This is a genomic window from Amycolatopsis xylanica (assembly GCF_900107045.1).
Lineage (GTDB): Bacteria > Actinomycetota > Actinomycetes > Mycobacteriales > Pseudonocardiaceae > Amycolatopsis > Amycolatopsis xylanica.
Map to the genome: position 1 here is coordinate 515,382 of NZ_FNON01000004.1, position 57,332 is coordinate 572,713.

Annotated in this window: 50 protein-coding genes (2 of these 50 cut by a window edge); 21 read left to right on the forward strand and 29 right to left on the reverse strand. The window is 68.8% G+C overall.

Annotation, left to right across the window (positions count from 1 at the left end; translation table 11 throughout):
* The 10 genes from BLV57_RS21265 to BLV57_RS21310 form a co-directional block, all read right to left on the reverse strand.
* A protein-coding gene (locus tag BLV57_RS21265) for a serine hydrolase (RefSeq protein WP_091291356.1) crosses the window boundary here: on the reverse strand, nt 1-67 show its beginning. 824 nt of this gene lie to the left of the window's left edge; only the first 67 of its 891 coding nucleotides appear in the window; the start codon lies at nt 65-67; the stop codon falls past the left edge of the window.
* Nucleotides 64-1,449: a serine hydrolase domain-containing protein gene (locus tag BLV57_RS21270; protein WP_091291358.1), complete on the reverse strand. Its 1,386-nt coding sequence runs from the start codon at nt 1,447-1,449 to the stop codon at nt 64-66. The genes BLV57_RS21265 and BLV57_RS21270 overlap by 4 nt, the downstream gene beginning before the upstream one ends.
* A gap of 13 nt (nt 1,450-1,462) precedes the next feature.
* Nucleotides 1,463-2,338, reverse strand: a complete 876-nt coding sequence (locus BLV57_RS21275; protein WP_091291360.1) for a serine hydrolase — start codon at nt 2,336-2,338, stop codon at nt 1,463-1,465.
* Between the two features lie 19 nt (nt 2,339-2,357).
* Nucleotides 2,358-3,644, reverse strand: coding sequence for an MFS transporter (locus tag BLV57_RS21280; protein WP_091291967.1), 1,287 nt, complete (start codon nt 3,642-3,644; stop codon nt 2,358-2,360).
* A 549-nt stretch (nt 3,645-4,193) separates the two neighbouring features.
* Complete coding sequence (locus tag BLV57_RS21285) at nt 4,194-5,846, reverse strand: PucR family transcriptional regulator (RefSeq protein ID WP_091291969.1); 1,653 nt, start codon at nt 5,844-5,846, stop codon at nt 4,194-4,196.
* Nucleotides 5,847-5,922: 76 nt separating this feature from the next.
* Complete coding sequence (menC, locus tag BLV57_RS21290; protein WP_091291362.1) at nt 5,923-7,029, reverse strand: o-succinylbenzoate synthase; 1,107 nt, start codon at nt 7,027-7,029, stop codon at nt 5,923-5,925.
* Entirely contained in the window at nt 7,026-7,856 is an 831-nt protein-coding gene (locus tag BLV57_RS21295; RefSeq protein ID WP_091291971.1) for a GNAT family N-acetyltransferase, read from the reverse strand. Before BLV57_RS21295 ends, menC begins: the two co-directional genes overlap by 4 nt.
* A 46-nt stretch (nt 7,857-7,902) precedes the next feature.
* Nucleotides 7,903-9,039, reverse strand: coding sequence for a M20 family metallopeptidase (locus tag BLV57_RS21300; protein ID WP_176968736.1), 1,137 nt, complete (start codon nt 9,037-9,039; stop codon nt 7,903-7,905).
* Nucleotides 9,036-10,511, reverse strand: a complete 1,476-nt coding sequence (locus BLV57_RS21305) for an amidohydrolase family protein (protein ID WP_091291364.1) — start codon at nt 10,509-10,511, stop codon at nt 9,036-9,038. The genes BLV57_RS21300 and BLV57_RS21305 overlap by 4 nt, the downstream gene beginning before the upstream one ends.
* 131 nt (nt 10,512-10,642) lie before the next feature.
* Complete coding sequence (locus BLV57_RS21310; RefSeq protein ID WP_091291974.1) at nt 10,643-11,944, reverse strand: erythromycin esterase family protein; 1,302 nt, start codon at nt 11,942-11,944, stop codon at nt 10,643-10,645.
* Nucleotides 11,945-12,252: 308 nt separating this feature from the next.
* On the opposite strand from BLV57_RS21310, the gene BLV57_RS21315 reads away from it, so the two are divergent.
* A complete protein-coding gene (locus tag BLV57_RS21315) occupies nt 12,253-14,523 on the forward strand; it encodes a M4 family metallopeptidase (RefSeq protein WP_091291365.1) in 2,271 nt (756 codons plus the stop codon).
* 102 nt (nt 14,524-14,625) lie between these two features.
* Here the strand turns inward: BLV57_RS21315 and BLV57_RS21320 are convergent, their stop codons facing one another.
* A complete protein-coding gene (locus BLV57_RS21320; protein ID WP_091291367.1) occupies nt 14,626-15,612 on the reverse strand; it encodes an ROK family transcriptional regulator in 987 nt (328 codons plus the stop codon).
* Nucleotides 15,613-15,852: 240 nt separating this feature from the next.
* Between BLV57_RS21320 and BLV57_RS21325 the strand changes: the two genes are divergently transcribed.
* The 3 genes from BLV57_RS21325 (at nt 15,853) to BLV57_RS21335 (ending at nt 24,909) form a co-directional block, all read left to right on the forward strand.
* Nucleotides 15,853-21,699, forward strand: a complete 5,847-nt coding sequence (locus BLV57_RS21325) for a DUF7507 domain-containing protein (protein WP_091291368.1) — start codon at nt 15,853-15,855, stop codon at nt 21,697-21,699.
* Nucleotides 21,700-21,851: 152 nt separating this feature from the next.
* Complete coding sequence (locus tag BLV57_RS21330; RefSeq protein ID WP_091291370.1) at nt 21,852-23,426, forward strand: purple acid phosphatase family protein; 1,575 nt, start codon at nt 21,852-21,854, stop codon at nt 23,424-23,426.
* 16 nt (nt 23,427-23,442) lie between these two features.
* Complete coding sequence (locus BLV57_RS21335) at nt 23,443-24,909, forward strand: purple acid phosphatase family protein (RefSeq protein WP_091291371.1); 1,467 nt, start codon at nt 23,443-23,445, stop codon at nt 24,907-24,909.
* Nucleotides 24,910-24,990: 81 nt separating this feature from the next.
* Here the strand turns inward: BLV57_RS21335 and BLV57_RS21340 are convergent, their stop codons facing one another.
* The 7 genes from BLV57_RS21340 to BLV57_RS21370 form a co-directional block, all read right to left on the reverse strand.
* Nucleotides 24,991-26,562 carry a Na+/H+ antiporter gene (locus tag BLV57_RS21340; RefSeq protein WP_091291373.1) on the reverse strand — a complete coding sequence of 524 codons (1,572 nt, stop codon included), beginning with the start codon at nt 26,560-26,562 and terminating at the stop codon, nt 24,991-24,993.
* Nucleotides 26,563-26,604: 42 nt separating this feature from the next.
* Nucleotides 26,605-28,011: a flavin monoamine oxidase family protein gene (locus BLV57_RS21345; protein WP_091291374.1), complete on the reverse strand. Its 1,407-nt coding sequence runs from the start codon at nt 28,009-28,011 to the stop codon at nt 26,605-26,607.
* 126 nt (nt 28,012-28,137) lie between these two features.
* Nucleotides 28,138-28,335, reverse strand: coding sequence for a ferredoxin (locus BLV57_RS21350; protein WP_091291376.1), 198 nt, complete (start codon nt 28,333-28,335; stop codon nt 28,138-28,140).
* Between the two features lie 11 nt (nt 28,336-28,346).
* Nucleotides 28,347-29,561: a cytochrome P450 gene (locus tag BLV57_RS21355; protein WP_091291377.1), complete on the reverse strand. Its 1,215-nt coding sequence runs from the start codon at nt 29,559-29,561 to the stop codon at nt 28,347-28,349.
* On the reverse strand, nt 29,558-30,073 hold the full coding sequence (locus tag BLV57_RS21360) for a PadR family transcriptional regulator (RefSeq protein ID WP_091291379.1): 516 nt from the start codon (nt 30,071-30,073) through the stop codon (nt 29,558-29,560). Before BLV57_RS21360 ends, BLV57_RS21355 begins: the two co-directional genes overlap by 4 nt.
* 256 nt (nt 30,074-30,329) lie before the next feature.
* Complete coding sequence (locus BLV57_RS21365) at nt 30,330-31,190, reverse strand: alpha/beta fold hydrolase (RefSeq protein ID WP_091291380.1); 861 nt, start codon at nt 31,188-31,190, stop codon at nt 30,330-30,332.
* Nucleotides 31,150-32,334, reverse strand: coding sequence for an MFS transporter (locus tag BLV57_RS21370; protein WP_245757441.1), 1,185 nt, complete (start codon nt 32,332-32,334; stop codon nt 31,150-31,152). The genes BLV57_RS21365 and BLV57_RS21370 overlap by 41 nt, the downstream gene beginning before the upstream one ends.
* 77 nt (nt 32,335-32,411) lie before the next feature.
* Between BLV57_RS21370 and BLV57_RS21375 the strand changes: the two genes are divergently transcribed.
* Complete coding sequence (locus BLV57_RS21375; protein WP_091291384.1) at nt 32,412-32,867, forward strand: winged helix-turn-helix transcriptional regulator; 456 nt, start codon at nt 32,412-32,414, stop codon at nt 32,865-32,867.
* Here the strand turns inward: BLV57_RS21375 and BLV57_RS21380 are convergent.
* From BLV57_RS21380 to BLV57_RS21390, 3 genes are all read right to left on the reverse strand, one after another.
* Nucleotides 32,864-33,739 (reverse strand): hypothetical protein, encoded by an 876-nt coding sequence (locus tag BLV57_RS21380; protein ID WP_091291385.1) that lies wholly within the window; start codon nt 33,737-33,739, stop codon nt 32,864-32,866. The two genes, BLV57_RS21375 and BLV57_RS21380, sit on opposite strands and share 4 nt — an antisense overlap.
* Nucleotides 33,730-34,677, reverse strand: a complete 948-nt coding sequence (locus tag BLV57_RS21385; protein ID WP_245757442.1) for an SdiA-regulated domain-containing protein — start codon at nt 34,675-34,677, stop codon at nt 33,730-33,732. The genes BLV57_RS21380 and BLV57_RS21385 overlap by 10 nt, the downstream gene beginning before the upstream one ends.
* A gap of 81 nt (nt 34,678-34,758) precedes the next feature.
* Complete coding sequence (locus tag BLV57_RS21390; RefSeq protein ID WP_091291389.1) at nt 34,759-35,985, reverse strand: alkaline phosphatase; 1,227 nt, start codon at nt 35,983-35,985, stop codon at nt 34,759-34,761.
* 945 nt (nt 35,986-36,930) lie between these two features.
* Here BLV57_RS21390 and BLV57_RS21395 point away from each other — a divergent pair.
* On the forward strand, nt 36,931-37,632 hold the full coding sequence (locus BLV57_RS21395; RefSeq protein ID WP_091291390.1) for a C39 family peptidase: 702 nt from the start codon (nt 36,931-36,933) through the stop codon (nt 37,630-37,632).
* Here the strand turns inward: BLV57_RS21395 and BLV57_RS21400 are convergent.
* Nucleotides 37,620-38,417, reverse strand: a complete 798-nt coding sequence (locus BLV57_RS21400) for an alpha/beta hydrolase (protein ID WP_091291391.1) — start codon at nt 38,415-38,417, stop codon at nt 37,620-37,622. The genes BLV57_RS21395 and BLV57_RS21400 overlap by 13 nt on opposite strands.
* A gap of 97 nt (nt 38,418-38,514) precedes the next feature.
* Between BLV57_RS21400 and BLV57_RS21405 the strand changes: the two genes are divergently transcribed.
* Both BLV57_RS21405 and BLV57_RS21410 read left to right on the forward strand, forming a co-directional pair.
* On the forward strand, nt 38,515-39,162 hold the full coding sequence (locus BLV57_RS21405; protein WP_091291392.1) for a VOC family protein: 648 nt from the start codon (nt 38,515-38,517) through the stop codon (nt 39,160-39,162).
* 158 nt (nt 39,163-39,320) lie between these two features.
* Entirely contained in the window at nt 39,321-40,037 is a 717-nt protein-coding gene (locus BLV57_RS21410; RefSeq protein WP_091291393.1) for a DUF2382 domain-containing protein, read from the forward strand.
* A gap of 106 nt (nt 40,038-40,143) precedes the next feature.
* Here the strand turns inward: BLV57_RS21410 and BLV57_RS21415 are convergent, their stop codons facing one another.
* Entirely contained in the window at nt 40,144-41,334 is a 1,191-nt protein-coding gene (locus tag BLV57_RS21415) for a zinc-dependent alcohol dehydrogenase (RefSeq protein WP_091291395.1), read from the reverse strand.
* Nucleotides 41,335-41,426: 92 nt separating this feature from the next.
* On the opposite strand from BLV57_RS21415, the gene BLV57_RS21420 reads away from it, so the two are divergent.
* The 4 genes from BLV57_RS21420 to BLV57_RS21430 are packed head-to-tail and all read left to right on the forward strand — an operon-like array spanning nt 41,427 to nt 43,538.
* On the forward strand, nt 41,427-42,440 hold the full coding sequence (locus tag BLV57_RS21420; RefSeq protein ID WP_091291976.1) for a DNA topoisomerase IB: 1,014 nt from the start codon (nt 41,427-41,429) through the stop codon (nt 42,438-42,440).
* A gap of 38 nt (nt 42,441-42,478) precedes the next feature.
* A complete protein-coding gene (locus BLV57_RS43360; RefSeq protein WP_176968737.1) occupies nt 42,479-42,637 on the forward strand; it encodes a hypothetical protein in 159 nt (52 codons plus the stop codon).
* A complete protein-coding gene (locus tag BLV57_RS21425) occupies nt 42,637-43,125 on the forward strand; it encodes an MSMEG_6728 family protein (protein WP_091291396.1) in 489 nt (162 codons plus the stop codon). Before BLV57_RS43360 ends, BLV57_RS21425 begins: the two co-directional genes overlap by 1 nt.
* On the forward strand, nt 43,122-43,538 hold the full coding sequence (locus tag BLV57_RS21430; protein ID WP_091291398.1) for an STAS domain-containing protein: 417 nt from the start codon (nt 43,122-43,124) through the stop codon (nt 43,536-43,538). Before BLV57_RS21425 ends, BLV57_RS21430 begins: the two co-directional genes overlap by 4 nt.
* A gap of 618 nt (nt 43,539-44,156) precedes the next feature.
* On the opposite strand, the gene BLV57_RS21435 is transcribed toward BLV57_RS21430, so the two are convergent.
* The 3 genes from BLV57_RS21435 to BLV57_RS21445 all read right to left on the reverse strand — a co-directional run bounded on the left by BLV57_RS21435 (nt 44,157) and on the right by BLV57_RS21445 (nt 48,952).
* Nucleotides 44,157-47,132: a 3-keto-alpha-glucoside-1,2-lyase-like domain-containing protein gene (locus tag BLV57_RS21435; RefSeq protein WP_091291400.1), complete on the reverse strand. Its 2,976-nt coding sequence runs from the start codon at nt 47,130-47,132 to the stop codon at nt 44,157-44,159.
* Nucleotides 47,133-47,235: 103 nt separating this feature from the next.
* Complete coding sequence (locus BLV57_RS21440; protein ID WP_091291402.1) at nt 47,236-47,919, reverse strand: NADPH-dependent F420 reductase; 684 nt, start codon at nt 47,917-47,919, stop codon at nt 47,236-47,238.
* Entirely contained in the window at nt 47,912-48,952 is a 1,041-nt protein-coding gene (locus BLV57_RS21445) for an LLM class flavin-dependent oxidoreductase (RefSeq protein ID WP_091291404.1), read from the reverse strand. The genes BLV57_RS21440 and BLV57_RS21445 overlap by 8 nt, the downstream gene beginning before the upstream one ends.
* A gap of 67 nt (nt 48,953-49,019) precedes the next feature.
* On the opposite strand from BLV57_RS21445, the gene BLV57_RS21450 reads away from it, so the two are divergent.
* From BLV57_RS21450 to BLV57_RS21475, 6 genes are all read left to right on the forward strand, one after another.
* Nucleotides 49,020-49,502: a MarR family winged helix-turn-helix transcriptional regulator gene (locus BLV57_RS21450; RefSeq protein ID WP_091291406.1), complete on the forward strand. Its 483-nt coding sequence runs from the start codon at nt 49,020-49,022 to the stop codon at nt 49,500-49,502.
* Nucleotides 49,503-49,652: 150 nt separating this feature from the next.
* Nucleotides 49,653-49,778, forward strand: coding sequence for a hypothetical protein (locus BLV57_RS44235; RefSeq protein WP_281244422.1), 126 nt, complete (start codon nt 49,653-49,655; stop codon nt 49,776-49,778).
* Between the two features lie 5 nt (nt 49,779-49,783).
* Nucleotides 49,784-50,449 carry a DUF6338 family protein gene (locus BLV57_RS21460; protein WP_091291410.1) on the forward strand — a complete coding sequence of 222 codons (666 nt, stop codon included), beginning with the start codon at nt 49,784-49,786 and terminating at the stop codon, nt 50,447-50,449.
* Nucleotides 50,449-52,791, forward strand: a complete 2,343-nt coding sequence (locus tag BLV57_RS21465) for a CHAT domain-containing protein (protein WP_091291412.1) — start codon at nt 50,449-50,451, stop codon at nt 52,789-52,791. Before BLV57_RS21460 ends, BLV57_RS21465 begins: the two co-directional genes overlap by 1 nt.
* Nucleotides 52,792-52,990: 199 nt before the next feature.
* Complete coding sequence (locus BLV57_RS21470; RefSeq protein WP_091291414.1) at nt 52,991-53,305, forward strand: hypothetical protein; 315 nt, start codon at nt 52,991-52,993, stop codon at nt 53,303-53,305.
* A gap of 35 nt (nt 53,306-53,340) precedes the next feature.
* Nucleotides 53,341-54,549 (forward strand): peptidoglycan-binding protein, encoded by a 1,209-nt coding sequence (locus BLV57_RS21475; protein WP_091291416.1) that lies wholly within the window; start codon nt 53,341-53,343, stop codon nt 54,547-54,549.
* A 39-nt stretch (nt 54,550-54,588) separates the two neighbouring features.
* Here the strand turns inward: BLV57_RS21475 and BLV57_RS21480 are convergent, their stop codons facing one another.
* Entirely contained in the window at nt 54,589-54,996 is a 408-nt protein-coding gene (locus BLV57_RS21480) for a hypothetical protein (protein WP_091291418.1), read from the reverse strand.
* A 245-nt stretch (nt 54,997-55,241) separates the two neighbouring features.
* On the opposite strand from BLV57_RS21480, the gene BLV57_RS21485 reads away from it, so the two are divergent.
* Nucleotides 55,242-55,643 (forward strand): EF-hand domain-containing protein, encoded by a 402-nt coding sequence (locus BLV57_RS21485; protein WP_091291419.1) that lies wholly within the window; start codon nt 55,242-55,244, stop codon nt 55,641-55,643.
* Between the two features lie 43 nt (nt 55,644-55,686).
* Here BLV57_RS21485 and BLV57_RS21490 read toward each other — a convergent pair whose 3' ends face one another.
* Nucleotides 55,687-56,121, reverse strand: a complete 435-nt coding sequence (locus tag BLV57_RS21490; protein WP_218134853.1) for an EF-hand domain-containing protein — start codon at nt 56,119-56,121, stop codon at nt 55,687-55,689.
* A gap of 188 nt (nt 56,122-56,309) precedes the next feature.
* On the opposite strand from BLV57_RS21490, the gene BLV57_RS21495 reads away from it, so the two are divergent.
* Together BLV57_RS21495 and BLV57_RS21500 are read left to right on the forward strand one after the other, a co-directional pair.
* Nucleotides 56,310-56,600 carry a ribosomal protein L7/L12 gene (locus BLV57_RS21495; RefSeq protein WP_091291421.1) on the forward strand — a complete coding sequence of 97 codons (291 nt, stop codon included), beginning with the start codon at nt 56,310-56,312 and terminating at the stop codon, nt 56,598-56,600.
* A 31-nt stretch (nt 56,601-56,631) separates the two neighbouring features.
* Nucleotides 56,632-56,970, forward strand: a complete 339-nt coding sequence (locus tag BLV57_RS21500; RefSeq protein WP_091291979.1) for a TfoX/Sxy family protein — start codon at nt 56,632-56,634, stop codon at nt 56,968-56,970.
* Between the two features lie 14 nt (nt 56,971-56,984).
* Here the strand turns inward: BLV57_RS21500 and BLV57_RS21505 are convergent, their stop codons facing one another.
* Nucleotides 56,985-57,332: the 3' end of a DmpA family aminopeptidase gene (locus tag BLV57_RS21505; RefSeq protein WP_091291422.1), read on the reverse strand. 750 nt of this gene lie beyond the right edge of the window; 348 of the gene's 1,098 nt are visible here — the last part of the coding sequence; the start codon falls outside the window, past its right edge; the stop codon is at nt 56,985-56,987.

Genomic DNA, 57,332 nt, shown 5'->3' on the forward strand with positions numbered 1-57,332 from the left:
CGTACAAGAAGCCTTGCGCGCCCGCGTCGGCGAAGACCTGGGCGATCTGCGTTTCGACGGTGCTCATGCGGTCACCCGCCGGACACCGCGGACGGCGTGCAGCAGCAGCGCGCGGCCTTCGCCGTCGTCGCCGATGAAGGACTGCGGGACGTAGATGCCCTGGATCGGCTTCAGCGGGATCAGCGTGTTCTCGCCGAACGCGACCAGCTCGACCTTGTCGGGCACGAGCACGTCCTCGAAGACGCCCTGGGGCACCTTCTCCATCCAGACCCTGCCGTCCTCATCCTGGCTGATCACCGTGCGATCGACGGCCGAGGCGTACTCGCCGACGAAGCGGGTGGCGTCGATGCGCGGTGCGGCGGCGTCGGGCACCGGCAATGCGGGCATCTCGACACCGGCCAGTTCGGACAGTGCCTTGCCGAGGATCTCCTGGGCGACCGCCATCACGTTGCCACCGTTGGTCAGCACGACGACCGCGACGTCCTTGCCTGGCACGATGCGCAGGAACGAACTCTGGCCGATCGTGCCGCCGTCGTGGCCCGGCACCGGGCCGCCCGGCCAGTCGTAGAGCGTCCAGCCGAGTCCCCAGGTGTCGCCGACCAGGCCGGTCTTCGGCACCTGGATCTGGGTTTCCCGCATGGCGCGGGCACTTTCGGCGCTCAGCACGCGGGTGCCGTTCTCGCCTTCGCCGTCACGCAGGTGCATCGCGGCGAAAGCGATCAGGTCGCGCGGGCGCATGGCGAGCATCGATCCGGCCGGCGCGTTCGACGGCGCCAGCACCGAGGCGGGCGCCAGCTCGGGTTCGGCGTCCGGGTCGGCCTGGACGTGACCGTGCGCGGCACGGTAGCGGACCGCCTCGTACGGGCTGGGCGCCACGTGGGTCAGGCCGAGCGGGGTGACCAGGTGCTCGGTCAGGCAGTCCGCGAACGGCTTGCCCCGCAAGACTTCGATCAGCCTGCCGAGCACGCAGTAGCCGGCGTTGTTGTAGGAGAACAGCTCGCCGGGCGCGAACAGCTGCGGCACCTCGCCGAAGCTGTCGACCAGCTTCTCGACGGCGTCGTCGCCTCGGCCGGTGTCGGTGAAGATGTCACCCTCGAAGCCTGCGGTGTGGCACATCAGCTGGCGTGTGGTGACGCGAGCGGCGGCTTCGTCGTCCTTGAGTGTGAAGCCCGGCAGGTAGGTGCGGATGGGGACGTCGAGGTCCAGCTTGCCCTCGTCGACGAGCTGCATGGCCAGCGTGGTCGTCCACACCTTGGTGATGGAGCCGATCTGGAACACCGAGTCGGTGGTCGTCTCGACCCCCGTGTTCCGGTTGAGCACACCGGCGGCGGCCTCGACCAGCTCGCCACCCGCGTACACGGCGACGGCGGCGCCGGGCACCTGGTTCTCGGCGAGCAGCCCGGGCAGCCGGTTTTCCAGCCAGGTCCCGATTTCGTGCAGTTTCGACACTGATTCTCCTTTGTCAGGCCGAGCGCAGCAGGCCGACGGCCCGCGCGGCGGCGAATCCGATGAACGCGTCCCGCTCCGGCACCCGGGCGCGGCCATCGACGGCGCGGGTGAAGACGCCGACCGCGTACCGGCCGCCGTCCGGGTATTCGACGACGCCGACTTCGTTGCGTACCAACGGAAGCGTGCCGGTCTTGCCACTGACCTTGACCGCGTCGTCCGGGAAGCCGGAGCGCAGCCGGTGCGGCCAGACCTGCAGTCCCAGCCAGCGCCGGACGTCCGCGCACGCTTGTGGCTGCGCGGCCTCGTCACGCCAGATCAGGCTCAGCAGCTTGGTGATCTCTTCGGCCGTGGTCCCGCGGTTCTGCTTGGGGTCCAAGGCACGCAGCTTGAGCAGCCGCTCGACGGGCAGCTTCGCGAGCAGCAGCTCGTCGTCGAGGTACGTCTCGCCGAGGTCCTCTCCGATGGTCGCGAGCAGGTCGGCGCAGTCGCTGGTGATGATCGTGTTGGGCAGGTCGAGCGTCTTGAGCAGCTCGGCGACCTTCGGGATGCCGATCTTGGCGAGGATCAGGTCGGTCGCGACGTTGTCACTGATGCCGATCATGAGCACCGCGAGGTCGGCCCACGACATGGTCACCTCGTGCTGAAAGGTCGCCAGGCCATAGGGGCTCGGCGTCGGGTGTCCAGGTTGGACGGTCACCGGCTCGGCGATGTCGAGTTCGCCCGCCGCGGCCTGACGCGCCAGTTCCAGCGCGATCGGCACCTTGAACACCGACGCGGTCACCACCGGCTCGCTCTCGCCGATGCCGATCCGGCCAGGCCCGTCCACCTCCTCGGCATGCAGCCACACCTGGACGCCCACTTCCTCGGCGCGGGCCAAGATCTCGTGCATCTGAAACTCCTTTGCGGACTTACCGGAAGCTGAACTGGCCCGCGTGCTGCGGCACCCAGAAGGCGACGACCGCGGTGAGCACGGTGGTGACGATGAGGAACCCGAACGCGGCGGTGAACGAGAAGTGATCGGCCAGCAACCCCATGACCACCGGTGCGATCGCACCGGCCACCTGCCCGCCGAAGTTCATGATCCCGGCGCCCAGCCCGGCCACCGCGGGCGGCAAAACCCGGAGCGGAAGCCCGAAAACGGCCATCGTCGCCAGGCTCGACACCCCCACGGCGAGCGTCTCGTACACGGTGAACTCGACGGTCCCGCCGGCGTTGACCATGAGCGCCAGCAGCACGGCGGTCACGATCGACACCACCGCCAGGTACCAGCGCGCCTTGTCGTGGAAGTACTTGTCGAACAACCAGCCGCCGAGAATCGTGGTGCCGATGCCCACCAGCATGGGGATCGCCGCGTAGACACCGGTCTGGTCCAGCGGCAGGTGCCGCACCTCGACCAGGTAGCTCGGCACCCAGGTGACCAGCCCGTAGGCGAGCATGTTGCTCACGCAGAACAGCAGCGCGAACTTCCAGATCATCGGTGACCGCAGCACCTGCTTACGCGAGATTCCCTGCGGCGCTTGGGTTTCCTTGCGATTCTCACTGAGCCTGGCAGGCAGCGGCTTCGGCAGGATCGCCCACACCACGACACCCAGGATCACCCCGCAGGCGGCGATCCACACGAACGTGTGCCGCCACCCGACGGCCAGCAGCAACGGCCCGACGATCAGCGGCGCGATCCCCGCCCCGACCCCACCGGCCGCCATCATCACCCCGGTCGTGGTCGCCCGGTTCTCCGGCGTGGTCCGCTCGGCGATCGCCTTGATCGAAGCCGCCGGGAAACATCCCTGGCACACCCCGAACAACCCGCGAATCACCAACAGCAGCCCGAAAGTGCCCGCCATTCCCGAAAGCGCGGTGAACACCGACCACATGATCAGCGTGACCAGCATCGGCCCCCGCGACCCGAACCGGTCCGCGAGATACCCGGCAGGAATCTGGCAAACCATGTAAACGAGCGCGAAGACGGTGATGAGCCAGCCCTGTTCGGTCTTGCCGACCTGGAACTCCTGCCCGATCAACGGCAGCGCCATACTGATCGAGAACCGGTCCACGTAGTCCACCGACCAGGCGAACAACATCACGACCATGGTCAGCAACGCGGTCCGGTTGACCCGCCGGGTGGTCCACAGCTCGGCCGTGTCCTGCTCGCTCCCGGCTGTGTTCTCCGCTGTGTTCCCCGCTTGGACCGGCGTCATCGGCGGCTCCTTCATCCGGATCCCTTGCGGCGCAAGGCGTGGCGTTCAGTCTGAACATCCGGTGAAGGTCAGGGTTCGTACGAGCACACGAACCGTCAGTGCATTTTCCGGCCGTCCGCACTAGTCCCGGTGACCGGGACCATGCCTTCGGCCTGGGCTTGCCCCGCTCCAGGCCGCCCGGACGCACAAAAACCACGTTCGCGACGCTGAGCGACACACAAGCCCCGTTCGTTCCGTCCGAGGTCGCCCGCGACCTCGTGCGAAAGCGACATCGGGGGGCGAAGGGTGACGCTGGCGTCCTTTGTGGACTGCCCGGGCAGACCCCGGTTGTATGAAGGCTCCCTTCATCCACCCCGCGCTGTATGAAGGCTCCCTTCATCACGCATAGCCGGATGAAGGCTCCCCTCATACAGACCCAGCTGTATGAGGGCTCCCCTCATACGACGCAGCGTGTATGAAGGCTCCCTTCATCCACCCCGCGCTGTATGAAGGCTCCCTTCATCACGCATAGCTGGATGAAGGCTCCCTTCATCCAGGCTCAGGTCCCCGCTAGGGCTCGTCGGGGCTCGTCGGGAGATCGGGCCCGGGCTGCGGCAGCAGGCGTAGTTGGAGCATCGCGGCGAAGCGCTGCCCCGGGTCGTCGAGGTCGATCTCCCCGACCTCGGCCAGCCGCCGCAACCGGTACCGGAAAGTGTTCGGGTGTACGAAGGCCATAGCCGAAGCCGTGACCACGTCCCCGAAAGCGTCGAGCCAGCACCGCAGCGTATGCACCAGCTGCGACTGATGCCGAGCGTCGTAGTCCAGCAGCCGCGCGACCGGCCCGGCCGCGACATCGCCCCGCGCCGCCGCCAGATCGGCCAGCTCGAGCATCAGAGCGTCGACGTGCACATCCTCGACCGTCGCCACCCGGCGCGAGCCGCCGTTCGTCAGCAGCACCCGCAAAGCCCGATCAGCGCCATCACGCGACCGCCGCAAGCCCGGTCCGTCCGGTGCCAGCGGGCCGATCCCGATCGCCGCACTGACCCGCCGCCCGGTCCGCTCCAGGAACGTGGACGCGAGCCGGACCGACCGGTCCCGGCAATCGGCCACAGGCATCGGCACGATCGCGTAGGCGACATCTCCCACGAGCGCGACCGCCGAGCGCGGCTGAACCGCGCCCAGGTGCATGGCCAGCGCGTCCGCGATCCGCTGGCGGTCGGCGACGCGGCGGACGTCGTCGTCGCCGAGGCCGGCCAGGCCCATCGCGAGGACTATCGCGGGCTGGCCGAGCAAGCCGAGTCTGGCGATCGCCTCGGGCGCGGCCGTTCCGCCTTCCAGTGCGGTGCCGACCAGCTCGGCGCGCAGGCGGCGCTCGACGTCGGCGCCCGCGCGTAACCGCAGCATGTGCAACGCGACGAGTTTGCCCGCGTCGATCAGCGCCTGGGTGCGCAGCTCGCTGAGCGGCCCCGGCACCGCGGCCCAGATCGAGCCGAGGATCTCGTCGCCAGCGCGGACCGCGAGCGCGACGCGGGGCACCGGCATCTCGAACTCCTGCTCGGCCGGGTCGACGTAGACCGGCGCGGTGCCTCGGTACAGCCGCTCGAATACGCCGTTGCGCTCAAGGCCTCGCGTATACCGTTCGGGGACCTGGCGGCCGAGGATCGTCTCGATGCGGCCTTCGTCGGCCTCCTCCTGGCGGCCGGAGAAGGCGAGCACCCGTGACGAAGGGTCCTCAATGGTCACCGGGGCGTCGAGCAGTGACGCGATCGCGTTGGCCAGCGCGAACAGGTCACCGGACGGGATCCCGCCGAGCGTCTGCGCGTCGCCGCCGACGTCGCCCTCGGCGAGCAGGGTGCGCAGCAACGCCGCGAGCTGGGCCCACGACGCGCCTGCGGTGAGGCCGAGCAGCGCGACGCCGGACTTCTCGGCCGCGCGGCGGACCGCGGGCGACGGGTCGAGCGGGAGGCGGACGACCAGCGCCGCCGCGCCCCGCACACCGCACTCGCGCAGGAGGTCGATCACCTCGTCGGGCTCGCGGACGCCGACGCCGAGCACGATCGCGCGGGCCGGGAACTCCGAGGTGTCGAACGGGTCGTGAATGACCACGCCGCCCACGCCGGAGGACCCGCGGACCCCCGCGACAGGCTCCAGCAGCACGTCCCCGAGGTCGTCGAGGACGCGCGCCAGGCTCGTGTGGGTCTTTCCCGGCACCGGTGTCAGCACCATCCGAACGTAATCGCCGTCACAGCGGACCCGATTGGTCCGATCCGACGAAATCTAACACCGGATTCGTCGGCTGCTACGAAGTCAGCCACTTCTTTCGGGTGACGACCTCGGCGAGCCGCTCCGGGATCGGGGAGACGCCCAGTCCGGGCCCGGTCGGCACCGGCAGGTGGCCGCCGTCGAGCACGAACGGCTCGGTGATGTCCTGGCGGTAGAAGCGCTCGGACGCCGACGTGTCGCCGGGCATGGTGAACCCGGGCAGCGAGGCGAGCGCGACGTTGGCCGCGCGGCCCAGTCCGGTCTCGATCATCCCGCCACACCAGACCGGGATGCCGTTCGCCGCGCAGACGTCGTGCACCCGCTTGGCTTCGAGGTAACCACCGACGCGGCTGGGCTTGATGTTGACCACGCGGCACGCGCCGAGCCGGATCGCGTCGGCGGCCGAGCGGGCGTCCACAACGGACTCGTCGAGGCAGATCGGGGTGCGGATGTGCTTGGCCAGCTCGGCGTGGCCGTGCACGTCCTCCTCCTCGAGCGGCTGTTCCAGCAGGAGCAGGTTGAACGGGTCGAGCTTGGCCAGCAGCGGGGCGTCGGCGAGCGTGTACGCGGTGTTCGCGTCGACCTGCAGCAGGATGTCGTCGCCGAAGCGCTCACGGACCGCGCGCACCGGCTCGACGTCCCAGCCCGGCTCGATCTTCAGCTTGATGCGGAGGTACCCGGCGTCGAGGTAGCCGCCGACGACGTCGAGCAGCTGCGGGATCGAGTCCATGATCCCGACCGAGACACCACAGGGCACCCTGTCCTTTGTGGACCCCAGCGCGGTGCCGAACGACAGGTCGTGCGCGCGCAGTTCCGCGTCGAGCACCGCCATCTCCAGCACGCTCTTGGCCATCCGGTGGCCCTTGAACTTGGCGAGCAGCGGCGCGACCTTGTTCGCGGTGATCTCGCCGGCCCCCAGCAAAGCGGGCACCAGGAAGTGCTCGAGCACGTGCTCGACCCCGTCGGTGTACTCCGACGAGTAGACCGGCGCGCCCATCGCGCCGCACTCGCCCCAGCCCTCCCCCGACGGCGTCACCGCGCGCAGCAGCAGGATGTCCCGCGCGTCCTGCGAGCCGAACGAGGTACGGAACGGCGCCACCAAAGGCATGCTGACGCGCAGGACTTCCACACCGGTCAGTTTCACGACTGCTCCCTCGAGACCACGTACCCGCCGGCACGATCGAATCCGACGACCCTGGCGCCGTCCGCCATCAGGCCGTGCAACACCTCGCGCAGCGCGACGCGCCACGCGGTTCCCAGCTCCGGGTCGGCCCGGCGCACCGCCTCGATGTCCGGCGGGATCCCCACCAGCACCACGGGCGTGTCGGCGGACGCGACCACCGGACGGCCGCCGGCATCGGCCAGCAGCACGGGCTCACCGGACGGCAGCGCCCGCCGCGGCTCGCCGAACGCCGCCGCGCACACCGGGTCGCTCAGGAGGTCCCAGGTGACCATGAGCCGGTCGGTGTCGCCGGTCCCGTTGATGGTGTCGCGCATCCGGCCGTAGAAGTTCGGCAGGTAGACGGCCGGATCGGCGGCGAGCTTGGTCAGGTTGAAGTAGGCGTTGCGCCGGATCAGCGGGTCGAACGTCCACGAGATCGCGGTGACGCCCTGGCGCAGCGCCCAGGCACGCTGATGCAGTTTGAGCGCGAACCCCAGTCCCCTGCCCATGCCCTTCGCCGAAACGCCCGCGATGTGGCTGTGCAGCGCGCTTTTCGCCGGGCTGCCGAAGAACCCGAAGCAGGCGCCGAGCAGTTCGCCACCGTCGAAGGCGCCCGAGACGTAGTTGCCCGACGAGACCATGGCACGCAGGAGTTCCGGTGTCACCGGCCCGGCGCCCGGCTCCTCCCGCTGCCAGATCGAGTCGAACAGCTGGCACACCGCGGTCAGATCGGGCACCTCGGCCAGTTCGCGAACGGTCACTCCCGAAGTCGCGGCCGCGGTGTCCGCCGCCTGCTCCGGCGCGTTCATCACAAGTTCGGTCACCTGACCATCCTTTCGGGACGCGCCGGGCGAGTCACCGTTGTCCCGCACCAGAATCACCGGCCGACTTCGTCGCTGGATACGGATTACCTTGAGCCAGCACGGTTTTCACCAGCTCGGTCAGCAACGCGGTGCGGCGAGGCAACTCTTCGACGAGCACATGCTCGTGGTCGGCGTGCGCGCCACCGCCGACGGCGCCGAGCCCGTCGAGCGTCGGAACCCCCATGCCCGCCGTGAAATTCCCGTCCGACGCCCCGCCGACCGCGGCCGAGGTGAGCGGATCCAAGCCCAATTCCTTCGCCAGCGTGCACGCCAGGTCGAACAACGCCTGTGACGACTCGGCTTCCAGCGGCGCCCGGTTGATCCCGCCGGCAATGCGGACCCGGGTGCCGTCCAGCACCGGCCGCAGTTCCCGGATCGCCGCGTCGACGCGCTCCTGTTCCGCGCTGTCCCAGGCACGGACGTCGACCGACACGCTCGCGGCGGCCGGGACGGTGTTCATGGTCGTGCCCGCGGTCAGCGCGGTCGGCACGACGGTCGTGCCCCGCTCGGCGTCACCGAGCCGCGACACCGCGAGGATCTGGTGCGCGATCTCGATTCCGGCGTTACAGCCCTTCTCCGGTTCGAGCCCGGCGTGCGCGGCGCGGCCGTCGACCTCGATCCAGTACAGGGAAGTGCCCTTGCGGCGGGTTTTCAGCGCGCCGCCGTCAGCGGAGGCCTCCAGCACGAAGACCGCGTCGCAGCCCCACGCCTCCTCTTCGATGAGCATGCGCGAGGACGGCGAGCCGACCTCCTCGTCGCCGGTGATCAGGATCGACAGTCCCGTTCGGTCGGGCTGCGCCGCGGCGGCGTGCAGCGCCATCACGACCCCGGCCTTCATGTCGAAACATCCCGGCCCGCGCAGCACACCGTCGATCACCTCGAACGGATGCGTTTCCAGCGAACCCGTCGGCCACACCGTGTCGTGGTGCCCGAGCAGCAGCACCCTCGGGTCACCGCCGAACCGCCACCGCAGATGCGTGACACCGCCGGTGACGATGCGCTCCGGTTCGGCGCCCAGCAGCCGACGGCCGAGCGACGCCACGACCTCGGCGCTGCGGGCGACCGCCGCGTGGTCCGACGACGGCGACTCGCACCGCACCAAGGTCTCGATGTCGTCGAGCAGGCTCATCGCGGCTCACCCCGCAGCGCGCTGCCCGGATACGCGTCGACGAGCATTTCTCCTTGCGAGATAACGGGAACCCCGCCGACGAACAGATGCCGGACGCCGACGGAAGGCCGCGTCGAGTCGGTGTACGTCGCGGTGTCGGTGATCTTCGCGGGATCGAGCACGACCAGGTCGGCGTCCGCGCCGACGTCGAGCCGCCCCTTGCCGCGCGCCGCGGGCGCGACGTCGTCCAAGACCCGCGCGGGCAGGTAGGAACACCGGCGGAACGCCTCCAGCCAGGTCCACACGCCGGCCTCGCGCACCATCAAGCGCAGTGCCTTCGAGAACGTCCCCGCCGTACGCGGATGCGTGGTCCCGCGAGGCGGCAGCGGCCATTTCGTGCTCTCCTGGCTGCCATCCGGCCAGTACACCGGCATCGCGTCACTGGCGACGATCGAGTCCGGAAACGCCAAAGCCTGGCGCAGCAACGCGTTCTCGCGTGGATCACGCTCATCGAGGAACTCGAGGATGCACGGCGCGCCGGGGTCGAGACCGCGCAGTTCCCGCAGCCGCGCCTCGTCGGCGATGCGCTCGCCGGACTCGAGCATGAGCACACTCGACGCGCGAAGTCCCTTCATCCGCAAGCGATCCGGCTCCAGGAACGCCGCACCGATCGCGGTGCTGCCCGCACCGTACGGGTAGGCCTCGACGGTCACCCGCGAACCCTCGCGCCGCGCGCGGTCGAGCGATTTCAGCACCCGCTCGACGTGATGCCCCGAAGTGCTGTTGACGTGACAGTGGTGCATCGCGGCGCCGGTCTCGCCCGCCGCGGCGATGATCTCCTCCGACCCGTCGATGGGCGTGGCCGGATCGACCTCGATCAGCTCGCGCACGTGAGTGAAGGTCGGCGCGCCCGCCCGAGCGGCCAGCTGGGCGACCGCGAGGAACTCGGCCGGTTCGGTCAGCGGCGCGTAGCCCATCAGGATCCCGATGCCCAGCGCGCCTCCTGCCAGCTCACCCTCCAAAAGGGACAGCCAGGCGGCCAGCTCCTTCGGCGACGAAGAGCGTTGCCAGCGCGGGTTTCCGAGTACGTCGAGCCCGCTGTCGATCTGCGCGTCCGGCATGATCCCGGCCAGCACCTGCGCCCGCGCCGTGCCCCAGGACGCGGAGAACCCGTAGTTCAGCGGCCGCCCGGCGGCGGCGGCCTCGGCGTACGCGCGCTCGATCGGCATCAGCCCGGCCTCGAGGTCGAGCGCCGTGGTCACCCCGTCCATCGCCTGCAGCCGCTGCCCGGCGATCGAATGCACATGGCTGTGCAGGTCCACGAACCCCGGCCCGACCACGAGCCCGCTGACATCGATGACAACGGTGCCCGGCGGCGCGGCCAGGTCCGTACCGACCGCGGCCACCTTGCCACCGTCGAGCCGCACATCGGCCACGCCGTCGAAGCCGGTGGCCGGGTCGAGGACCCGGCCACCGCGCAGAAGTGTCCCCATTCCCCGTCTCCTCACGACACGGGACGGGGATCCACACCCCGCCCGCAGTCGAACCTAGGTGGCGGGCGGGCGGCCCCGTTCGTCCGCGCGGACGAACCAGGGCGCACCTGTCCGTTCACACGGACGAAACATCACGAACGCTGGGCGGCGGCCCGGACGTCGTGGAGGTGGATCACGATGTCGTAGGCACTGGCCAGCTTGACGTTCTCGGGTTCGACGGGGAACTGGGTGCCGATGGACCGGGTCGGGTGCGGGGCCTCCAGCCAGGCGCGCGCCTTCCCGGAGGCGGCGCGGACGTCGAGGTAGAAGTCCTCGTACGCGACCTTGTCGAGCGTGGCCTCGGCCATACCGGGCGCCGCGGCCCCCACCGTGAACTTCTCCCAGTTCCCGCCGCCGACGGCCTGGTTCGTCGACAGGAACGAGCCGCGGTCGAAGGTGAAGCCGATCGGGAGGTAGTCCTTGCCGAAGGCCCCGCGCAGGAACGACCCCTGCGTCTCCGGATGCAGCGGGTAGTCGCTCGAGAGGTAGGCGACGTGGTTGTTGTGCGCCGAGACCAGGATCTTGCCGCCGACCTGCCGCTGCCACCACTCGACGTTCTGCGCCATCACGCGGTCGCGCAGGCGCATGAACTCCGGCAGCGAGGCCTTGTCGTCCGGATCGATGGTGAGGAATTCGGCCGTCTGGGCGATGGAGCGCGCGTTCTGCACGACCCACGGGTCCTTCATACCGCTGATCAGGTCGAGTGCCTGCCGGGCCTGATCGGCGAGCTTCCGTCGTTCCGCCACCGGCTTGCGCACGTACGCGAATGCGTCCAGCGGGCGCAGTCCGGTGTAGAGCTCGGTGAGCCGCGGCAGCTTTTCCGGATGCTCGCGGCCGACGTAGCCGGTGACCCGCTCGAAGAACTCGTCGTCCATAGCGGGCGCGCCGACGTCGTCGCCCATGAAGTGCACGGTGCGGCCGGGGTGATCGCGGTTGTACGCGCGCATCCAGGTCAGCAGGCTCACGAATTCCTCGCGGTCCCACGGGCTGCCCGCCAGGTTCTTGGCGGCCACCTCGCGGACGTCACCCACGCCCGTCTGCAGGTACTCGTCGATCTTCAGCCCGGCCGACCAGCTCATCTCCAGCGCGAAGGTGGTGAACCCCTGGTGCTCGACGAGGTAGCGGAACACCCGCTCCTTCATGGCGAAGAACTCGTGCGAGCCGTGCGTCGCCTCGCCGAGCCCGACCACCTTCGCCTTGCCGATCATCGCGCCCAGCGCGCCCAGATCGGCCGTGGGCCGTCCCGGTTCGGTAGACCACAGTGGATGGGCCATTTGCTCTAACGCGCGGACCGGATCGCGCTGCCGATCGGCCGGTGCCGCCTCGGCGGTCGCCGGGATGAGGAACGACGCCGCCAGTGCCGCCGCCAAGACCGTTCTCGTTTTCGCTTTCATGAAACGATCATCGCGAGCGCGGGCCGTCAGCGCGGTGGCCTCCACATCCAGGTCCATACGGGTGCTGGCACCACTGGCCAGAGTGGACTGTATTCATCCCAAGTGCCCGAATCGGGCTATTACGGCTGTTTGTCGCACATTCACGACTCATCGCCGAAACGCAATGAGTTCAATACGTTCGTCGGTTGTTCACCGCGTGCCAACACCGGATTCTTGTTCGCGGTTCGTCGTAACACCTTTCTCACCTCTATTGATCACAGGCCCGGGCACCCCGGGTCCGGATCACCCTGCCCGGAGGAGAACCACCGATGAAATTGAGACGTCCTGGCGTACTCGCCGCGGCCGGCGTGCTGGCGGCAGCCATCGCGACGACTTCGGCGGCACAGGCGGCACAGCCACCGGCCGCGGCCCAATCGGCCGAGGCGATGGCGGTGTCCGCAGCGGAGAGCCTGGTCGCGGCGAAACCCGCCGCGCTCCACGCGAGCAACGATGATGTTTTCGTCCAGCGCAACGTGATCTCCTCCACCAACGGGCTGAAGTACATCCCGTACGAGCGGACCTACAAGGGTCTCCCGGTCGTCGGCGGCGACTTCGTGGTGGCGACGAACTCGACCGGTCAGGTCGTGGGCACGTCGGTGGCCCAGGACGTCGCGATCAACCTGCCCACCACCACGCCGAAGCTGAGCGCCGCGCAGGCCGAGGCCATCGCGCGCAAGCAGCTGTCCACTGTGGACAGCGCGGCCGCGCCGCAGCTCGTCACCTTCGCGCTCGGCAGCAGCCCCGCGCTCGCCTGGAAGAGCACGGTCGTCGGCAAGGACGCCGAAGGCGCCAGCAAGCTCGACGTCGTGGTCGACGCCGCCACCGGCGCCGTGCTGCACACGCAGGAACACGTCATGAACGGTGACGGCAACAGCGCCTACAACGGCCCCGCCGTGCACCTCGACACCACGCACTCGGGTAGCACCTACTCGCTGAAAGACCCGGCGATCACCAACACCAGCTGCCAGGACGCCGCGAACAACACCACCTTCAGCGGCCCCGACGACGCCTGGGGCAACGGCAACGCCACCAGCCGCGAGACCGGCTGCGTCGACGCGCTGTTCGCCGCGCAGACCGAGAACAAGATGCTCTCGCAGTGGCTCGGCCGCAACAGCTTCGACGGCAACGGCGGCGGCTGGCCGGTCCGGGTCGGCCTGAACGACCTCAACGCCTACTACGACGGCAGCCAGATCCAGATCGGGCACAACCAGTCCAACCAGTGGATCGGCTCGCTCGACGTCGTCGCGCACGAGCACGGCCACGGCATCGACGACCACACCCCCGGCGGCATCTCCGGCGCCGGCACCCAGGAGTTCGTCGCCGACGTCTTCGGCACCTCGACCGAGTGGTTCGCCAACGAGTCGTCGCCGTACGACACGCCGGACTTCCTGATCGGCGAGACGATCAACCTGGTCGGCTCCGGCCCGATCCGCAACATGTACAACCCGTCGGCGCTGGGTCACAAGAACTGCTACGACAGCCAGATCCCCAACACCGAGGTGCACGCGGCCGCGGGCCCCGGCAACCACTGGTTCTACCTGCTCGCCGAGGGCACCAACCCGACCAACGGCCAGCCGACCAGCACCACCTGCAACAACACCTCGATCACCGGTCTGGGTGTGCAGAGCGCGTTGAAGATCTTCTACAACGCGATGCTGATCAAGACCAGCGGCGCCTCGTACCTGAAGTACCGCACCTGGACGCTGACCGCGGCGAAGAACCTCTTCCCCGGCAGCTGCACCGAGTTCAACACCGTCAAGGCCGCGTGGGACGCCGTCAGCGTTCCGGCGCAGTCGGGTGACCCGACGTGCTCCGCGACCGGCACGGTCACCGTCTCGAACCCGGGCAACCAGTCCACCGTGACCGGCTCGGCCGTCAACCTGCCCCTCTCGGCCAGCGGCGGCACCGCGCCGTACAGCTGGACCGCGACCGGGCTGCCCGCAGGCCTGTCGATCAACGCCTCCACCGGCACCATCTCGGGCACCGCGACCACCGCGGGCACCTCGAACGTCACGGTGACCGCCAAGGACGCGGCGAACAAGACCGGCTCGGCCTCGTTCACCTGGACCGTCGGCACCTCGAACCCGACCTGCAGCGGCCAGAAGCTGACCAACGGCGGCTTCGAGTCCGGCAGCACCGGCTGGACCGCGTCCAGCGGCGTCATCGGCGCCAACGGCCCCGACCAGCCCGCACGCGGCGGCACCCAGAACGCCTGGCTGGACGGCTACGGCAGTAGCCACACCGACACGCTCGCGCAGTCGGTCGCCATCCCGGCGGGTTGCCACGCGACGCTGACGTTCTACCTGCACATCGACACCAACGAGACGGGCAGCACGGTCTACGACAAGCTGACCGTCGCGAACGGGTCGACCACGCTGGCGACGTACTCCAACGTCAACGCGGCCGCCGGGTACGTCCTCAAGACGATCGACGTCTCGTCGGCCGCCGGGCAGACCCTCTCGCTGAAGTTCACCGGCGTCGAAGACGCGTCCCTCCAGACGTCCTTCGTCATCGACGACGCGGCAGTAACCCTCAGCTGATCCCTGGCCGGTAAAAGCCCGAAAGCCACTTTCGTCAGATCCCATCTGACGAAAGTGGCTTTCGGGCTATCACACCTGACGAAAGTGGCTTTCGGGCTTCGGCTAGTTCTCGGCCACCCAGCGCTCGAAGACCAGGTTCTCGGCGGCCCGTACGCCGACGCTGATCGCGCCGACCAGCACGCCGTCGGCGCCGAGCTCGCCCTCGACGACGGTCGGCTGGTACGGGGTCAGCGAGCGCAGCGAGCGTTCGACCGACTCGAGCGGCAGCTCCTCGTCGCTGCCCATCCGGCCGGCGAGCACGATCAGCTCCGGATCGACGACGGCCGCCACGGAAGCCACGGTGTACGCCAGCCGCTGATGCAGCGGGCGGTCCTCTTCGTGCGGCAGGTAGCCGATCTCGCCCGCCGCCCCGGTCGCCCCGCGGAACACCCGGCCGTTGACCATCAGGCCCAGCCCGGAGTCCGCGCCGACCGTGAGGCAGGCGAACACCTTGGTCCCGCGCGCCGCGCCGCTCTCCCCTTCGCCGACGGCGGCCAGGTTCGCGTCGTTCTCGACCAGCACGTCGGCGCCGAGCGCGGTCTCCAGCTCGTCGAGCAGCCCCGGGCGGTCCCAGCCCGGCAGGTTGGGCGAGTGCCGGAAGCACCGGTTGACCGGATCGACGACACCAGGCGAGCCGATCACCCTGACCATGATCTCGGCGGGCGTGAGCCCGGCGGCGGCGATCGTGTCGGCCGCGATCCGCGCGACCACGGCGACCAGCTCACCGCCGGAGAACGCCCGGTTCGGCTCGTCGCGCCGCGCGACCACGGTCCGGCCGAGGTCCGAGACGGCGGCGCGGATGTAGTGGTGCCCGACGTCGATGCCCAGCACGTAGCCGGCGCCGGGGTCGGCTTCGTAGAGCGGCGCCGTGCGCCCGGCGAGCGTGGTGATCGTCCCGGCCGACCGGATCAGCCCGGCCGCTTCGAGCGCCTTGAGCACGAACCCGACGGTCGGTTTGGACAGGCCGGTGTCGACCACCGCCTGCGGCCGGGTCGCCGGCCCGCAGCGGCGCAGGAAGTCGAGCACCGCGCGCTGGTTCATCGCCCGCATCCAAGCGGGCGTGCTGGCCGTAGAGCCATGTATGCGGACAACCACCTGCTCAGGAGACCGCATCCGGGCACCGGTAACCATGAGGAACGACCGGCAGGTTCACCGGCAGTTCCGGGTCGCCCGCTTTACGATCTCGGAGGTAACCCGCCCGGGTGACAAGTCGAGCGTCACGCCTTCGCGGGCGTCCCCTTCCAGGGTGATCGGGCGGGCACGGACCGTGCGCGCGTGCCAGGCTCCCGTATGCGGATTTCCGGTAAGCCAGGCCGTTTCTTCGTGGCGCTCGCGCTCATTTTCATCAGCGCGGCGATCGGGGCGGGCCCGGCCCGCGCGGGCGTCGTGAAGCAATTCAGCCTGGACTACAACGAGGTCGTGTACGGCGATTTCCTGTACGCGGGAAATGGCGTCATGCGCTGCCCGGTCACCGCGGACGGCGCGCCGACCATCCCCGGCTACACCCCCACGATCTGCGCGAACTCCGCGGACCGCACCGACAACCAGGTCAACGACCAATTCTTCATGCAGTGGTCCGATGTGGACTCCGACCCCGGCACCTTCGACTCGTCGAGCGCGTCAGTCACCATTCCGCCCGGCGCGAAAATCACTTTCGCGCGGTTGAACTGGGCGGGTAACACGGGCGTGTACAACTATGCGCCGAATGTTCCCTTGCCGACGAAAATGTGCCAAGACCGGCTCAATCGCACGCCCGCCGTATTACCGGACGGAAAGCCCGCCGACCAGAAGGTGCGACTGACCGTCGGCGGTGACGCCGCCACCGATCTGGCGCCGAGCGGCTACATCGAGGACCCGTCGAACAGCTACAGCGGCGGCCAGTACTACTCGGCCTACTCCGACGTCACCGGCCAGTTCGCCAAGGCGCCGACCGGGTCGCCGCTGAAGCTGACCGTCGGCAACGTCTGGGCGCCCAAGGGCTTCAACTGCATGGGCGGCTGGTCCATCGACCTGGTCTACGCCTATCCCGAGCGCAACCCGGACTTCGCGCCGAACAAGCGCGAGGTCTTCATCTACAACGGTCACGTCCGCCAGAACAGCGGCGACCCGACCACCCCCACGACGATCACCGGCTTCCGCGCCGCGGCCGCCGACGCGCACGTCGGCGTCACCGCCTACGAGGGCGACTGGGGCATCGACGGCGACCAGTTCCTGATCAACGACAAGCCGGTCGCCGAGCCCACCACCGGCTCGGACAAGAACTTCTTCATCTCCAACACCGACAACGCCACCGCGCCCAACGTGAAGAACAACTTCAGCGTCGACGCGAAGTCGTTCAACGTCACCACCATCGCGGCCGGCTCGACCAGCGCCAAGCTGGGCTTCGTCACCTCGCGCGACTCCTACCTGGCGCAGAACCTCGCCTTCTCGACGCCGGTGCCGGAACTGCAGATCACCAAGAAGGCCGACCCGAAGGTGGTGCACGCGGGCAACCAGGTCACCTTCACCATCGAGGTCAAGAACCCGAGCAACGCGCCCGCGAGCGGGGTCCGCGTCGTCGACGACGCCTTCCCGGCCTGCTCCCGGGTGATCGGCAACCTCAAGGGCGGCCAGAGCACCACCTACACCTGCACCGCGACCGCACCGGCCGACGACTTCACCAACACCGCGAAGGTCACCGGCACCAGCGCGCTCAACGAGCCGCTCGACGGCTCGTCCAGCGTGACGGTCGACGTCGTGCACCCGGCGATCGGCCTCACCAAGAAGGCCGACAAGGACGGCTACCGGACCGGCGAGACCGTCACGTTCACCATGACCGTCACCAACACCGGCGACGTGCCGCTCACCGCGATCACCGTGGCCGACCCGAAGACGCCGTCCTGCGCGCGCCGGGTGCCTGGCACGCTCGCGGCAGGCCAGTCGTCGACCTTCACCTGCACCACGCAGGCCCCGGTGCCCGACGGCGTCAACACCGCGACCGTGACCGGCGTCGACGGGCTCGGTCAGCGGGTCGACGCCTCCGCCGACGCGCCGGTGCCGGTCGTCGCGCCCGCGATCACCATCGAGAAGTCGGCCAGCCCGGAGACCATCCACGCCGGGGACACGGTCACCTGGACGATCAAGGTCACCAACACCGGCGACACCCCGCTCCAGTCGATCAAGACGACCGACGACACCACCACGGCCTGCTCGCGCTCCCTCACCAACCTGAACCCCGGCGGCTCGGAGACCTACACCTGCACCGCGAACCCGTCCGAGACGACGACGAACACGGTCAACGTGACCGCCAGCGACTTCTTCGGCGGCCCGCCCGTGACGGCGACGGACTCGGCCACGGTGACCGTGCTCAGCCCGGCGCTGAGCATCACCAAGGAAGCTTCGCCTCGCGTGGTCCGCGCGGGCGACGAGATCACGTTCACCATCGCGGTCACCAACACCGGCGACGTGCCGCTCACCGGCGTCACCGTCACCGACGACCGCACGCCGTCCTGCGCGAAGACGATCGGCACGCTGCTGCCGAAGCAGTCGCAGACCCACACCTGCACGGCGAAGGCGCCCGACAGCGGCTTCACCAACACCGCGACCGCGACCGGCAAGGACCCGCTCGCCAAGGAGGTCAAGGTCACCGCCGACGCGGCGGTCGAGGTCATCCACCCCTCGGTGAGCATCGTCAAGGACGCCGCGCCCGCGGTGGTCCGCTCCGGCGACACGGTCACGTACACGATCACCGTGACCAACACGGGCGACGCCACGCTCACCGGCGTGGCGGTCGCGGACGCCCGGATTCCCGCGTGCGACAAGACCTTGGGCACGCTGCAACCGAAGGCCACGCAGACGTACACGTGTACGACCGTGGCCGGCGAGCAAGGCTTCACCAACACCGCGAAGGTGACCGGCACCGATCCGACCAACCGCCCGGTCGACGCCACCGACGACGCGACGTTCACGGTGACGCACCCGGCGATCACCCTCGCCAAGGACGTCACCGGCGGCCCGTTCCGTGAGGGCGACACGGTGCCGTTCCAGCTCACGGTGACCAACACCGGCGACGTCCCGCTGACCGGCGTCCAGGTCACGGACCCGCTGGTCACGGCGTGCGCGCAGACCTATGACGGCACGCTCGCACCGGGTGCGGCCTGGACCTTCGGCTGCACCTTCGTGGCGGGCAAGGACGACTTCACCAACGTCGCCTCGGTCACCGGCACGCCACCGGTCGGCCCGCCGGTGACGGCGACGGACGACACCCCGGTCGACGTCATCCACCCGGCGGTGACCATCACCAAGGACGCCACGCCCATGGTCGTCAGGGCGGGCGACACGGTCACGTTCACCCTCACGGTGACCAACACCGGCGACTCCCCCTTGTCGGCGGTCACCGTCACCGACCCGATCGCCCCTGCCTGCGCCAAGACGCTCGGAACCCTTGCCCCGCAAGCGAAGCAGACGTACACCTGCACGCTCGTGGCAGGCAAGGACGACTTCACGAACGTCGCTTCGGTCACCGGAACCGACCCGTCCAACCGCCCGGTCACCGCGACCGACGATGCCTCCGTCGACGTCATCCACCCCGCGGTGACCATCACCAAGGACGCCGCGCCCACGGCGGTCCGCGAAGGCGACACGGTCACGTTCACCCTCGTGGTCAAGAACACCGGCGACGTCCCACTGACGTCCGTGTCCATTGTGGATGACAAGACTCCAGCCTGTGCCAGGGCCTTCGACACGCTCGGTGCAGGCGCCCAGCAGCAGTTCACCTGCACCGTGGTGGCGGGCGCCGACGGCTTCACCAACACGGCCAAGGTGACCGGAACCGACCCGACCGGCCGCCAGGTCGACGCGACGGACGACGCCACGTTCACGGTGCTGCATCCCGGGATCTCGATCACCAAGGACGTCAAGGGCGGCCCGTTCCGCGCCGGCGACACGGTCACGTTCACCCTCACCGTCGCCAACACGGGCGACTCCCCCTTGACCGCGGTCACCGTCACCGACGAGCTGGCCCCGAACTGCGCTCGCACCTTCGACACGCTCGCGGCAGGCGCCTCGCAGACCTACGAATGCACCATGACGGCCCCGGCCGACGACGCCGTGAACGTCGCCAAGGTGTCCGGCACTCCCCCGACGGGACCGCCCTTGACGACCTCGGACGACGCGAAGATCGACGTCATCCACCCGGCCGTGAAGATCACCAAGGAGGCTTCACCTCGCACGGTCCGCGCGGGCGACGACGTGACGTTCACGATCGTCGTGACGAACACCGGCGACGTGCCGCTGACCGATGTGTCCATCGTGGACTCTCAAACGTCCTCGTGCGCCAAGACTTTCGCTCGCCTGGAAGGCGTCGAAACCTACCAATGCACGACCAAGGCACCCCAAGACGACTTCACCAACACGGCGGTCGTCACGGGCAATGACCCGACCAGCCGCCCGGTGACGGACACGGCGACGGCCACCGTCGACGTCATCCACCCGGCGGTGACCATCACGAAGGACGCGTCGCCTGGCGCGGTCCGAGAAGGCGACACGGTCACGTTCACCCTCGTGGTCAAGAACACCGGCGACGTCACACTGGCCCCTGTATCCATTGTGGACTCAAAGACTCCCTCATGTTCTAGGACCTTCGACTCGCTCGCGGCAGGCGCCCAGCAGCAGTTCACCTGCACCGTGGTCGCGGGAGCCCAGGGCTTCACGAACACCGCGACGGTCACCGGAACCGACCCACTCCAACGCCCGGTGACGGCGACGGACGACGCGACGTTCACCGTCCAGCGCCCCGGAATCTCGATCACCAAGAACACCAAGGGCGGCCCGTTCCGCACCGGCGACTCGGTCACCTTCGAGATCGTGGTCACCAACACCGGCGACGTCCCGTTGAAGGACGTGAAGGTGACCGACCCGCTGGCCCCCGAATGCGCCCGCACCTTCCCGAGCCTCCCGGCCAACGGCGTCCAGCGTTACCCCTGCACCATGACCGCCCCCGCGGACGACGTGACCAACAAGGCCTCCGTCACCGGAACCCCGCCGGTCGGCCCGCCGGTGACGGCGACGGCCGAAGCCCCGGTCGACGTGATCTATCCGGGAATCAAGCTCACCAAGCAGGCATCCCCCACGCAGGTCCGCCCCGGCGAACAGGTCACCTTCACGTTGACGGTGACCAACACCGGCGACGTGCCACTCAAGTCCGTGTCCATCGTGGACGACAAGACGCCCGCCTGCGCCTTCACCATCGAGGTATTGGCGCCTGGCGCTTCCCAAAGCCACCAATGCACGACCAACCCGCAAGCCGGCATCACCAACACGGCGACGGCGACCGGCACCGACCCCACGAACCGCCCGGTGACCAGCACGAGCACCGCGACGGTGACGGTGATCGGCCCCGGCATCTCCATCACCAAGACCGCCGACCCCAAACCGCTCCTCACCGGCCAGCAGGCGACCTTCACCCTCATCGTGAAGAACACGGGCGACGTCCCCCTCACCGACGTCACGGTGACGGACCCACTCGCCCCCGCCTGCGCGACCACCCTCGGCACCCTCGCCCCCGGCGAGTCCTCGAAGCCGATCACCTGCACGGTCACCATGCCCGACCATGATCTCACCAACATCGCGACGGCGACCGGCAACGACCCCACAGGCCGACCGGTCGTCTCCACCGACGACGCCACGGTCAAACTCGCCAAGCCCGCCATAACCCTGACAAAGAAGGCGGACGCGACGACCACCCCCGGTGCCACGGTCACCTTCACGCTCACGGTGACCAACACCGGCAACGTCGACCTGGCCCCTGTCAAGGCCGCCGACCCGGCTTACCCGCAGTGCGACCGCGCCTTCGACCGCCTGCCCGCGGGCGAACACCAAGAATGGACGTGCACGGCCACCGCGCCCCACTCCGGCGACCTGACCAACACCGCGACGGCCACCGGAACCCCGGACACCGCCCAGCCCGCCACCCCGGTCACGGACACGGCGACCGCCATCGTCAAGGTGAACACCCCCTCCACACCCGATGTCACACCGCCCCCGTCTCACCCGAAGCCCTTGGCGAACACCGGCTTCGACCCCGTGCCCCCGTCACTGGTCGCGCTAGGCCTGCTCCTCGCGGGCACTCTCCTGGTGCTCCGCCCGAGGCGCCGCTAGGCGTCGTGAATGTCCGCTGGGGTCGTGAGTGTTCCGGCCGGTTCTAACCGGTCTAAACACTCACGACCCCACCTTGCAGAGTTCCGTGCAATCGGTTACCTGGGTGATCCACACCCATTGACATAGTTAGTAAGGCTTCTTAACTTCGGAATATGTCTGAGACTCCCGCTCGGCAACCCCGTTTGGCCGAGCAGTACGAGTACTTCACCAAACGCCACTCCCGCCGGACGGTCCTCCAAGCGAGCACGCTCGTGGCCGGGAGCATGCTGCTGCCCGGCACGACGGCGGCGGCCTCGACCACCGGCCCGACCGTGCTGCTCACCGCCGAAACGGCCGCGGGCTCGGCGCTGCGGCCGTTCGGCAGGCATCTCGCCTATGGGGCCGATTCGTCCCGTCAGGTGGTGGTCTCCTGGCAGACACCGGCCAAGGTGACCGCGCCGTTCCTCCGGTTCGGCACCGTGCCCGGACAGTTCGGCGAGGCCATCCCCGCGGAGGTGCGGGCGCTGACGAGCCAGCTCGCCTGGCAGAAGCCGGACCACACGTTCTCGCCCCATCTGTCCGAGTCGGTGACCCAGTACTACCTGCACGTCCGGCTCGACGATCTGCTGCCCAACACGACCTATTACTACGTCGTCGGCCACCAGGGCTACGACCCGACCACCAGCGGGCGCATCGGCGAGATCGCCACCTTCCGCACCTCCGCCGCGCCCGGCCGCACCGACGCGTTCACCTTCACCGCCTTCGGTGACCAGGGCGTCGGCTACAACGCCATCGCGACCAACAGCCTGATCGCCGACCTCGCGCCGGCGTTCCACCTCGCCATGGGCGACCTCAGCTACGCCCTGAACGGCGAAGGCGGGCATCCGGCCGAGGACGTTTACGACGCGCGCAAGTGGGATTCCTTCTTCTCCCAGAACGAAATCATCGCCGCGGGCATCCCGTGGATGGTCGCGCTCGGCAACCACGAGATGGAAGGCTGGTACCCGTACAACGGCTACGGCGGCATGCGTGCCCGGTTCACCATGCCGGACAACGCCTGGGACGGCTCGACCTGCATCTACTCGTGGCGCTACCAGAACGTCGCCTTCCTCAGCCTGGACGGCAACGACATCTGCTACAACAGCCAGTCCAATTTGGACTACACGGAGGGCAAGCAGCTCGCCTGGCTCGGCTCCCAGCTGGCGAAGTTCCGCGCCGATCCGACGGTCGAGTTCATCATCGTGTACTGCCACCAGTGCACGTACTCGACCTCCGACGCGAACGGCGCGGAACTCGGCGCGCAACAGAAGTGGGCGCCGCTGTTCGACAAGTACAAAGTGGACCTGGTGCTCAACGGGCACAACCACCTCTACGAGCGGACCGACCCGATCCGCGCGGGCAAGGGCACCAAGAAGGTGCCGTCCTCAGGCACCGTCAACTCCGTCAAGGACGGCGTCACCTACATCACCGCGGGCGGTGGCGGCGAGGGTATCAGCTCCATTGTGGACGGTGTCGCGGAAAGCTACATGGGCAACGTCAAGGACGTCTCGGCGAAGATGCGGTTCGACACCGAGGAAGGCGAGACCCAGAAGGTCACGGTCACCTGGTCCCGCGTGCGCTACCGCGGCTACAGCCTCGTCTCGGTCGACGTGGTGCCGCCGTCGGACGGCACGCCGGCCCAGCTGAAGGTCCGCGCGCTCACCGAGACCGGCACGCTGGTCGACGAGATCACCATCCGCCGTAGCTGAATCCCGGAAGGCCGCCATGTCTCAGACCACTTATTCGCGACGGAACCTGTTCCGCTTCGGCGCCAAAAGCACCCAAACCAAAGCGGCTTCGACGCTGCGCCCGCTCGGCCGTCACCTCGCCTACGGTGCCGATCCTGCCAAGCAGGTCGTGATCTCCTGGCAGGAGCTGACCAAGGTCACCGGCCCGTACGTGCGGATCTCCACCACCCCTGGCAACTTCGGCCAGCCCATCGCCGCCGAGGTCCGCACGCTCGAAAGCCAGCTCTCGTGGCAGAAACCGGATCACGACTTCCCGCCGCACACACCGCCGACGACCCAGTACTTCCTGCACGCCAAACTCGACAACCTGACGCCGGACACCAGGTACTACTACGTCGTCGGCCACCAGTCCTACGACCCGACCACCACCGGCCGCTCCGACGAGATCGCCAGCTTCCGCACGGCGGGCGGCACCGGCCCGTTCTCGTTCACCGCGTTCGGCGACCAGGGCGTCGGTTACAACGCGCGCAGGCTCAACAGCATGGTCGCGGACCTCGCGCCCGCCTTCAACCTCGCCATGGGCAACCTCAGCTACGCCATCTACGAGGGCGACCCCGGCAACGAGGGCGCCCACACGAGCAAGGACAAGTACGACGCCCGCATCTGGGATTCCTTCTTCGCCCAGAACGAGATCGTCGCCGCGGGCATCCCGTGGATGATCTCACTCGGGAACCGCGAGATGGAGGATTGGTATTCCGGCAACGGTTATGGCGGCGTCAAGGCGCGTTTCACCATGCCGGACAACGCCTGGAGCGGCTCGACCGGCGTCTACTCGTGGCGGTACCGGAACGTCGGACTGCTGAGCCTGGACGGCAACGACATCTGCTACCGCAACACGGGGAACCTCGACTACAGCGGGGGCAAGCAGCTCAGCTGGCTCGACAGTCAGCTCGGCAAGTTCCGCGCCGATCCGTCGATCGAGTTCATCGTCGTCTACTGCCACCACGCCACGTACACGACAGCCGACGCGGGCGGCGCCGAAACGCTCGCCCAGCAGAAATGGGCGCCCTTGTTCGACAAGTACAAAGTGGACTTGGTGCTCAACGCGCACAACCGGCTTTACGAGCGCACGGACCCGATCCGCGCGGGCAAAGCCACAAAACAGGTGAAACCGCGCGGAACGGTCAACTCGGTCTCGGACGGGACCACGTACATCACGGCCGGTGGCGGCGGGCAGAACCTGGACACGTTCTTCAAGAAGATCGCCGAGTCCTATCTGGACCATGAGACCAGCGTGAGTTCCACGTCGATGAAGACCTACAAGAAGGGAAGCTCGTCCTACACCGAAACCAAGGTGACCTGGTCCCGGGTGCGCTACCGCGGCTACGGCCTGGTCGCGGTCGACGTCACCCCGGCCGCGAACGGCGTCCCCGGCCAGCTCAAGGTGCGCGCGTTCGCCGACGACGGCACCCAGGTCGACGAGGTCACCATCAAACGCGCCTGACAGCGGGACCGGGATAAAGCGGGCTTTATCCCGGGGTGCTTTTCCCCGGGATAAAGCCCGCTTTATCCCGGGGTCGACCCGCTACTCCGCGACTTCGCGGCGGGAAAGCCGGACCTCCTCGATGTCCAGCTTGTACTGGATCTGGCGCAGGACCGTGTCGTCGATCCGCCGTTCATCGCGCAGACGGATGATCGTGGCCCGCTTGTGCGCCAGCAACTCCAGGCGCAGTGCCGCGTACTCGGCTTCCGCGCGGTGAACGGCCACGTCCTCGTCGGCCTCCGAGGACTGGAGGTGCGCGCGGTACTCCGCGACCGTGCGCGCCACGACCGCTTCGGCGGTGCCAAGCCGTCCGGCGATGCCGGGCATCGCGGCCATCGCCTCTTCGGCCGCGATGCGGGCGGCGAGCGCGCGCTCCTCGTCGACCGCGGTGTCCGGCTCCAGCCGGGCCCAGCGCACCACGGACGGCAGCACGAGCCCCTGGACCACCAGGGTGACCACGACAACGCCCGCGGTGACGAAGATGATCGTGTCCCGGTCGGGGAACGGCCTGCCGTCGGCCATCGTCTCCGGCACGGCGAGCGCGGCCGCCAGCGACACCGCTCCGCGGAACCCGGACGACGCGCTGAGCACTCTCGGCCTGGCGCCGACGCGGCGCAGCCGTTGCTGCGGGCGCCGGTCGAGCGCGCGGATGAGATAGGGCGTGGTGAACGTCCAGACGAACCGGCTGCCGATGACCACGGCCGAGATCACACCGACCATGCCGAGCGCGATCGGCACCGGCGTGGTCAGCCCGCGCACGACCGCGTGCGCCTGCAGTCCGATGAGGACGAACAGCGCCCCGTTGAGCACGAAGGTGGACAGGCTCCAGAACGCCTCGGCCTGGCGCCGCGTGTCCGCGCGGACGACGCGCGGGCCGACCTGGCTCAGCGTCAGCCCGCAGACCACGACCGCGAGCACGCCGGACGCGTGCACCAGCTCGGCGCAGAGGAAGGCCGCGAACGGGGTGAGCAGGCTGACCAGGTTCTCGTGCAGCGGGTTGTCGAGCAGCCGCCTGGTCCGCACCGCGAGCCAAGCCACCAGCAGGCCGGACGCCGCGCCGCCGACATAGGCGATCGCCGACAGCAACGCCACGTTGCCTGGGGTCGCGACCTGCTCGCCGGTGGTGACGCCGACCGCGAGACCGTAGATGACCAGCGCCGTCCCATCGTTGACCAGGCTTTCCGCCCGCAGCGTCGTCACCATCCGCCGCGGCAGCGCCCGCGCGATGACGCCGACCGCGGTGGCGTCGGTCGGCGCGAGCGCCGCGCCGAGCACCCACGCCGGTCCCCAGCCGAGCCCGAGTTCGTGCGCGGCCACCGCCACCACGGCCGCGGTCGCGATGACCAGCGCCGTGCTCGCCAGGATGATGACCCGCAGGTTGTTGCGGATCTCGCGCAGCGAGGTGGTGAGGCTTTCCCAGTACAGCAGCGCGGGCAGGAACAGCAGCAGCATCGTCTCCGGCGGCAGGCTGGCCTTGCGCAGCGCCGGGACGAAGCCCAGCAGGATGCCGGCGACGAGCAGCAGCACCGGCGGGGTGATCCGCAGTTTGGCGGCGGCGGCGCTGCCCAGCAGGATCGCCACCCCGAGCACCACGACGATCTCGAGGCCGAACACGGCGCCTCCTCACGCGACGGACAAATCGCAGGAGAATTTACCTCAGCGGCCGAACCACTCCGGGATGACTTTTCGGACGAACTCGCTGATGCACTCCAGCGTCGGACCGGAGAGGATCTCGCCGACGAAGTAGACGCCATCGCGCCCCTGGCTCGCTTCCACCTCGCCGAACCAGCCGTCACGCAGCGCGGCCGCGCTCGGGTACGCGGGCCATTCGGCGATGGTCTCGGCGATCAACTCGGGATCGCGGAAGAGGAAGAGGCTCTCCTTGGCTAGCGCCCACGCCTGCTCGTCCGAGATGGAGAGGTCCGAGTTGCTGAAGCACACCCAATACGGCCCGGCGTGCTGCTTGTTGACCGCGGTCACGCGGTGCAGCGACTGCTCGGGGTCGGTGTCGGTGTAGCTGCCGTACGGGTCGATCACCCAGAACCCGAGCTGGTCCTTGGGGAACTCGATGAGCTCCTCCCCCGCCCGGACGAGATAGCTGCGCGTCCAGGTGCGCGGGCAATTCTTCTCCGAGAACAGATCGCCGGGCAGGAACTCCCGGATCTGGGACGGCCGTGCGGTCACGATCACGCTCGCGTAGGTCTTGCTGTGTTCGGCGCCGCCGTCCTGCCAGGTGACTCGGCGGCCGTCCACCCGGGTGACCCGGGCGCCGGTCGTGACGGTGAGGTCGTGGTCGTCGGCGATGCGCCGCAGAAAGCTGATGAACCCGCGCGGGAAGCTGCGGGCGATCGGTCTTCGCGAGTCGATCTGCGCGCGCAGTGACGGCGGCATCCGGTCGAGCAACGCCTGTCTGTCCGCCGGATAGACGGCGAGCAGCAGCTTCGCCAGCTGCGACACGTGGCCGGAGATGTGCGCGTTGATGTTGATGACGGTCTCGGCGGGCTGGCGCGGCCTGCGCATGTTGGCGTAGAGCGCGATGCCTTGCAGGATCTCGCCGACCAGCGGGGCGTGCCGCGCCCGGTAGGTCTCCCAGGTTTCGCCCGCGGGCCCGTCGAAGGCCAGGCCGCCCAGGCCGGGACCCCGCCGCTCGCGGACCGCGCGTTCGATGATCGTCCACGCCTCGGCGAGCTGGTCGACCGCTTGCAGCGGCGTCAAGCTCTGCAGCAGCGGCACGAAATGCGGCGGTATGGCCACGACCGGCTTGCCCGACTCGGACCGCGAGACGAAGTACAACGCCTCGGTCTGCAGCTCGACCGGGTGCCTGCTGGTCAGCTCCTCGACGGCTGTACCCGCCATGTCCGGGCCGAAATCCTGCTGGCCGAGCAGATGTGCTTGGAAGTCGTAGACCTGGCCATCGACGGTGACGGTTTCGCTGTAGCCGCCAAGCCGCGCGCCCGCTTCGAGGACGTCGATGTCCCGATAGCCGAGTTCACGCAGCTTGGCCGCGACGAGGATGCCGCTCTGCCCGCCGCCCACCACGCACACCGGTGCGGAGAAATCCATGACGGTCAACCCTGCCCATGGCCGGGGTACTCGTCGACCGGCCACCAGAGTGATGACGCAGCGTGACCCCACCCCGGGATAAAGCGGGCTAAATCCCGCGGAGTTTAGCCCGCTTTATCCCGGGTCTCAGGCGTCGAGCAGGCGGATGGCCGCGACCGGGCACTGGAGTTCGCTCTCCCTGGCCAGGGCGTGCTGCGCGGGCGGCGGCTCGGCGTCGATCACGACGACGAGCCCGTCCTCCTCACGCTGGTCGAAGATCTCGGGAGCCGTCAGCACGCACTGTCCTGATGAGACACACTTGCCGGTGTCGGCGGTGACCTTCATTCTTCCTCCCTTCACAGGAAAACGGGCACGCTGCGGACCCCGCCCGCGATCTTGTCCGAGCGGACGGCGATCTCGTCGACGCCCACCCCGAGGCGCAGGTTCGGGAACCGGCGGAACAGCGCGGGGAACACGGTGCGCAGTTCCGTGCGGGCCAGGTTCGCGCCGATGCAGACGTGGGCGCCGTGGCCGAACGCGATGTGGACATTGGGCGTGCGGGTCGGGTCGAACTCGTCCGGGTCGGCGAAGACCGAGCTGTCACGGTTGGCCGCGTCGCTGGAAACCAGCACCGCGTCACCGCGCGCGATGCGGACACCGGCGATCTCGACGTCCTCGCGGGCGTACCGCAGCAGGCCGCCGGTCGCACTGGTGGCCGACAGGCGCAGGATCTCCTCGACCGTCTGCTGGACCTGGCCTTCGGGATCGGCGACGAACCGGTCACGCCGGTCCAGATCGCTGAGCAGGAACATGGTGCCGAGCGCGATCCGGGTCGACGTGGTCTCGTGGCCCGCGAACAGCAGGCCAGCGGCCTGGCGGGCGAGGTCGTCGTCGGTGAAGGTCGGGTCTTCGGCCTGCACGGCGACCATGTCCGAGATGACGTCGGGCTGCGGGTCCTTGCGCTTCTTCTCGGCCAGCGAAAGCGTGTAGGCCTTGAACTCCTCCATCGCCGTCTCGCCGTCGGTGCCGCCGTCGAGGATGGAGATGCGCTCGGACAGGCTGCCGAAGTAGTCGCGGTCCTCGAACGGCACGCCGAGCAGCTCGCAGATCACCATGACCGGCAAGGGAAACGCGAGCAGCGCGGTCAGGTCGATCGGCTCGCCGGGGTTCGCGTCCTGCGAGGCCCGCATGTCGTCGAGACAGCTCTCGGTGAGCTCGTTGATGTGCTCGCCGAGAGCTCGCATGCGCGGCGCGGAGAACGCGGGCGCGAGCATCCGGCGCAACCGCTTGTGGTCGCGCTCCTCATGGTCGAACTCCCCGGTCGGCCCGCTCAGCAGCGCCGCGTCCGAGATGCGCGCCGCGTTGTCGGGGTCGGGGTGGGAGCGGCCGAACCTGGTGTCGCGGAACACTTCCCTGGCATGCTCGTAGGAGGTCACCAGCCAGGCGAGGTCACCGGCCGGGGTGACCACTTTGGACAGTGGGCCACGGTCGCGCAGCCGGGCGAACAGCGGCGCGATCTCCAGCGCGTTCCGCCGCTCGAAGGGTAGGTGGGGGGCTTCGGTGGTGGTCATCGGTTCTCCTCGACGTTCGCCTGCGAGCGCAACGTGGCCAGCCACGCTCGTTCTTCGGTGAGCCTGCGGCCGACCTCGCCCAGCACGACGGCCGTCCACGGATCCGCCTGCGCGGCGGCGAGCGCGGCCAGCCGGTCCCGCTCGGCCGCGATGGCGCGGTCCCGCGTATCCAGCACGGCCAGCCGCTCGCCGCCGCTCAGCCTGCTGAAATTCCCCACCCTGGCAAGGAATTCAGGCTCGTTGAGCGCCAGCTCCTCGGGAAAGTCGGCGAGCATGTCGCGCAGCAGCTCCAGCCCGACCTCGGTGATCTCGTACACGTGCCGCGGCGGCTTGGTCTCCTGATCGGCCGCGGTGCGCGTGACCGCCCCGGCGTCCACGAACCGCCGCAGCGTCGGGTACAGCGAGTTGTTCGAGAGCGTGCGCCCGGTTGACGCCTCGACCTCTTTGCGCAGCTCATAGCCGTGCAGCGGTTCTTTGGCCAGCCGCGACAGCAACACGATCTCGATCCACACTAGGTCACCGTAACCTAGTCTCCAGTGACACCGCAACAACGCTAAGTCACTTTTGGTGGGAAAGTCTCTTTCCGCCCGATCGAGTCCGGAACCGGGTCCCTCGCTGCGTGACCAAGCTCGGATCAGAGTTGTGTCGGCGCGAGTGGTACCTCTGCTGCGTCTAACGGAGCAGAGGTACCACTCGCGCAAGCCCTGTCGCGCCACATCGTCGGTTCAGACGGCCGCGAAGGCACACCACCCTCAATAACGCTCACCGTCACACAGGTGGCGTTTGTGCGCTTACCCGATGCCCGAAGCGGCGGATGTGGCCGGCGATGACGACGGCATGGTCTTCGAGCGCGAAGTGGCCGGTGTCGAGCAGGTGCAGCTCGACGTTCGTGAGGTCGCGTGTGTACGGATGCGCGCCCGACTCGGGGAAGATCTCGTCGTTGCGGCCCCAGACGATCAACGTCGGCGGCTGCGAGGTGCGGAAGTACTCGTGCCATTCCGCGTACCGCTCGGGGTTCGAGCGGTAGTCGACCAGCAGGTCCAGCATGATCTCCTTCGCGCCAGGTCGGTTGAGGAGCGCGCGCTGCAGCACCCAGCTGTGCGGGCTGATCGCCGACGGGTCCGCGGTGCCATGCGTGTAGTTCCACTCCAGCGCCTGGTCCGACATGGCCACCTCGGCGAACGCCGCGCGGTTCTCCGGCGACGGGTCGGCCCACAGCTTGCGCGGAGTCGCCCAAAAACTGTCCGGGAGCCCCTCCTCGTAGGCGTTGGCGTTCTGCACGACCAGGAACGTGACCCGGTCCGGGTGCTTGGCCGCCAGCCGGAAGCCGACCGGGCCGCCGAAATCCTGCATGTACAAGGCATAGCGCTCGAGTCCGAGACGCGCGGTGAACTTCTCGATGACGTCGGCGAGGCTGTCGAAGGTGTACGTGAAGTCCGTCGGCGCGCCGCTGTGGCCGAAGCCGGGATAGTCCGGCGCGATCAGGTGGAAGTCGTCGGCCAGCAGCGGCAGCAGGTCGCGGAACATGTACGACGAAGCCGGGAAACCGTGCAGGAGCAGCAGAACCGGCTTGCCGCGCTCGCCGGCTTCACGGTAGAAGATCGGCAGGCCGTCGATTTCGATCATCATGGGATTTCTCCTTCGTGGCGGCCCAGAACAGCAGGGCGATGAGGGTCACCGCGGCGCCGAGCGCGGACACCCCGGCCCACCCGGCGGCGGCGTGGACGAGGGTGGACGTGATCGCGCCCGCGGCGGAACCGAGGGAATAACAGAGCATGTAGGCGGCCGTGAGCCTGCTTTGCGCGTCCGGGCGGACGCGGTAGATCAGGCTCTGGTTCGCGACGTGCACCGACTGCAGGCCGAAATCGAACGCGATCACGCCGAGCACGAGCAGCCAGATCGAGGACGGCAGCAGGGCGATCGGCAGCCAGGACGCCAGCATGACCAGCAACCCGGTGCGCGTCGTGCGCTGCGCGTGCTCGGACAGCCTGCCCGCGCGGGCCGCGCCGAGCGCGCCGGCGGCGCCCGCCAGGCCGAAGAGCCCGATTTCGGTGGTGGACAAGGACAACGGCGGCGCGGACAGCGGCAGTGCCATCGGCGCCAGCAGCACGTTGAGCGCCATGAAGATGAGCAACGCGAGCACCGCGCGGATCCGCAGCATCGGCACCTCGGCGAACAGCCGGAACGTCGACGTGATGAGCCGCGGATACGGGATCCGCCGCGGCACCGACCGAGGCAAGACCTGGTACAGGAGCAAGCCCGTCACCAGCGTCGCGGCGGCGGAGACCAGGTAGACCGAACGCCAGCCCGCCCAGTCGGCCAGCACGCCGGCCACGGTGCGGGCGAGCAGGATGCCGAGGACGATCCCGCTGGTCACCACGCCCACGATGCGGCCGCGGTCGGCCGGTTCCGCGAGCACGGCCGCGTAGGCGACCAGCACCTGGGCCAGCACGGCGAGCACGCCGACGATCGCCAACGCCGCCAGCAACGCCGGAACCGCGGGCGCGCACGCGACCCCGGCCAGCGCGAACGCGGCCGACACCGACAGCCCGCCGACGAGCCGCCTGCGGTCCAGCCGGTCACCCAGCGGGGCCACGAACACCAGCCCGAGCCCGTAGCCGACCTGCGTCGCCGTCGTCACGACACCGACTGTCGAGTGCGCCATCCCCAGCTCGGCGGCCATGTCGCCGAGCAGCGGCGGCGCGTAATACACGTTGGCGACGGCGAGACCCGCGGCCACCGCGAACGGCACAGCCGACTTCGACGAGAACACCGCGCCCCCTTGGTTGCATCTTGCTACCATTGGACCGTAACAGGTCATGGTTTCAAGATGCAACCAAGGGACGGCGCATGGTCAAACGCACCAGTCACGAGGACTCGACCTGCGCGGTCGCGCGACCCTTGGATGTGATCGGGGACGGCTGGTCGCTGCTGATCATCCGCGACGCGTTCGACGGCCTGCGCCGCTTCGGCCAGTTCCAGAAGAGCCTGGGGCTGGCCAAGAACATCCTGTCCACCCGGCTGCAAAGCCTGGTGTCACACGGGATCCTGCGCACGGTCCCGGCCGAGGACGGCAGCAGGCATCACGACTACCTGCTCACCGAGAAGGGCCTCGGCCTGTTCCCGGTGCTCGTCGCCTTGCGGCAGTGGGGTGACGAATTCTTCTTCGACCCCAAGGAGACCAGGGCCCGGCTCGTCGACCGCGAGCGCCGCGAACCGGTGGCCAAGGTGGAGGTCCGCTCCGCCGACGGCAGGCTGCTGAGCCAGGAGGACACCGTCATCGAGATGCGGACCGCCACCGGCTAGCCGATCCGGACCGAACCGCCACCCTCTTCGTCGTCGGTTCCGTAGAGCAACCGTCCACAGGAGACGGAAAGGCAGGTCAGAGCCTCGATCTTGTGGCCAGGGAAGACCCCGATCCTCACCGGGTCGGCCGCGAGCGCGATCGAGCCGTCGGCGCGGAGTGTGCCCGCCGCGTACACCGCCGAGTCGAACGGGCCATTGTCGCCCGGATCCGACGCCGACGAGATCAGGATTCGGTTGTCCTCGGTGATCTCGAGGTCGGAGGCGTGCCGGACGTCCCGCTCCGGATAGGAAACCCGGAACGGGACCGCCCTCGGCGCACCGAAGGACAGCTTCGCGACGTCGAATTCAGCCGAGTACAAAGTGGAGGCCCGGCTGTCCTGGCCACGATCCGCCCACACGGCGAACAAGCGCCCCCTCACGCTCTTCAGCGCGAAGCTCTCATAGTTGTCGCCCTCGGCGCCCTTCGGCACCTGGAACGTCCCGAGCACCTCGGCGGTCAGTCCGCACACCCTGATGTGGAACCCCTTGCCGGCACTGGCGAGCGCGATGTACTCGCCAGCGCGGCCGGGCACCGCTTCCACCGATTCCAGGTCGATCGGCAGCTCGCCTGGCCAGGTGATCGGGTCCACCTTGGTGACCTTGCCGCCGATGAGCCGGACCCGCACCGCCCGGTTCTGACCGGGTTTCTTGTTGTCTCGCACGACAAGCGCGTCGATGCGGTCCCAGCCGCGGTCCAGCACGGCGATGCCGCTGACACCGGCCAGCATCCCCTCACCGATGGACTGCCAGCCGTCGTCCGCCTGTGCGGCCGGAGCGGGGAGCACCGCGGCGGTCGTGATCGCGACCGCCGCGCCGAGGTACCTCAGACGCATGGCAAAGTTCCCGTTCGTAGTGCGTGGCCGCCGGTGGCGCCGTCGTCGGCCCACACGACCGGCTTGGACCCGGCCGAGCAGGCGGACTGCGGCGCGATGGCGAAGCCCTCGTTGTTCAGATTGGACATCCCGCTGGGACGGTTGTACGTGGCGGTCACGGCGAACCTGCCGTCACCGTTGATCTTGAGCGTGGTGGACCGGCCGGAACAGTTGTTGTCACAGACCGCCCACAGCCGCCCGGCCTCCGCCTCGAAGGTCAGTTCCATGATCTTCGAGGCGCCGGACTTGATGGTCGCGACCCTGGTGAACTTGTCGCCGTTCTGGTCGAGCGCGTACGCGTAGATCGTGCCGTTGGCTTCGAGACCGACGAAGTACAGGCCACCGCCGTGGTTGGCGTACTTGGCCGGGTCGTACTTGGCCTTGGTCTTCTCGTCGTAGAAACCGTTCGCGGTCAAGAAGGAGTCCGGGACGTACGAGATCGCCTCGAGACCGTCGTTGTCCCCGACCTCGGGAAGATCTGAGGTGAGGTCCCATTCCGCGGTCGCGTCGAGCGAACTGTCCGTCGACGAGCCGTCGTAGCGCAGGACCTTCAGCAGGCTTTCGCTGTCATTGTCGCCGTCACGTTCGGTGGACACGAAAATCCCGTCCGGTGTGGACACAACGCCTTCCGCGTCCGGGTCGCCTCCCCCATCCGCATAGTTAAGCGCTTTACCCGATCCCCAACCGCCGGTGGTGTCCTTACGCCACTTCCCGGTGCCGTTGGGCACGAGCCGGTAGAGCGTGCCGGGACCGTTCCGCACCGCCCACAGCACGCTCTGGCCCTGGAAGGAAAGACCGCTCATGTTCTCGCCGAACGTGTTCGAGCCGTCCGCCGTGGTGACCGAGCTGCTGCCCGGCCACTTGAGTGTCGCCGCCTCCGCAGACGGTACGGCTGACAAGCTGACTGCGGCAACGGACAACGTGGCGATGAATCGGGTTTTCGCCCTCACTGCGGTCTCCTTCATCGGTGCTGGCAGGGATTACAGGTGTGCGGCGTCTCGCATGGCGTGGTAGACCTCGGTGTTCTCCAGCGTGCCGCCGACCCGCGACGAGCCGGGCCCGGCCGCGGTGATCGGGGTGTCGGCGCCGGTGTGGTCGTGCGTGGTCCAGTCGACGGCGAACTGCTGCGAGGAACCGGGAATCGCGAACGGACCGTCCTGGCGGGCGTGCTCGGGACCGGTCTCGGAGTCGTCGTAGTCCTCGATGCTCAGCCCGCCGGTCTCGTGGTCGCCGCCGATGAGCACCAGCGTGTCCGGGTGCTGCTCGACGAAACGCATCACCTCGGCGACGGTGGCGTCGAGCGCGCGACCGGCGTCGATCACGGAATGCGCGTTGTTCTCGTGCGACATGCCGTCCATGCCCTCTTCTTCCAGGAAGAGGAAGAAACCACGCGGGTTCTTCGACAGCACGTCGAGCGCCTTGCGCGCCATCTGCTGCAACGGAACACGCGGCGCGTACTTGCCGACACCGTCCTCGCCGTAGTCGACCATGTCCTCGTTCGCGAAGAGCCCGAGAATCCGGTTCGCGCGAGTGTCACGCAGCTCGTCGCCATTGCGGACGTACGTGTAGCCGGTCCGCTGCGCGCGTTCGACCAGGTTGCCGTACGGGCTGCAGCTCTCCTCGCCCGGCTTGTCCGGCCACAGGCCCGGGTTTCCCTTGGGGTACCACCAGTCCTCGCCGCCGCCGAGCAGCACGTCGGGGCGGGTGTTCTCGATGTACTGCTTGGCGATATCGCTCTGCAAGTCGCGGCTGGGCACGTGCGCCGCGAAGGCCGCGGGCGACGCACCCGTCACCTGCGCGGTGGTGACCAGCCCGGTCGACTTCCCGGCCTTCTTCGCGCGCTCGAGGATGGTCTCCAGCGGACGGCCGTCGGGATCCATGCCGATCTTGCCGTTGGTCGTCTTGTGCCCGGTCGCCAGCGCCGTCGCGGCGGCGCCGGAGTCGGTCACGACCTCGTCGGGGTCGACGGACAGGGTGCGCACCAGGCCGGTGACGGGCAGCTTGTTCATCTCCAGCTCGCCGCGCTTGCCCTTGAGTGCCAGCCGAAGCAGGTTCCGCTGGCCCAGACCCATGCCGTCGCCCTGGATGTAGATGATGTTCCGCGCCACCCGGCCAGCGGACTCCGTCTCCGCCGACTGCGCGGCCGCCGCCGTGCTTCCCGCGAGAACCACCACTACCGCCGCCGCGGCCAGACTGCGCCTGCGCACATCGCCTCCCGTATTAGTTAAGAAGCTTTCTTAACACAAATCGGACGGGGTGGCGAGAGTGCGGGGCACGCTTGCACGGCACTCAGCCAACGTTGATCACGGCTCGTCGGTGGGGCGGCCGGTGGTCGAGCGGCAGCCCAAACGAGGTGTGCCGACACCGCGCCTGGGTGAGTGGCGTTTGCGGCGTCTAACGCTCCGAACGCCGCTCACAAGGCGCGGGGGTTCCTTCACCCGCGGGTGAGGGGGGTCGTGCGCGTTGCGGGCGGTTCTAACCGCCCGCAACGCTCACGACCCACCTCACGCAGGCCCCTTACGCGAGCCCGATTTGGTGAGGGCCTCCCTCACCCAAGCAGCTGGGTGAGGGAGGCCCTGACCCGCATATCCGGGTGAGGGAGGCCCTCACCCACCCGAACCGAGTGAGGGAGGCCCTCACCCACCCAAACCGAGTGAGGGAGGCCCTCACCCACATATCCGGGTGAAGGAGGCCCTCACCCACCCAAACCGAGTGAAGGAGGCCCTCACCCACCCAAACCGAGTGAAGGAGGCCCTCACCCACATATCCGGGTGAGGGAGGCCCTCACCCAAGCCCCTAGACGCACCACGTTCGACTTTCCGCCTAATAGCCGCCCGCAACGCTCCCGCCCCCAAGGCGCGAGGCATGTGCGCGGGTGGTCACTCTGCTGCGTCCAACGGAGCGGAGTGACCACTCGCGCAGCCCTTTCGCACCTGAACGAGAGGCGCCCCCGCCTGCGTTCACTGCAGCAGGGCAACCCCTCACCCACCACCCGGCCGCGGCCGGGCAGCAGCGCAGGGGTCGTGAGTGGCGCGGCCGGTTCTAACCGGCCTAAACACTCACGACCCCGGGATGGGACGGCGGCCTGCGGATTCATCGGCGTTTCATCGGGCGTCGCTACGTTGCGGTTTCCAAGATCCCGAGGAGCGTTGATGCGTAAAAGAATCGTCTCCACCGCATTGATAGCCATCGCACTGGCGGTGCCGGGCGTCGCCCAGGCCGCGGACACCCCGTCGCTGTCCCCCATCGCCCACGGCAGCAAAGCGGGCACCACCGTGCTGAGCGGGCAGTTCAAGCCAGGCACCAAGGTGCACGTCGACGCGTCGGCGAAGAGCCTCGAGGGGCAGCCCCGCTGGCTGAACATCGACTACCAGGTCCAGGAAACCGGCTACTGGTGCGGACCGGCCGCGACGCGGATCGCGTTGTCCGCGCGGATGAACCCGCCGAGCCAGGGTGCTCTCGCGGGGCAGCTGGGCACCACCGTCGACGGCACCGGCTGGATCGGGCAGGTGACCAGTGTGCTCAACAACAATCTCGGCGGCGGCTGGTACGAGACCAAGGAAATGCCGAACGATCCGCCCGCGCAGTGGCAGCGGGACCTGCTGTGGAACGACATCGTCTACGACATCGACCGCAACTACCCCGTCGTGACGAACATCGTCGCCCCGGCGAACAACCACCCGCCCGGCTACCCCAACTACACGATCTACCACTACTTCACGGTCTTCGGCTATGACCCGGTCGACCGGACGGTCGTCATCGCCGACCCCGCGAACTTCGGCGGCAACGCGATCTACTGGATCACGTTCGACCAGCTCGCCTCGCTGATCCCGCCGAAGGGTTACTCGGCCTGAGCACTCGCGAGGTGGCGGCGGAACCACTCGGCGAGGCCGCCGTCCACCTCGCGAGCGTGCGGCGACTGCGGCGCGGGCTCGATACCGGGCTCGTCCGCGAGCGGGTGCGCCAGCCCCGGGATCGACAGCAGCTCGGCCCCGGCCGCGTCGGCCAGCGCCAGTGCGTCAGCACGCAATCCCGGGTGATCCAGCTCGCCGCTGACCACCAAAAGCGGCGCGCGACCGGCGATGACGTCGGCCTTGGCGACGAAATCCAGGCTGTCGACGGCTGCTTCGGACACTGCGTCGTATGGATACTCACCGGGGAACAGGTCCACAACGGACCGCATCCGGATGGCGGCGTTCACCACCGCGGCCGCGAAAACCGGAGTGTCCGTGTCGGCGAGGATCCGCAACGCGACCGCCCCGCCCAGAGACCCGCCGAGCAGGCCGATCGGGCCGTCACCGACGGGCAGCTGCGCGCGAATCGAGGCCAGCGCGTCCGGGAACTCCTCGGCCGCCTGCCTTGCGAACGCGTACAGAAAGGACATCAGGACGTCCTCGCGTATCAACGCCAGCCCGGCGTCCATGGTCCCGTCGACCATCCGCGCCCCGCACAACGGCATCCCGAGATGCACCCGCCACGCCGGCAAGCCGTGCATCGGCAACGCGGCCGCGAAGGCCGCGTCCGAGCGGGGCGCGTCCAGCATGTGCCAGGTGACGATGAGCGGCGCGGGCCCGCCGCCTTCCGGGGCCAGCGCGGTGAACGGCACGCCGGCGGCCGTGCCCGTGATCGGTGCTTCCATGCGAGCCACGGTATGGTCCGCGGCCAACGACGGGGACCGGTTACGCCACCAGCGGAAAATGCGTTGCCCGATCGGGCGCCCCGGGCTAAGAAGACGCATGAAACTCCGCGCACTCTGCTTCGCCGCGGCCGACCCCGCGCGCTTGGCGCGCTTCTGGGCCGGTCTGCTGAATTGGACGTTCCAAGACGACGTCACCCTCGCGCCGACCGACGACACCGGCTTCCTGCTGCGTTTCCTCCCCACCGACGAACCCAAGACCCGCCAGAACCAGATGCATTTCGACCTGACGAGCACGTCACTCGAAGACCAGCAGCGGACCGTGGCGAAAGCACTCGATCTCGGCGCCCGGCACATCGACATCGGCCAGCTCCCGGAAGAGGAACACGTCGTGCTCTCCGACCCCGAGGGCAACGAGTTCTGCGTCATCGAGCCGGGCAACAACTTCCTGGCCGAGTGCGGTTTCGTCGGTGCGCTCGCGTGCGACGGTTCGCAGGAGGTCGGCTACTTCTGGAGCAAGGCGCTCGGCTGGCCGCTCGTCTGGGACCAGGACCAGGAAACCGCGATCCGGTCACCGCACGGCGGCCCGAAGATCACCTGGGGCGGGCCGCCGTTCACCGCCAAGACCGGCCGGAACCGGCTGCACTTCGAGCTGACCGGCGATCCGGCGGAGGTCGTCCGGCTCGGCGCGGCGGTCACGGACACCGGGTTCACCGATCCCGACGGCAACGAGTTCACCATCGGGTAGGAACCGCGCGTTTTCCTTGCGGTACCCCGTGAATCCGGCCTGAAACAGACACTTTCCGGGGTCACTCACCCGGCGACACGACGGTTGCGGACCCGGCGCGGGCGGAGTGAGGGTGATCTTGGCCGGACATCACCGACAGGGAAAGGAAGACGAGAGCCATGACCCGCACGCTGCGTCCCCAGGAACTCATCGACAGCACCGTCGTCGACTCGCACGGAAGCAAGATCGGCAAGGTCGGCACGGTGTATCTCGCCGACGACACGCGCAGGCCGGAATGGGTCACCGTGCGCACGGGTCTGTTCGGGCACAAGGAAAGTTTCGTTCCGCTCAACGGCGCCGCGCTCGACAACGACGGCCTGCACGTGAACGTCGACAAGGATCAGGTCACCGAGGCGCCGCAGACCGAGGCCGACGGGCACCTGTCCCAGAGCGACAGCAACCTGCTCTACCAGCACTACGGCATGCCGATGCCGCGGACCGCCCCGGACGCGCAGCGCAAGGACAAGCGCACGGACACGCGTCAGGGCGAGGCGATGACGCGGTCCGAGGAGCATCTCAACGTCGGCACCGAGCAGATCGAGACGGGCCATGTCCGGCTGCGCAAGTACGTCGTCGCCGAGGAGCAGCAGGTGACCGTCCCGGTCAGCCACGAGGAGGTCCGCGTCGAGCGCGAGCCCATCACCGGCGAGGCGCGCGGCGAAATCGGCGAGCAGGAACAGGAAGTCGTGCTGCACGCCGAAAAGCCCATTGTCTCCAAGGAGACCACGGCCGTCGAGCGCGTCCGGCTCGGCACCGAGACCGTCACCGAAGAGCAGACCGTCTCCGGCAAGGTCCGCAAGGAGCAGATCGAAGTCACCCGCGACGACGAGAAATAGTCCCCAGGACATGGCGGAACGCCGGCGTGCCCGCCGGCGTTCCGTGGTGCCGCTCAGTCGTAGGACAGCGCCTCGACGAGCTTGTGCCCGTCGATCCGTTTCCTCCTTAGCTGTGCGGCTGCAACAGGATCTTGATCGCGCCCTCACGCTTGCGCTGGAAGATCTCGTACCCGTGCGCGGCTTCCTTGAGCGGCAGCTTGTGCGTGGCGAAACCCTCTGTGCCCAACGGATCCGACTCGTCGGAGATGACCGGCATGATGTCGTCGATCCAGCGCCGGACGTTCGCCTGGCCCATCCGCAGCGTGATCTGCTTGTCGAAGAGGTCCATCATCGGCAGCGGGTCGACCATGCCGCCGTAGACGCCGGACAGCGAGATCGTGCCGCCGCGCCGGACGCTGTCGATCGCGGCGTAGAGCACGCTGAGCCGGTCGATGCCCGCCTTCTCGGTGACCTTGGCCGCCACCTGCTGCGGCAGGAGGTTCACCAGGTCGTGCGCGATCTTCCCGATCGGCGCGCCGTGCGCCTCCATGCCGACCGCGTCGATCACCGAGTCGGCGCCGCGGCCGCCGGTGAGCTGGCGGATGGCGTCGCCGATGTCCTTGTGCTCGCGGGTGTCGACGGTGATCACCCCGTGCGCGGCCGCGCGCGCGAGCCGCTCGGGCACCAGGTCGACCCCGATGACCTGGCCGGCGCCGCGGTGCTGGGCGATCCGGGTGGACATCTGCCCGATCGGGCCGAGCCCGAACACGACCACGGAGCCGTCCTTCGGGATGTCGGCGTACTCGACCGCCTGCCACGCGGTTGGGACCACGTCGGAGAGGTAGACGAACCGCTCGTCCGGCGGGCCTTCCGGGACCTTGATGGGGCCGTATTGCGCCTGCGGCACGCGCAGGTACTCGGCCTGGCCGCCGGGCACTTGGCCGTAGAGCTTCGTGTAGCCGAGCAGCGCGGCGCCCTTGCCCCTGTCCTTCACCTGGGTGGTCTCGCACTGGCTCTGCAAGCCGCGATCGCACATGAAGCAGTGGCCGCACGAGATGTTGAACGGGACCACGACCCGGTCACCCGGTTTGAGGTTCTTCACCCCGGCGCCGACCTCTTCGACGATGCCCATCGGCTCGTGGCCGAGAATGTCGCCTTCCTCCATGAAGGCGCCGAGCACTTCGTAAAGGTGCAGGTCGGAGCCACAGATTCCGGTGGAGGTGACCTTGATGATCGCGTCGGTCGGCTCGATCAGCTTCGGGTCGTCGACCGTGTCCACCCGCACGTCGCGTTTGCCGTGCCAGGTTACGGCTTTCATAACACTCCTCTCGATGGCGAACGACGCGGATTCCCGCTCGCGCACCGGGCAAACCTGGGTTGCGGCGGGCCGCGCCGGGGTACTTCTGGCCGATGACGCGACTGAGGCGCAGTGTGCTGACGGGGGCGGGCTTGAAACGGGTCCGGCGCGGCCGCGGCTTCTCCTATCTCACCGAGGACGGCACCCCGCTCGACGACCCGGAAGTGCGCGACCGGATCACCGCGCTGGTGATCCCGCCCGCCTGGCGCGACGTGTGGATCTGCCCGTACGCCAACGGCCACATCCAGGCGGTCGGCACCGACGACGCGGGGCGCCGCCAGTACCTCTATCACCCGGACTGGCGCCGCAAGCGCGACGAGGAGAAGCACGACCGGGTGCTCACGATGGCGCGGCGGCTGCCGGAGTGGCGCGAGGATGTGGCCGACGGCCTCGCCGAGCGCGGGCTCGGTTGCCGCCGCGTGCTGGCGGCGGCGCTGTTCATGCTCGATCGCGGGATCTTCCGCACCGGCGGTGAGGAGTACGCGGAGGAGAACGGGACCCACGGCGTGGCGACGCTCCTGCGCGAGCACACGACGGTGCGCGGCAACGAGGTCCGGTTCGAATATCCCGCGAAAGGCGGGATCATGCGCGTCGTGTCGATCACCGAGAAGGCGCTGGCTTCGGTGGTGAAGTCGTTGCTGCGCAGCCATTCCGGCAGCGACCGGCTGCTCGTCTACCGCGAGCGGGACGGCTGGCACGAGGTGCACGCCCAGGACATCAACAACCGCTTCAAGGAGCTGGCCGGCGACGATTGCTCGGCCAAGGACCTGCGCACCTGGAACGCCACGGTGCTCGCCGCGGTCGCGTTCGCCGCCGCGCCCGAGCCGACCTCGAAGACGGCACGCAAACGCGCGGAGGCGGCCGTGATGCGGGAGGTCTCCGAAGCGCTCGGGAACACCCCGGCGGTCTGCCGAGCCTCCTATGTGGACCCTCGGGTGGTCGAGGCCTACCGCGACGGCCGGACGATCGCCGCCGCGGTGAAGCGCGTCCGGCGCGTCGACGACGACGAATCCCGCCACGCGATCGAGCGAGCCGTGATCCGGTTACTCAGCAGCCGAACGGGGTAGCCAGCAAGCGAGCAACCGATCGTCTTGGAGGGAACGCCGTGAACGGTGATCACGAGGCCACACCCGAACTCGCCGAGGTCGAGCACGCCATCGAGGACGCGAAAGAAGCCGCTGAGCAGGAGAAACAATCGGAACCGTTCTCCAGCATGCTCACCGAGGGCGAGCCTCCCGAGGAGCCTCACGAGCCGCCTGCCTGATGCAGACGTTCCTCCCCTACCCCGACTTCCGCGCCACCGCGGCGGTGCTGGACCAGCGCCGTCTCGGCAAGCAGCGCGTCGAGGCCATCCAGGTGCTGCGCGCGCTCACCGTGCCCGGCTACGGCTGGCGGCATCACCCGGCCGCCGCCATGTGGGCCGGGTACGAGGAGGCGCTGGTCCGCTACGGCCTGGACGTCTGCGACGTCTGGTGCGCGACCGGCCGCAAGGACACCTGCCAGGTCACCCTCCGCGGTGACCTGGACGACGCGACCGGGGTGCGAGCGGTGCGGTCACAGGCCGAGCTCGCCGAGACGGGCGACCTCCCGCCGTGGCTCGGCGACGCGGCGCTGCACCGCAGTCACCAGTCCGCGCTGGTCCGCAAGGATCCGGGCCACTACCGGCCGCATTTCCCCGCCGTGGCCGACGATCTTCCGTACGTCTGGCCCGCTTCCGACCGCCCCCGGCGGGCGCCGAAAGGTACGTCATGAACATCTCGTTCGAGCCGGAGCGACTACAGGTGTCCCGCCCACTCGGCGAGACGGGCACCACCATCCTCGCGCTGACCGGCGATCTCGACGCGGGAACCACGCAGAAGCTCGCCCACCGCATCGGCCACGTGCTCGCCATGGACCCGACACCCGAAACGCTCGTGCTCGACCTCGGCGAGCTGTCGTTCCTTTCCTTGGCGGGTATCCGTTTCCTTTACGCCGCGCACGCCGGCACGGGCGCCGAGTGCATCCGCCTGCGCGTGGTGACCGGTTGCCGCCCCGCCGTGCTGGGCGCGCTGCGCGCCACCGGCTTCCATGCGGTGCTGGACTGCTACGACAGCACCGCGTCGGCCGTGCTGGCGTGCGGCCGCGCCGAGTTCGTCGACGCCGTGCAAGCGAGCTTGGGGTCGTGAGTGGCACGGCCGGTTCTCTTGAGCTGGAAGCCAAACGCGACGTGGTGTGGGCTGACGGCTGTGGAGTTCCTTGGCCACGCTCGCCGAGGCGCCTACCTTGGCGAGCCGTGAAGTGAGGGTGCCATTGGGGCCTTTTCGTGCCTGAACGAGGGGATCCCCTGCTGCGTTCAGTGCAGCAGGGGATCCCCTCGCCCACGGCCCTGAGAGACCTGGGGTCGTGAGTGGCATGACCGGTTAGAACCCAATGCCGGGCAGTTAAGGATCGGGCCGGTTGGTCAAGCCTGCCGCCCGGCGGGTGCCGCAGGGGTCGGTTGAACGTTGTGAACGGGGCGTTCACAACGCTGAGCGACGCAAACGCCCCGCTCACTACGTCCACCACACCCGGAAAAGCGGGCAAACGGGACAATTTGGGTGAAGTTCGGCGATGTTGGTCCGTTGTGGACGCTAGCTGGCTTGCGATCGGGCCACTGACTGTGGCCGGGTCTTCGTGAAACCCGAGTTTGGGCCAGTAGATGGCCAAAACTCGGGTTTCGCGTGCTCACGCGTCGCTTGACAACGCAAGCCAAGCCTTAACTGCCCAGCATTGGGTTAGAACCGGCCATACCACTCACGACTGCCTCAGGCGATGGGTTCGATCCAGATGTTGCGGAACCGGGGGTTCTCGCCGGGATCCCCGTGGTCCTGCAGCCGGATCGCGCCCGGGCCCGCGCTCTCCGGGTTGCTGTCGCCCGTGCCGCCGTCGATCTCGGCGTCGTTGTGGACCAGGACGCCGTTCCACACCACGGTCACGCGGGCGTTGTCGGTCTTGGCGCCCGCGCCGTCGAACCGCGCGGCGCGGAACGTGATGTCGTAGGTCTGCCACGTGCGCGGCGCGGTCGCGGCGTTGCGGTCGGGCGCCCGCTTCGAGTAGATCGAGCCCGCTTCGTTGTTGGCGAGCGTGGTGTCGCCGAACGAGTCGAGCACCTGCAGTTCGTAGCGCTCCTGGAGGTAGACGCCGCTGTTGCCGCGTGCCTGCCCGGTCACCTCGGGCGGATAGTCAGGCTCGTACCACTCGACGTGCAGCCGGAAGTCCCCGAACTGCCGCTTGGTGCGGATGTCCCCGCCGCTGGACTCCATCGATCCGCCGGCCACCGGCCAGGTGGCCGCGCCGCCGGCACGTTTCTCCCAAGCGTCCAAACTGGACCCGGTGAACAGCGGAATCCGTTGCAGGGCAGTGATAGTGAGACTGTCCAGATTGACATTCCCCGCGTCGCCACTGTCGTACCGGTAGGCGATCGTGTTCGCCCCGGCGGCGAGAGTCAGTGTTTCCGGCTGTGACGACCACGTGTCCCAGTTACCGGTGCTGGCCAGTCTCACCTGTTTCACCTTGGCGCCGTTGACATACACGCTCACCGACTTGGTGCCCGGCGCCGGATCCGGCCCGTTCGAGTACCGCAGGCTCGCGTTGTACCTCCCGGCCGACGGTGCGTTCACCGTGAACGTCGTCGTGGCGCCCTGGTTCCAGTAGCCGTCGACGAACCCGGTCGCCGAGTACCCGGCGTGGTTCGTGTTGACGGCGGCGCCGCCACTCAACGCCGCGCGCTCGGCTTCGTACGTCGTGCTCGCGGGTGGCCCGTCGACCAGTGAGTTCAGTGTGTACCACGCTTCGGTGCTCCACAGGGCCGCGCCGGACTCCGCCGCGAACGGCCGCGGCGACCGGACGTGCACCACGAACCCGGGCTTCAACCCGGCGACGCGCAGCGTCACCTTCTTCCGGTCCGCGGACAGGCTCGCCGAGCTGACCGACAGCGTCTGCTCGTCGATCTTCGGGCCGCCGTAAGCGACCGTCGGCGTGTAACGCCATTGCTGTGCCTGATACTTCGCCACCAGGTTCTGCGCGGTCTCCGCGGACAGCGGCTGGGTGTACTCGAGTTCGAACCCGCCCGCGACCGCCCGCATCGCGCGGATGTCGAACGCGTTGGCGCCGTTCGGCGTCAGCTTCTGCAGGCCGAAGGCGAGCTTGCCGGGCTGGCCCCAGTTGCCGCCGCCGTCGATCCCGCCGGTGTAGATCGCCCCGTCGGGACCGAGGCTGATCCGGCTGACCCCGGACTCGAGCCCTTGCGTCATGCGGAAAACAGCGCCCTGGTACTCGCCGTTCACCTTCTCCAGGAACACCCGCTGCAAGCCGCCGTACGTCACGTCGCCGTAGACCATCTGCCCGGCGAAAACGCCCTGCGAAAGCATGACCGGGTTGCTCGGCGAGTTCGCGATCTCGTTGTGCGGCAACCACACCACGGGCGCGGTCACCGGCCGGGCATCGAACGGTCCCGGCGGATTCATGTAATGGTTGAAGAAGCGGTCCTGCTTGATCCGGACGAGCTTGTTCGCGGGCAGCCAGCCGCCCTGGTTGTCGGTGACGAAGACATCGCCTTCCGGGCCCCAGCCGATGCCGTGCGGCGTGCGCAGCCCGCCGGCGAGGTAGGTCACCGCGCCGGTCGTCTTGCTGATCTTGATGGTGGTGCCGCGGTTCGGCGCCGGCTGCGGATCGGTCGTCGCGCCGCCGTAGTTGATCGAGACGGAGAGGTTGGCGTAGAAGTAGCCGTCCTTGTACAGCAGCCCGAACGCGAACTCGTGGAAGTTCCCGCCGAACGGCCAGGTCGCGACCGTGCGGTAGTCGTCGGTCACCCCGTCGCCGTTCGTGTCGTTCAGCTCGACCAGCCGCGTCTTCTCCGACACGTACAGTTTGCCGTCGACGTACTTGATGCCCATCGGCTCCTTCAAGCCGCTGGCGACGCGCTGCGTCCGCACCTTCGACGCGTCCGTGTTCCCGGTGACGTTGCTCAGCAGGTAGACCTCACCGAGCACGTTGTTGGAGCCACCCCACGTGGCGATGGCGAGCCTGCCGTCCGGCAGCCAGTCCATTCCGGTCACTTGTGGCTGGAAACCGTTGGGGCGCAAGTCGGTCAGCGTGAGACCGGGATGCACACCGGTCAGCGGCAGACCGTCGCCGGGCGAGTCCAGCGAGCCCTCGCACTCCTTGCGGCCGGGTGCGGTCACACGCACCACGTCGGCGTCGGTGCTGAGCACGGAGTTCGGCACGACCGCGAAATCGGCCGCGCCAGGCGGCCGCCACTCCAGGGTGACCTGCTGCTCGTTGGTGTTGTCGAAGTGGTCGATCCGCAGCGCGTGATAGCCGGTGCCGAGGTCGATCGCCCCGGTCGCGGACGAGGGCGCGTGCAGGCCGTCGTGGTTGATCACCACTTGGCCGTCCAGCCGCAGCCGGGAGCCGTCATCGCTGGTCAGGCGGAACTCGTGGCGGCCTGCGGTCGCGACGTTCAGGTTGGCGGTCACCTCGGACACGAACTTGTCCGCGATGCCGAAGTCGGCGGTGCTCTTCCAGTCGATCACCGGCATCAGCTTGTCCACATTGGGCGTCTGGCCGGTCTTGATCACGCAGAGCTTGTCGAGGTCGGTCTGCAGGTCGTACACCCGCAGCGTGACACCGGGCTGCTGCGGCGGGACCGCGGCCTCCGCGGGCGCCGTGACCACCACGGAAAGGGTGGTGAGCAGCGCCAGCGAGGCGGCGAAGAGGGATTTTCGGGCAGGTCGAAGCATCGTTGCTCCTCGAGGCTGGCGACGGAGAACCTCGTGACGGTGCCCGAATCTAGGCGAGACTTTCGTCTGCGGTCAACGAAAGTATGTACGGTTCAGATGAAAGTTAGACCGATCGGCCGTAGGCGCGGGCCTCCTCGACCAGACGGCCGCGTTCCGTCTCCGGGAACCGGTCGAGCATGGCCCGGACCTTCTCCGCGTCCACGTCGGCCCCGAACAGCTCGGTGCCCGGTTCGAGCCGCACCCCTTCGGCGAGCGGACCGGCGACGACCACGTCGAAGCCCAGCTCGTCGACGAGCCGCGCCACCGCGGAGACGTCGCCGTCACCGGCGATGGCGATCGCGATCCGCCCCGGCTCCCCCGCGGGCCGGGCCTTGTCCTCGAGATCGTGGTAGCCGACGTGATTGAACGCCTTGACGACCCGGGAGCCGTCGAGGAACGCCTGCACGATCTCGCTCGACGAGGTGCGCGGATCGGTCAGATCGTCGCGGACGCCGTCCACCTCCCACCAGTAGTTCATGGCGTCGACCACGAGTTTCCCGCGCAACGCCGCGACGGGCAGCGTGCGGTATTTGCCCAGCGGCAGCGCGAGGATGACGAGGTCCGCCCGCTCGGCGGCGTCGGCCGCCGTGGTCGCGACGGCGCCGGGAATGAGGACGTCGACGGTGAGCGCGATCTTCGCGGGGTCACCCGAACCTGCGATGAGCACCCGGTGCCCCGCGGCCAGCGCGAGCCTGGCGAGCACGATGCCCACCTTGCCCGCGCCGAGGATGCCGATGGTTTCAGACATGAGCAGGCTCCTTCGCCAATAGTTCCCGGACCCGCGGGCCGACCTCGCGGCCGAACAGCTCGATGCTGCGGGCGCGGGCCTGCCGCGGCAGGTGCTGGATGTCGTATTTGAGGTCGAACCGGCTGAGCCGCAGGTCACGCGCCACCGTGGCGATCTTGCGCGCGACGGTCTCCGGCGAGCCGACGAACAGCGCGCCGGTATCGAGTTCGGCGTCGTAGCGTTCCCTGGTCGGCGCGTAGAAACCCCGTTCGCGAGCCAGCTGCGCCACGAGCGGCTGCCAGTAGCGCCACCAGGTCTCGACGGCTTCCTCGTCGGTGTCCGCGACCAGGCCGAGCGAGTGCTGCCCGACCGGGAGCGGGTCGTGCCCGAACTGCGCCAGCGCGCGGTGATACAGCTCGACGTGCCCGGCGAACCGCTGCGGGCGCCCGCCGATGATCGCGAGCATCAGCGGCAGGCCGTTGCGGGCGGCACGGATGACCGAATCCGGGCTGCCGCCCACGCCGATCCAGGTCGGAATGCCACCCGGCCGCATCCGGGGCCGCAGCGTCTCGTTCACCAGCGGGGCGCGGACGGTGCCGGACCAGGTGACCGACTCTTCGCGCTGAAGTCTCAAGAAGAGGTCGAGCTTTTCCTCGAACAAGCGCTCGTAGTCGGCCAGGTCGTAGCCGAACAGCGGGAACGACTCGGTCGCCGACGCGCGCCCGAGCACGAGCTGCGCACGCCCGCCCGACACCGCGTCCAAGGTCGAGAACTCCTGGTAGACGCGCACCGGATCGTTCGTGCTGAGCACGGTGACCGAGGTACCCAGCCCGATCCGCTCGGTCGCCGTCGCGATGGCCGCGAGCAGCACGGGCGTCGCCGAGTCGACATGTCCCTCGCGGTAGTGCTCGCCGATGCTGAACACGTCGAGCCCCACACTCTCGGCGAGCCGCGCCTCCTCGATCAGCAGGCGCGCCGTCTCGGCGTCACTCAGCACCCGGCCGCCGTCCGTGGCCACGTCCCCGAACGAGTTGAGACCCAGTTCCAGTGTCATCTCCGCCTCCAGGTGGTTGACACGTCAATTATGTATCATTTAGTTGACGCGTCAATCAGGAGGGCCCATGACGAGCACCACATCCCCGCGGCGCAAGCGTCAGCTGCCGACCAAGGAGGAGCTGAAGATCTGGCGAGCCTTCATCGAGACCGCCGAATCACTGCGCTCCGAGCTGTCGGCCAGGCTGCAGCAAGACTCCTCGCTGTCCACAGGGGACTATGCGGTCCTGCTCGCGCTCAGCGAGGCCGAGGGCGGGCGGCTGCGTTCGTCGGACCTCGCGTCGGCCATCGACTGGGAGCGCAGCAGGCTGTCCCACCACCTCGGCCGCATGGAGCGCCGCGGCCTGGTCCGCCGCGAGAACTGCGCCACCGACAACCGCGGCGCCGAGGTCGTCCTCGACCCGGCGGGCGCCGAAGCGTTCCGCGGCGCGACCGTCCCGCACCTGCGCGCCGTCCGCGAACTCTTCGTCGACGCGCTCACGCCGGACCAGCTGGCCGCGGCGGCCGACCTGACCGAGGCACTCCGCGCGAGCTTGGACCTTGGCACGTGACAAGGGGCGCCCTTGCAACGCTCTGGGTGACAAGGGCCGCCCTTGTCACCCGTGACCGGCCGCAACACTCACGACGACCTTGTAACGCCGCGCCGCCGTTCCGCGACCTGCACTCCGATCGAACCGGTCTTCGCTGAGGAAGGCTTCACCATGACCGAAAGTGCGGAGCTCCCCGACCCCGAGTGGCGCTCTTACGTCGACGAGGAACAGCAGGAGGCGTTCGAGCTCCCCGATCCCTTCGCGACCCCGCCGCCGGATCCGAACGCGCACAGCTGACCGCGATGCCGCCGAGCACACTCGCCGGGCTCGTGTTCCTGATCGCCGCGCTGTCGCCGGGGCTGGTGTACCACCGGATGCTCGCGCGGTTCCTGCCGAGGGACAGCCGCAGCACCGTCGCCGAGGTCGTCGAGATGGCGACGGCGGGCGCGTTGACTTCGGCGATCGCACTGGTTGTCGTTCTCGGTGCGGGACAAGTGATCCCGGGTCTGCTCTCGCTCGACGAAGCCGTCGGTGATCCGGCGCTGCTGCGGCCGAAGGCGTGGAGCGTGGTCGTCTCCGCGCTGCTCGTGCTGCTGCTCAGCTTGGCGCTCGCGGTCGGCGGCGGACGGCTCTGGGTGCGGGTGCTCGGCAAGAAGCCCACCCGGATCCATCAGGGGCTCGTGTGGTCCGGGGTGCTGTCGGCGAAACGTGATGGGCTGCCGGTGTTCCTGGCCGTCGAAGTCGACGACGGCAGGCTGATCGAAGGGCTGTTCCGGTCCGTCTCCGTGGACGGTGATCCGGCGCGCGACGCGATCGTGTTGCAGCGCCCGATCGCGGTGTCGGGGCCAGGCGACGTGCCTCGCACCGCTGGCGAACAGGACTTCGTGCTCATTCCCCGTGCCAGCGTGAAAGCGGTGCACGGCAAGTATGTGCCGCTGAAAAAGGCGAAAAAGGCGGCGGAGGCCTGATGTTCAACTCCTGGTGGATGCTGGCGCTCGTCGCCCTCGTCCTGTCCTACGTCGCGCAGACCGTCTTCGAGCGCTGGCTCGGGCCCAAGCTGGGCATGCGCCAGACACCCGCCGCGCTCGCCGCGTCGGAGAAGTTCCTGCGGGAGCTGCAGCGCTCGGACGGGTTGGTGCAGCAAGGCGAGCTGGGACAGGCGATGCTCATCCTCGACGAGCTGAGCGTCCGTCCGGAGGCGAAGATCCCGGGGCTGGGCGCCCAGGTCGAGTTCCACCGGGCGCGGGCGGCGCGGATGCTGCACCGGACGGACGTCGCGATGCCGAGCGCGCTGAAGAGCGTCGAGTTCTTCGACACGATCTGCGCGAATCAGCGCACGTCGGCCAACATGGCCGCGGCCGGGGAGGCCAAGCTTCAGCTCGGCCAGATCCATCACGACCGGGAGGAGTACGACGCGGCGATCGCCGTGTTCGAAGAGGTGCGGCGGATCAACAAGCACGGCGCCTACCGGCAGACGATGCTCCGGGTCGAGCTGGACCTCGCCAAAGCGCACCTGATGGTCGACCGCAACGCCCGCGCGAGCGAACACGCCCGCGAAGCGATGAAGCTCGCGGAGAAGTGGAAGCTCACGCAGTTCATCGTCGAGTCGATGCACTACCAGGCGCTCGCGGCCGCGGGCGAGGGCAGGCTGGACGAGGTCAGGCGGCTGGTCGGTGAGGCGCTGCGCCGCCTGCCCGCCGACGCGAGCGCCGCGCTCCGGGCCCAGCTCCTCTCGCTGCGCTTCGGGCTGGAGCGCGAGGACGGCGATCCCCGTGACCAGCTCACCGCGGGTGTCGAGCTGCTACGGACGATCTGCGAGGTCAAGGTCGGCCGAGGCTGGCGGCAGCATCAGGCGGACATCATCGACGAGCTGACCGAGTTCGAGCACGGCACGCTCGAGGTCGGCGCGCAGCTCGCGCTCAAAGGCGATCGCCAGGCGACGGATCTCTACGTGCAGACCCTGCGCATGCTCAGGGAAAGCGACATCGCGGAACTTCTCCGCTCCGGGCTGCTGGACGAGTCCAGCCTGCCTCCGGTGGTGCAGAACCTGCTGGAACGCCTGTCGCAGCTGGAAGATCCGGAATCACCACAGGCCGCCTCGCCCGCGACCGCGGCGCCGCTGTACGAGAAGCTGGAGGTCGCCGTCTCCGGCCAGTTCCGGAACCTCGTGCAAGGCAACCGGACCCGCCGGCACATCCCCGGCCCCGACCGGCATCACCTGATCCAGCTCAGGCTCGTGGAATTCGAGGGCGTGACCACGCTGTTCGGCAGCTGGGAGGCGCCGGGCGCCGATCCGGTGCCCTACCGCCACGAACTCGACGCCGAAACCGTCCGCGCGCTCCGCGATGTCACCGGCCAGTCCGACCGGAAACGGCCGTCCGGCGCGCAGCGCCCGGCCGACGCCGGTGTCCGCGCGGCGACGAGCGGCTGGCGGGAAACCCTTCAGTACCAAGCATTGGCGGACGGCCGGGACTGGACGGCGCTGACCCCGCTGGTGCTGCCGCCCGGCCTGATCGACCTGCTGCGCGCGGTCCCGCCGAACGCGCCCGACGCGGACATCCCGCTCATCCTGTTCTCGACCGACAGTCTGCTGTGGACGGTCCCGTGGCCGGCATTGGCGCTCGACGCGAGCGGGACCAGGATCGGTGACCGCGCGGCCGTCGCGCTGCTGCCGTCCTGCTCGCTGCTCGGGCAGGACGATCCGGAACGACCGCCCGCCGCGGTGGTCGGCTATCTCCACGGCGTCGACGGCGACGGTCTCGCGCTCGAACGCGCCTCACTCGCCAAGGCTTGGCCCGGCGGCGTCCAGGAGATCGACACCGCCGACGAGCTGGTCCGGTCGCTGGCCGACGCCGGCGAGTACAGCGTCCTCACCATGTCCGTCCACGGCGACAACCGCCCCGGGCTCGCGCATTCGCTGATCCTCGATCCGGCCCGCGCGAAACGCCTCTCGGCGGGCCGCATGATGAGCATGCGCTTCCCGCGCACCGTGGTGGTCGGCGCGTGTTTCTCCGGCGATCTCGACCGCCGCGTCGGCACCGATCCGACCGGCATCCCGGCCGTCATGCTCTGCCGGGGCGCGTCGACCGTGATCGGCGGGACCTTCCCGCTGCCTGACGGCCCGGCCGCCGGGCACGCGACCGCGCGCATCCTGAGCTGGCTCTACGGCGAGCTGGCCGCCGGGGCACGCGCACCCTGGGCGTTGCGCCGGGCACAGCAGCGCTGGCGGGCCGTCGGCGACAGCAGCCCGGCCACCTGGGCGGGCCTCGCCGCCATCTCGAACGGGAGCGTGCGCGCTCCTTCGCTGTGACCTGGGCTTTCTCCGCGCTGCCGGGTGAACGCGGTAAGATCTTCGCGTCGAAAACCAGGGAACCATCCTGCGGCCGGGTGCGTCGATGTACACGAATGCCGTCATCCGTTTCGGGAAACGCGCACGCCGGTGGGGTGTGAACTCCTAGGCTTCGCGATAGAAACGGGCGCAGGCGCCGAGACTGGAGGGAACCACTCAAATGACTCGCCGATTCGACCCAGAGCAGATAGCGGCGCTGGCCGGCAAAGTCGGCGGGCTCAAGGACGCCCTCAGCAAGGCGGGCAAGGACCTGGGCGACGGCAATCCCGGAACCGCGTACGGCTCCTTGAGCAACGCGGCGAACGCGGGCAAGACGACGCAGGGGTTCTACAGCGGCGTGAACGCCGAGCTGGCCGCCGCATCCAAGCTCGTGACCGCCGCTTCCGAGGCATTGGCCTATGCCGCCAAGCTCCAGCAGGGCAACGAGGACGACGGCGTCGACACCTTCAAAGCGGGCAACCGCAAGCGGGATTGATTCGGACTGAGAACGGGGACCAGGGGACTTAACCGATGACCACCGCAGAACGGAAGCCGCACACGCTCGACGACCCGGCGCACGACCGGCCGAAGTCGCTCGACGCCATCGACACGCACGCCCAGCAGGCGCAGAAGCTCGACGCGGGCGCGGTCAACGACCAGGCCAGGAAGGTCGGCTCGGCCGCCACCAGCGCCAACGACCTCGGCGACGATCTCAAGCGCTTCCGCGACGACGTGCTCCGCCACTGGGAGGGCAAGGACGCCGACGCCGTCGCCGACCACCTCGAAAAGCTCGGCAAGGCCAGCTACCAGGTCAGCGACAAGGCCGAGGCGGCCAAGAACATCCTCCAGCGCGTGTCCGAGATCCTGGACGACGTCAAGAAGAAGGTCGCCCAGCTCGCCCAGGAGGCCAACGACAAGGACGCGGACAACCGCGCGCTGATCGGCGCGGCCCGCAAGCGCAAGAACAGCACCGACGACGAGAGCGAGATCGCCGCCGCGGCGTCGGACATCGAACGGCTGCGCCAGCTCAACGAGAAGGACTCCAACGGCAAGAAGGAGGAGATCGAGCGCGTCCTCGACGAGGCCGAGAAGCAGATCGACGACCTTCTCAAGCCGCTCGGCCTGCAGATCGAGGGCGGGTTCGTCGAGTTGCTGCCCGCCGAGGAAGGCACGAAGGCGAGCAGCGCCGCGCCCACGCCGGTCGACACGACCGTCCACCACACGCCCGTCGGCCACGGAAGCGGAAGTGGCGGCGGAGACCACGGTGGTGGCGGCGGCGCGGTCGCCGGGGTGCACGGCGACGGACGGCCGGCCAAGCCGATCGACGCACGGGGCGACAACCCGGCCAAGATCGCGGAGAAGTTCCTCGGCCGCAACGCCAGCGACCTCAAGCGCAGCGGCGAGCTGCCCGCGATGCAGCCCTGGGTGCCCAACGACGTCAACTGCGCGAACTTCGTCTCCGGCTGCCTGGAGGCGGCAGGCCTGATCGACAAGAGCCAGGCCAGCGCGTCCGTGGCGGGCCTGGCGGCCAACCTCGAGGCGGACGGCTGGGTGTCGATCCCGCTCTCCGAGGCGAAGCCCGGCGACGTGGTGATCGCGAACGGCGGCCACCACGTGGTGCTGTACGCGGGCGACGGTCAGTTCATCGGCTCGAACAACGTCAACCCCGACGGCTCACAGAAGGTGAGCATGGGTGGCGGAGGGGGCCTGGTCAAGATCCTCAGGGCGCCTGCCGGCTGAGTCTCCTGATCCTGACCGCCCCCTCCACCGAGGGGGCGGTCAGAACCCGAACACCGCGGGCGGCGCCTGGTGCCGGTCCGGCCACTCCAGCCAGGTCACATCGGTCGGGCCGATGGCGTAGTCGGACAGGCGCCAGGACCGCGCGTCGTCCGGCCGTCCCGCTTCGCTCTTCTTGAGCAGCACGGCGTAGACGTCGGACATCACGCCGTCATGCCTGCGCGTCTCGTAGATGGTGCCCGCGTAGTACGGGCGGCCACCCTCGGCGCCGTGCATCCTGCCGTGCAGGAAAACCCAGTCCCCGACGCGGTTGAGCTGTTCCACCGCCACCTGGACCCGGTCGCCGAAATACTCGTCGAGCCGGGCGACGGCGGCTTGGAGCACCGCCTCCCTGACCGGGTTCCCGGGGTCCAGCGACTCCGGAACTGATCGAGCGGACGGGGTGTGCATCGGGGCTACCTCCCAGAGCGGAACAGCGATTCGGCCACGTCAGCCGCCCGTCGATGCTACCGCGTCCGGCTCGCCCGCTCAGGAAAAGCGATCATTCAGCCGGAGTCCATTGTGGACCCAACGTCGCGAACGCGAGCCAGCAGGCCGCCACTGGAGCCCATGACAGTGGATGACGCTGAGTGCTCGGGCTTTCACGTCAGGTTCGCTACGCTGGAAGCCGGTGTTTCCGGCGCGAGAGGGAGAGCATGGAAATCGGCAGCGCTGAGTGGTCGGCGTACAAGGAAGCGTTCGACAAGTTCGACGTCAACCGGGACGGCACCATCGACGTCGGCGAACTCGGCCGGTTCCTCGAGTCCGGCGGGACCAAGCTGGGCGACGACGAGCTGCGGCGCGTGCTCTCGAAACTGGACCGGGACGGCAACGGCCGGATCGACCTCGACGAGTTCATCGCCTTCGCCAGGCCGATGATGCAGGTGCACCAGGAAACCTTCCGCAGGCTCGACCGGGACAACAGCGGATTCATCACCGGAGCGGAGCTCAGTTTGTCAGGTCTGCCGCGGCATCAGGTCGACCAGCTGCTGCGGATCGCCGACCGCAACGGTGACGGCCGCATCAGTTTCAACGAGTTCGTCCGCGCGATGCTCTGACGTGGCGGGCAGGCACCGGCATGCCCGGCGCCTGCCGAACCCGTCAGCCGAAGGACGCGCGGAACTCGTCGAAGGTGATCAGCTTGTCGTCGTCGGAGTCGGTCAGCGCGAACAGCTCGGACACCTGCTCGTCGGTGATGTTCTCGCCGAGCCGGGTCACCACCTGCTTGTACTCCGCGTGGCTGATGAAGCCGTCGCCGTCCGCGTCGAACTCGGCGAAAATGGCCTGGAGCTCGGCTTTCTTGGCTTCGCCTTTGTCGAGCCGGCGCAGCAGCGCGACGAACTCCTCGAAGTCGACCTCGCCGTCGCCGTCGAGATCGGCGCCTGCCAGTGTGCCCGCCGCCTTCGACTCGTCGAGGCCGAGCCGCCGCATGGCCTCGCGCAGTTCCAGCACGCCGACGGTGCCGCTCCCGTCCTTGTCGAGGGCGCTGAACATCGCCCCGTACTCGGCCTTCTTCTCCTCGGATACGCTCGTCACGATGGGCCTCGCTTCTCGCTCGGACGGCTGGCGTCGCGCGGGGACGGCAGTGCGGATGCCTGATGACTACCAGGTCACCGACCGGCGGTTCAAGATCCCCCTAGCGACCCCCAGACGGTGACTGAACTGATTCAGCAACGGTGGTTCGCCGATCCCGCTCAGCGGTACCGGGCCACTACGATCGCGGCATGGACTACGGAACGCTTTCGCTCGCACTCGTCGTACTGGTCGCCGTCGGCTGGGTCGGCTCGGCCGGGATCCAGCGCCAGGTCGCGCGGGTCGAACGGCGCCTCGACCGGACGGAGCGGAAGCTGGACCTGGTACTGGCGCATCTCGGGATCACCGAACCGGAAGCCGAGATGCCCGAGGTGCACGCGTATCTCCTCAAAGGACAGAAGATCCAGGCGATCAAGGCGTACCGGGAACGGACCGGCGCCGGCCTCAAGGAGGCGAAGGAAGCCGTCGAGCGCCTCGGCTGACACCGCCGTCGGGGTGATGGATGATCTGGCGATGGCTTACGACGAAGAGCTGGCCGACCGGATCAGGGAACTGGTCGCCGGCGAGCCAGACCTGGCGGAACAGCGCATGTTCGGCGGGCTGGCCTTCCTGGTCAACGGCAACATGTCGGTCGCGGCCAGTGGCAAGGGCGGGCTGCTGGCGAGGGTGGATCCCGATGACGCCGCCGCGCTGCTCAGCGAGCAGGTCGACTACATGACCATGGGTGGCCGTGAAATGACCGGCTGGCTCAGGGTCGACCCCGCGGCCATCGACAGCGACGACGAACTCGCCGCCTGGGTCGAACGGGGTGTCCGCTACGCACGCTCCCTCCCCGCCAAACGCAAGAAGTAAGGCCGGCGCCTGGATCAGCGCCGCAGTAACCCGACCAGGCGTTCGCGGGGCAGGTGTGGCGTGCGGTGACCTTCCCTGCCGGTCATGGTCTCGTTGGCGGTCAGTGCGTTGAGCACCGCCTCCTCGACCGCCTGGACGACAGCCTCGTAGAACGAGTCCATCAGTCCCCACGGGACGAACCTCAGCGTCTCGAAACCCCCGGACTCGGCGGGGAAGCCGCTTGTCAGCGCGCCCTCGTTGGCGGTGGAGAAGGCGAGGAAGACGTCGCCGGAGAAGTGCGACCCGCTGGTGCCGGTGCGGGCCAGGCCGAGCGGCACCCGGCGGGTCAACGCCGTGCACTGGCCGGGCAGCAGCGGCGCGTC

What these genes read in the sequence shown, in the direction of transcription:
- BLV57_RS21275 (WP_091291360.1), bottom strand. Translation starts at nt 2,338, where the DNA reads ATGCACGAGATCTTGGCCCGCGCCGAGGAAGTGGGCGTCCAGGTGTGG.
- BLV57_RS21280 (WP_091291967.1), bottom strand. Translation starts at nt 3,644, where the DNA reads ATGACGCCGGTCCAAGCGGGGAACACAGCGGAGAACACAGCCGGGAGC.
- BLV57_RS21295 (WP_091291971.1), bottom strand. Translation starts at nt 7,856, where the DNA reads ATGAACGCGCCGGAGCAGGCGGCGGACACCGCGGCCGCGACTTCGGGA.
- BLV57_RS21300 (WP_176968736.1), bottom strand. Translation starts at nt 9,039, where the DNA reads ATGAGCCTGCTCGACGACATCGAGACCTTGGTGCGGTGCGAGTCGCCG.
- BLV57_RS21305 (WP_091291364.1), bottom strand. Translation starts at nt 10,511, where the DNA reads ATGGGGACACTTCTGCGCGGTGGCCGGGTCCTCGACCCGGCCACCGGC.
- BLV57_RS21310 (WP_091291974.1), bottom strand. Translation starts at nt 11,944, where the DNA reads ATGAAAGCGAAAACGAGAACGGTCTTGGCGGCGGCACTGGCGGCGTCG.
- BLV57_RS21315 (WP_091291365.1), top strand. Translation starts at nt 12,253, where the DNA reads ATGAAATTGAGACGTCCTGGCGTACTCGCCGCGGCCGGCGTGCTGGCG.
- BLV57_RS21320 (WP_091291367.1), bottom strand. Translation starts at nt 15,612, where the DNA reads ATGCGGGCGATGAACCAGCGCGCGGTGCTCGACTTCCTGCGCCGCTGC.
- BLV57_RS21325 (WP_091291368.1), top strand. Translation starts at nt 15,853, where the DNA reads ATGCGGATTTCCGGTAAGCCAGGCCGTTTCTTCGTGGCGCTCGCGCTC.
- BLV57_RS21330 (WP_091291370.1), top strand. Translation starts at nt 21,852, where the DNA reads ATGTCTGAGACTCCCGCTCGGCAACCCCGTTTGGCCGAGCAGTACGAG.
- BLV57_RS21335 (WP_091291371.1), top strand. Translation starts at nt 23,443, where the DNA reads ATGTCTCAGACCACTTATTCGCGACGGAACCTGTTCCGCTTCGGCGCC.
- BLV57_RS21345 (WP_091291374.1), bottom strand. Translation starts at nt 28,011, where the DNA reads ATGGATTTCTCCGCACCGGTGTGCGTGGTGGGCGGCGGGCAGAGCGGC.
- BLV57_RS21350 (WP_091291376.1), bottom strand. Translation starts at nt 28,335, where the DNA reads ATGAAGGTCACCGCCGACACCGGCAAGTGTGTCTCATCAGGACAGTGC.
- BLV57_RS21355 (WP_091291377.1), bottom strand. Translation starts at nt 29,561, where the DNA reads ATGACCACCACCGAAGCCCCCCACCTACCCTTCGAGCGGCGGAACGCG.
- BLV57_RS21365 (WP_091291380.1), bottom strand. Translation starts at nt 31,190, where the DNA reads ATGATGATCGAAATCGACGGCCTGCCGATCTTCTACCGTGAAGCCGGC.
- BLV57_RS21375 (WP_091291384.1), top strand. Translation starts at nt 32,412, where the DNA reads ATGGTCAAACGCACCAGTCACGAGGACTCGACCTGCGCGGTCGCGCGA.
- BLV57_RS21380 (WP_091291385.1), bottom strand. Translation starts at nt 33,739, where the DNA reads ATGCGTCTGAGGTACCTCGGCGCGGCGGTCGCGATCACGACCGCCGCG.
- BLV57_RS21395 (WP_091291390.1), top strand. Translation starts at nt 36,931, where the DNA reads ATGCGTAAAAGAATCGTCTCCACCGCATTGATAGCCATCGCACTGGCG.
- BLV57_RS21400 (WP_091291391.1), bottom strand. Translation starts at nt 38,417, where the DNA reads ATGGAAGCACCGATCACGGGCACGGCCGCCGGCGTGCCGTTCACCGCG.
- BLV57_RS21405 (WP_091291392.1), top strand. Translation starts at nt 38,515, where the DNA reads ATGAAACTCCGCGCACTCTGCTTCGCCGCGGCCGACCCCGCGCGCTTG.
- BLV57_RS21410 (WP_091291393.1), top strand. Translation starts at nt 39,321, where the DNA reads ATGACCCGCACGCTGCGTCCCCAGGAACTCATCGACAGCACCGTCGTC.
- BLV57_RS21415 (WP_091291395.1), bottom strand. Translation starts at nt 41,334, where the DNA reads ATGAAAGCCGTAACCTGGCACGGCAAACGCGACGTGCGGGTGGACACG.
- BLV57_RS21420 (WP_091291976.1), top strand. Translation starts at nt 41,427, where the DNA reads ATGACGCGACTGAGGCGCAGTGTGCTGACGGGGGCGGGCTTGAAACGG.
- BLV57_RS21425 (WP_091291396.1), top strand. Translation starts at nt 42,637, where the DNA reads ATGCAGACGTTCCTCCCCTACCCCGACTTCCGCGCCACCGCGGCGGTG.
- BLV57_RS21430 (WP_091291398.1), top strand. Translation starts at nt 43,122, where the DNA reads ATGAACATCTCGTTCGAGCCGGAGCGACTACAGGTGTCCCGCCCACTC.
- BLV57_RS21435 (WP_091291400.1), bottom strand. Translation starts at nt 47,132, where the DNA reads ATGCTTCGACCTGCCCGAAAATCCCTCTTCGCCGCCTCGCTGGCGCTG.
- BLV57_RS21440 (WP_091291402.1), bottom strand. Translation starts at nt 47,919, where the DNA reads ATGTCTGAAACCATCGGCATCCTCGGCGCGGGCAAGGTGGGCATCGTG.
- BLV57_RS21445 (WP_091291404.1), bottom strand. Translation starts at nt 48,952, where the DNA reads ATGACACTGGAACTGGGTCTCAACTCGTTCGGGGACGTGGCCACGGAC.
- BLV57_RS21450 (WP_091291406.1), top strand. Translation starts at nt 49,020, where the DNA reads ATGACGAGCACCACATCCCCGCGGCGCAAGCGTCAGCTGCCGACCAAG.
- BLV57_RS44235 (WP_281244422.1), top strand. Translation starts at nt 49,653, where the DNA reads ATGACCGAAAGTGCGGAGCTCCCCGACCCCGAGTGGCGCTCTTACGTC.
- BLV57_RS21460 (WP_091291410.1), top strand. Translation starts at nt 49,784, where the DNA reads ATGCCGCCGAGCACACTCGCCGGGCTCGTGTTCCTGATCGCCGCGCTG.
- BLV57_RS21465 (WP_091291412.1), top strand. Translation starts at nt 50,449, where the DNA reads ATGTTCAACTCCTGGTGGATGCTGGCGCTCGTCGCCCTCGTCCTGTCC.
- BLV57_RS21470 (WP_091291414.1), top strand. Translation starts at nt 52,991, where the DNA reads ATGACTCGCCGATTCGACCCAGAGCAGATAGCGGCGCTGGCCGGCAAA.
- BLV57_RS21475 (WP_091291416.1), top strand. Translation starts at nt 53,341, where the DNA reads ATGACCACCGCAGAACGGAAGCCGCACACGCTCGACGACCCGGCGCAC.
- BLV57_RS21480 (WP_091291418.1), bottom strand. Translation starts at nt 54,996, where the DNA reads ATGCACACCCCGTCCGCTCGATCAGTTCCGGAGTCGCTGGACCCCGGG.
- BLV57_RS21485 (WP_091291419.1), top strand. Translation starts at nt 55,242, where the DNA reads ATGGAAATCGGCAGCGCTGAGTGGTCGGCGTACAAGGAAGCGTTCGAC.
- BLV57_RS21495 (WP_091291421.1), top strand. Translation starts at nt 56,310, where the DNA reads ATGGACTACGGAACGCTTTCGCTCGCACTCGTCGTACTGGTCGCCGTC.
- BLV57_RS21500 (WP_091291979.1), top strand. Translation starts at nt 56,632, where the DNA reads ATGGCTTACGACGAAGAGCTGGCCGACCGGATCAGGGAACTGGTCGCC.